The sequence below is a fragment of the Actinokineospora bangkokensis genome (assembly GCF_001940455.1).
In the GTDB taxonomy this organism is placed as follows: domain Bacteria; phylum Actinomycetota; class Actinomycetes; order Mycobacteriales; family Pseudonocardiaceae; genus Actinokineospora; species Actinokineospora bangkokensis.
Window position 1 is genome coordinate 446348 of record NZ_MKQR01000028.1, and the last position, 57671, is coordinate 504018.

The window sequence follows — 57671 nt, forward strand, 5'->3', positions numbered from 1 at the left end:
CGGTGGAGGCGGAGTCAAGGGCGCCTTCGGCGTCGCTTCGCGATGGGCTTCGCCCACCCTGGACACCGCCTCCACCGAGCTACGTGCGGCCGGGACTGGGTCAGGCCGGGGTGTAGGCAACGCCGTGACTTCTTGCTCAGCTGAGCGGTGTGGGGTGTGCCGGGGGGTTGGTGGGGCTGGGCGCCATGGTTTGCGGGGTGGGGGTGGGGTGGCCGAACGATGGCTTTAGGGATTGGCTTTGCCGCGGGGCATGGGGGTTGTGGGGTGGGGGCTGGCCGAACGGTGGCTTTGGGGGATGGGCTTTGCCGCGGGGCATGGGGTGCGGGGGGAGGGGCTCGGCTGTGGGGGCGGGGTGGGGGTCGTAGGCTTCGGGGGTGGATGTGGGTGGGGTTGGGCTGCTGGGGCCTGCTGATGTGCGGCGGTTGGCGGGGGAGTTGGGGGTGCGGCCCACGAAGAAGTTGGGGCAGAACTTCGTGCACGACCCCAACATCGTGCTGCGGATCGTGGGGGCCGCTGGGCTTCGGGCGGATGACCACGTGCTTGAGGTGGGGCCGGGGTTGGGGTCGTTGACGTTGGCGTTGTTGCCCGCTGTGGAGCGGGTGACGGCGGTGGAGATCGACCCGGTGTTGGCGGGGCGGTTGGGGGTCACGGTGGGGGAGCAGGCGCCGGGGTTGGTGGGGCGGTTGCGGGTGCTGGAGCGGGATGCGATGCGGGTGGGGCGGGCGGAGTTGGGGGAGCCGACGGCGTTGGTGGCGAACCTGCCGTACAACGTGGCCGTGCCGGTGGTGCTGCACCTGTTGGCGGAGCTGCCGAGCCTGCGGACGGTGTTGGTGATGGTGCAGGCCGAGGTGGCGGACCGGATGGCGGCGGGGCCCGGGTCGCGGGTGTACGGGGTGCCGAGCGTGAAGGTGGCGTGGTACGCCGGGGCGAAGCGGGTGGCGACGGTGCCGCGGACGGTGTTCTGGCCGGTGCCGAACGTGGACTCCGCGTTGGTGCACATGGTGCGGCGGCCGAGCCCGGAGGGGGACCGGGCGGCGGTGTTCGCGGTGGTGGACGCGGCGTTCGCGCAGCGGCGCAAGACGTTGCGGGCGGCGTTGGCGGGGTGGGCGGGGTCGGCGGCGCGGGCGGAGGCGGTGCTGGTGGCGGCCGGGGTGGACCCGGGGTTGCGGGGCGAGCAGCTGGATGTGGACGCGTTCGCGCGGATTGCCTCGGCGGGGGTTGCTCCAGGGGTGTGATGTCCGCCAACGGGACCCGGGAGGAGCTTGCGCGCGGCGCGGTGTTCGGGTCTACTCGGTGGGCACATCCATCCCGAGCGGCTGAGAGACCTGGCTCGAAGACGCCGCAGCAACCACCCCGTGGGGGGCAGGTGCTACCGCCAGGAGCGATGGAGGAGAACAGGATGCGAGTCCTCACCTCACGGCGGGTCATCGACCAGTGCCGGCGCACGGCGACCGGGTGTCGCAGCACGCGCGACTCTGCCTGATCAGCACAGCAGACCAGTAGATCGTCGTCTCCGCACCCCCGAAAACCCCGCACAGCCCGCCTGCTCCCGCGCGCCCGGTCCCCGGGCGCGCGCCGCCGAGCGCGGGCTGTCCACGCGCCGCGCTGGGAGCAGCACTGTGATCACCGTCGAGAACCTGAGCAAGACCTTCCAGGGGGACAGCGGTCCCGTCGTCGCGCTGCGCGACGTCACCCTGGACGTGCCCACCGGGACCATCACCGGGGTCGTCGGCCCCACCGGGTCCGGCAAGTCCACCCTCGCCCGGCTGCTGGCCCTGCAGGAGCGGCCGGACTCCGGCGTCATCCGCGTGGACGGGTACAACACCTCCGGGCTGGACCCGCGCAGGCTGCGCGCCGCCCGCAGGCGCATCGGCGTCGTCCGCCACGGCGACCTGCTCGCCCAGCGCACCGCGGCGGGCAACATCGCCCTGCCGCTGGAGCAGGCGGGCGTGGACGGCCCGCAGCGCCGGGAGAAGGTCGGGCGGCTGCTCGACCTGATCGGCATGACCGACAAGGCCGCGCACTACCCCGAGGCCCTGAGCCCCGGCCAGCTCGCCCGCGTCGAGGTGGCCCGCGCGCTCGTCGGTGAGCCCGGCCTGCTGCTCGCCGACGACCCCACCGCGGGCCTGGACACCGACGGCGCCGCGGGCGTGCTCACCGTCCTGGACCGGGCGCGCGCCGAGCTGGGCGCCACCGTGCTGCTGGCCACCCCGGACGCAGGCGTGGTGCGCCGCGTGGCCGACGACGTCGCCCTGCTCACCGACGGCCAGGTCACCGAGTCCGGGCACCTGCTCTCGCTCATCCAGGACCCGACCAGCGCCGTGGCCCAGGCCCTGCTGCCCGAGGTCGACGCCCCCAAGGCGCTGCGCGCCCGGCACGAGCGGCTCGCCGAGGTCGTGCTCGTCGGCTTCGCTGCGGTGGGCGCGCTGCTGCCGGAGGCCACCTCCCGCTTCGGCACCGCCATCTCCGTCGTCGGCGGCGGCATGACCCGCATCGGGGAGACCCCGGTGGCCCGGTTCCTGCTCGGTCTCTCCGGCGCGCAGGCCGACTCGGCGCTGGGCTGGATCGCCGAGCGCGGCGGCAAGGTCGCCGCGCACGACGCCGCCCCCCGCCAGCTCGTCGCCTGCGCCTGACCCCGCACGACAGCACCGCCCGTCCCCGGCCCCGGGGGCGGGCGGTGCTGCGTCCCGGCCCCGGTCACCTCTGCGGCGGCCGCCCGCGGGCGCGCCCGTAGGCTGGGAGGGTGCTAGCAGTCGTGCCCCCGCCGGTGAGCGTCCGAGTCCCCGCCAAGGTCAACGTGCACCTGGGTGTCGGTGACCTGCGCGAGGACGGGTACCACGAGCTGGGCACCGTCTTCCAGGCGCTGTCGCTGACCGACGAGGTCACCGTGGCGGTGGCCGACGAACCCGGCGTCGAGGTGCACGGCGAGGGCGCCGACTCGGTGCCCACCGGCCCCAGCAACCTGGCCTGGCGGGCCGTGCAGGAGCTGTCCCGCCACGTCGGGCGCGACCCGGAGGAGCCCAAGGTCCGGGTGGTGATCCGCAAGGGCATCCCGGTCGCGGGCGGGATGGCGGGCGGCAGCGCCGACGCCGCGGCCACCCTGGTCGCCCTGGCGGCGCTGTGGCGGCTGGAGGTCGGCCGCGACGAACTGGCCACCCTGGCCGGGCGCATCGGCAGCGACGTGCCGTTCCTGCTGCACGGCGGCACCGCGCTGGGCACCGGCCGCGGCGAACTTCTGGTGCCGGTGCTGAGCAGGCACACCTTCCACTGGGTGCTGGCCCTCGACCGGCGCGGGCTGGCCACCCCGGACGTCTACGGCGAGCTCGACCGGCTGCGCGCCGACGGCGACCCGCCGCGCGTCGGGCCCGTCGAGCCGGTCATCGAGGCGCTGGCCTCCGGCGACCCGCGCAAGCTCGCCCCGCTGCTGGGCAACGACCTGCAGGCCGCGTCGGTGTCGCTGCGGCCGGGCCTGCGCCGCACGCTTCGCGCCGGGGTGAGCGCGGGCGCGCTCGCGGGCGTCGTCTCCGGCTCCGGGCCGACCTGCGCGTTCCTGTGCGAGGACGGCGACGCCGCGCTGCGGGTGGCCGCCGAGCTCTCCGGCGCGGGCGTGTGCCGGACGGTGCGGGTGGCGCACGGGCCGGTGCCGGGGGCGCGGGTGGTCACCGAGGACGCGCCGCGCCCGGTGCCGCCCGAGGCGCACGCCTGAGCGCACCGCACCACCCGAGCACGCCGACACCGACGAGGGCGCGGAGAGAACTGCCATGGTCAACCTGGTCAACCTGGAGAACGTCGACAAGAGCTACGGCGTCAAGCCGCTGCTCGACGGCGTCTCGCTCGGGGTCAACGCGGGCGACCGCATCGGCGTCGTCGGCCTCAACGGCGGCGGCAAGACCACCCTGCTGGAGGTGCTGGCCGGCGTCGAGGAGGCCGACTCCGGCCGGGTCTCGCGCGGGCGCGACCTGCGGATGGCCGTGGTCACCCAGCGCACCGAGCTGCCCGCCGGGTCCACCGTGCGCGACGCCGTGCTGGCCCCGCTGGGCATCACCGAGGAGCACCAGTGGGCCGCCGACCCGCGGGCCCGGTCGATCCTCACCGGCCTCGGCGTGCTCGACCTCGGCCTGGACAGCACCGTCGACACCATGTCCGGCGGCGAGCGGCGCCGGGTCGCGCTGGCCGCCGCGCTGGTGCGCGAGCTGGACCTGGTGGTGCTCGACGAGCCCACCAACCACCTCGACGTCGAGGGCGTGCGCTGGCTGGCCGACCACCTGGTCTCCCGGGGCAGCGCGCTCGTCGTCGTCACCCACGACCGGTGGTTCCTCGACACGGTGTGCACGCGCACCTGGGAGGTCGTGGGCGGCCGCGTCGAGCAGTACGAGGGCGGCTACGCCGACTGGGTCTACGCCCGCGCCGAGCGCGCCCGGCTCGCCGACACCCTGGAGGAGAAGCGGCGCAACCTCGCCCGCAAGGAGCTGGCCTGGCTGCGCCGCGGCGCGCCCGCCCGCACCTCCAAGCCGCGCTACCGCATCGACGCCGCCGAGGCGCTGATCTCCGACGTGCCGCCGCCGCGGGACTCGGTGGAGCTGCTGGCCTTCGCCAAGCGCAGGCTCGGCCGCACCGTCATCGAGCTGGAGGACGCCTCCATCGCCGCGGGCACCAAGCCCATCCTCGACCACGAGACCTGGCGGATCGGGCCGGGCGACCGGGTCGGCGTCGTCGGGGTGAACGGCTCCGGCAAGACCACCGTGCTGCGGCTGCTGGCGGGCGAGACCGAGCCGTCGAGCGGCAAGCGCGTGCAGGGCCAGACCGTGCGGCTCGCGCACCTGAGCCAGGAGCTCGTCGAGCTGCCGCCCGCGCTGCGCGTGCTGGAGGCGGTCGAGGAGGTCGCGGGCCGGGTGCAGCTGGGCAAGCAGGACCTGTCGGCCTCGCAGCTGGCCGAGCGGTTCGGGTTCCCGGCCAACCGGCAGTGGACCCCGGTGGGCGACCTGTCCGGCGGGGAGCGGCGCCGGTTGCAGCTGGCCAGGCTGCTCATGGCCGAGCCGAACGTGCTGCTGCTCGACGAGCCGACCAACGACCTGGACATCGACACCCTCCAGCAGCTGGAGGACCTGCTCGACTCGTGGCCGGGGACGATGGTCGTGGTCTCGCACGACCGGTACCTGGTGGAGCGGGTGTGCGACACCGTGGTGGCCCTGTTCGGCGACGGCAAGGTGACCCAGCTCGTCGGCGGCATCGAGGAGTACCTGACCCGGCGGGCGGCGGCGGTGGCGGGCCCGCGCGCGCCCGCCGCGCCCGCGCCGCGGGCGCAGGAGGAGCCCAAGGTGGGCGCCGCCGAGCGCCGGGCCGCGCAGAAGGAGCTGGCGCGCCTGGAGCGGCAGATCGCCACCCTGGAGAAGAAGGAGGCCGAGCTGCACACCGCGCTGGCCGCCGCGGCCACCGACAGCGGGCGGCTGCTGGAGCTGGACGCGCAGCTGCGCGGGGTCGTCGGCGAGAAGGACGAGCTGGAGGCGCGCTGGCTGGAGGTCGCCGACGCCGCTGGCTGACCGGCACCGCGCGGTGCCGGGTGGTTCGTCCCACGGCGGTGTGACCCGCGTCCTAGGGTGGGGGCATGAGCCGGTTCGTCGACTTGCTGCTGGAGACCGCCCGCACCCGGGGTGCCGAGCGCGGGATCACCACGGGGGAGCCGCACGCCCCCGTCCGGTCCACCTGGGGTGAGGTCCACCAGCGGGCGCTGCGGATGGCGGGGTCGCTGGTGCGCGGCGGGGTCGGCCGGGGCACCGCGGTGGCCGTGCTCGCGGGCGAGCCGGTGATGATCGCCCCGGCCGTGCAGGGCGTGTGGCTCGCGGGCGGCAGCGTCACCATGCTGCACCAGCCCACCCCGCGCACCGACCTGGGCGAGTGGGCCGAGGACACCGTGCGCGTGCTGGACATGATCGAGTCGAAGCTGGTCCTGCTCGGCGCCCCCTTCGACCAGCTGGCACCGGTGCTGCGCGAGCGCGGCATCGGCTACCTGCTGCTCGGCGAGCTGGAGGCGGGCGAGCCGCTGGCCGAGGTCGTGGAGTCCGAAGAGGACCAGCCAGCGCTGCTCCAGCTCACCAGCGGGTCCACCGCGGACCCCAAGGCGGTGCGGATCCTGCACCGCAACCTGTTCGCCAACATGACCGCCATGGTCGAGGCGTCCGAGCTCGACGTCGACGACGACATCATGGTGTCGTGGCTGCCGCTGTTCCACGACATGGGGATGGTGGGCTTCCTGACCGTGCCGATGACCGTGGGCCTGGAGCTGGTGAAGGTCACCCCCGTCGAGTTCCTGACCGGCCCGCTGATCTGGGCCGACCTCATCACCCGCCACCGCGGCACGATCACCGCCGCGCCGAACTTCGCCTACGCCCTGCTCGGCCGCAGGCTGTCCGGTGTGGACGACGACGACCGGTACGACCTGTCCACGCTGCGGTTGGCGCTCAACGGCGCCGAGCCGATCGACGAGAAGGCCGTGGCCTCGTTCACCGCCGAGGGCGCCCGCTTCGGCCTGCGCCCGGAGTGCGTGTTCCCCGCCTACGGCATGGCCGAGACGACCCTCGCGGTGTCCTTCGCGCCGCTGCTGTCCGGGCTGCGCCTGGACACCGTCGACGCCGAGGAGCTGGAGTCGGGCCAGCGCGCCGTCCCGGCCGAGCAGGGGCGCTCCTTCGCCCTGCTGGGCAAGCCGCTGCGCGGCATCGAGGCGCGCATCGTCTCCCCCGAGGGGCAGGTGCGGGGTGAGCGCGAGGTCGGGGAGATCCAGCTGCGCGGCGAGGCCGTCACCCCCGGGTACCTGACGGTCGAGGGCCCCGTGGCCACCCAGGACGCCGACGGCTGGCTCGCCACCGGCGACATCGGCTACACCGTCGACGGCGAGCTGGTCATCTGCGGCCGCCAGAAGGACGTCATCATCCTCGCGGGCCGCAACATCTACCCCACCGACATCGAGCGCGCCGCGAACACCGTGGCGGGCGTGCGGGCGGGCAACGCGGTGGCGGTGCGCATCGACGCGGGCAGCCGCCGCGAGCGCTTCGCCGTCGTGGTGGAGTCCAAGCACGCGGGCGAGGCCGAGCAGGAGCGGCGCATCAAGAAGGACGTCGGCGCCCGGGTCTTCGAGTCGGTGAACGCCCGGCCCACCGCCGTGCTGGTGCTCCCGCCGGGGACCCTGCCCAAGACGCCCTCGGGCAAGCTGCGCCGGGCCGCCGCCGGGCAGCAGCTGGCGGGCTCGATCGCGGCCGAGTCCCAGGGCTGACCCCGGGTGGGCGCCCGCCGGGTCAGCCCTCCCGGCGGGACAGCTCCGCGGCGAGGGCGTCGAGGAAGGCGTCCACGTCGCCCTCGCGGTAGCCGGGCCCGAGCCGGGGCGAGGGCCCGAAGCGGGCGTCGCGCACGTCCTGGGCCGTCAGCGCCAGACCGCCGCGCAGCGCCTCCTCCGCCTTGAGCAGGAACGCGTCCACCTCGGTGGCGTCGTACCCGCGCTTGCCGAACGGGGTGGGGCGGAACCGGGCCGTGCGCACGTCGTGGTCGGTGAGCCCGCCCCGCTGCGCGGGCGGGTTGGCCGCGACGTGGGCGCGGACCCGGTCGAGGAACTCGTCCACCTGGGACTCGCGGTAGCCGCGCCTGCCGATCGGGGGCTTGGCGAAGCTGACCTCGTCGACCTCCTCGGCGGTGAGCGCGGCCCGGCCCGCCAGCGCCTCCGCGACCACGGCGAGGAAGCGGTCCACCTGGTCCTCGTCGTAGCCCCGGCGGCCGACGGCGGGTTTGTCGAAGCGGGCCGCGCGGACCTCCTCCGGGGTCATCGCGGTCAGTGCTCCCGCCTGCGCAGCTCGCCCACCCAGGCGTCGATGAGGGCGTCGACGGCCTCCTGGTGGTAGCCCTGGCCGACGAAGAAGGTCAGGCCGGGGCGGGCCGCCTCCAGCTCGTCGGCGGTGGGGACGTCGTCGAGGGCGGTGGCCGCCCTGGTGAGGATGGCCGCGAGCCGCTCGACGTCGCCGGTGCGGTAGCCGCGCACGCCCGCAGGCGCGGGGGGCAGCGGCAGGAACGGCACGTCGGAGTCGACCGGCAGCTGCTCGGGGGCCGCGTGCCTGCGCTGGGGCTGCTGGACCGCGGGCAGCGCCTGCTGCGGTGCCTGCCGGGGCGGGGCCGGGGTGTGCTGCACCGGCTGCTGCTGGACCGGCGGTTGCTGGACGACCTGGGCGTGCTGGTCGCCGAACCACTCCCGGCCCGCGGGCACCTCCGGCTCGGCCTGGTGCGAGTGGCGCACGGCCTGGTGCGGCGGCGCGGCCGGGCGCTGGACCTGCGGCGGTCGCTGGGCGCTGCCGTTGGTGCCCGGGGGCAGGAAGACCCCGCGCCGGTCGGCCACCGGCACCGCGGGGCGCGCGGGCGGGCGCTGCTGGACCGGGGGCGGCGCGGCCGCGCGGGCGGGGCGCTGGTTCTCCGGCAGGTCGTCGAGCAGCACGAACGGCTCGAACTCGCCCGCCGACGCGGCGGCGGGCTGGGCCTGCGGCTGCTGCCGGGCGGGCGCGGGCGGCGGGGTCTGCGGCGCGGCAGGGGGCTGCTGCGGGCGCTGCTGGGTGGGCTGGTGAGCGGGCTGGTGGGCGGGTGCCGCGGCCTGCTCGGCCTCGGCGGCGATCACCCGGCGGCGCGGGGGCGGGGTGGGGTCGGCGTCCATGCCCGGGGGCAGCTCCAGCGCCGTCTTGCCCGGCGGGGTGGGCGGCAGCTGCACCCGGGGGCTGCTGACCTGCCCGACCTGCCGGGGGCGCTCGGCGGGGGCCTGCCCGGCGCCGGAGCCGTCCTCGGCGAAGCCGTCGTCGTCGTCGAAGTCGCCCGCGTCCTCGGCGTCGCGCTCGACCTGCTCCAGGTGCTCGACGATGAGGTCGAGGAACTCGTCGACCTGGCCCTCGTGGTAGCCGCGGCGCACCAGCGGGGCGGCGTCGAACTCGACCTGCATGACCTCGGCGGCGGTGATCGGCGCACCGCCGTCGAGGGCGGCCTCCACCCGGTCCAGGAAGGCGTCGACCTGGTCCTCGTGGTAGCCGCGCCTGCCGAAGGGCGCCTTGTCGAAGGTGGCCGACCGGATGGCCTCCGGGGTCAGCGGCATGTTCGGCTGCACTCCTCAGACGGTAGCCGCGACTCAGGTCGCGTGGAAACTGTTCTGCGCGGCGAGCAGGCCCTGCCCGACCAGCGCCGCCACCGCGTCGGCGCACCGGTCGACCTCGAAGGCGAGGTCCTTGCGCTCGACCGGGCCGAAGTCGCGCAGCACGAAGTCCGCCGGGTCCTGGCGCCCCGGGGGCCGCCCGATGCCGAAGCGGACCCGGTGGTACTCGCGGCTGCCCAGCGACTTCGTGATCGACCGCAGGCCGTTGTGCCCGTTCTCACCACCGCCCAGTTTGAGCCTGATCGCGCCGAACGGCAGGTCGAGCTCGTCGTGGACGACGGCGAGGTGGTCCAGCGGCACCTTGAAGAACCGCACGGCGCCCGCTACCGGGCCGCCGGAGGTGTTCATGAACGAGCGCGGCTTGACCAGCACGACCCGCTGCCCGGCGAGCCTGCCCTCCAGCACCTCGGCGCCGGACTTGTGCGCCTTGAACTTCCCGCCGACCCGGGCGGCGAGCTCGTCGGCGACCAGGAAGCCGATGTTGTGCCGGTTGCCCGCGTAGCGCGGGCCCGGGTTGCCCAGGCCCACCACCAGCCGCGGCAGGTCGTCCTCGGCCACGGGTCCTCCTCCCCTGGCGACATGGCCCGATGCCCCGGTCCGCAACGTGCGCGGACCGGGGCATCGGCGATTCTGGCAGGTCGCCCGTGGGGGCGGTGTTGGGTCAGTCCTCGGCGGGGGTCTCCGGGGCGTCCTCGACGACACCCGCGCCCTCGATGTCGAGCTCGGACTCCAGCTGCTCGGCGGTCGGGGCCGGGTTGACCGCGACGACCAGGGCCTCGGGGTCGGTCACCAGGGTGGCGCCGGAGGGCAGCGACAGCTCGGCGGCGGTGATCTGGGTGCCGATCTCGACGCCCTCCACCGAGACCTCGACCTGGTCGGGGATGTTCAGCGCGTCGACCTCGACCTGGACGGCCGAGAGGTCCTGGGTGACCAGGGTGCCCGGCTCGGCGTCGCCGGTGAGCACCACCGGCACGTCGACGGTGACCTTCTCGCCGCGCTTGACCAGCAGCAGGTCGACGTGCTCGATGTAGTTCTTCAGCGGGTGGGTGGTGACCGTCTTGGTCAGCGCCAGCTCCGCGCTGCCCGCGATGTTCAGGGTCAGCACCGCGTTCTGGCCGTGCTCGCGCACGACGCGGGCGAACTCCAGGGCGGGCAGGGCCAGGTGCTGCGGGTCGGAGCCGTGTCCGTACAGCACAGCGGGGATCTTGCCCGCACGGCGGGTGCGGCGGGCCGCGCCCTTGCCGAACTCGGTGCGCTGCTCGGCGGCCAGCTTTACCTCGGACACGACGAAAACTCCTTGCGGTCAATCAACGGCGGCGGGGCGCGACTCGTGGCAAGTCGGCGGCGGTTGGCCTGCGGCAAGGGGCACGCGGAGGCCCGGGGACCGCGGAAGCACGGTCCCGAGAACCGCCACGTCGATCACGCCAGGCGCGATGCCCGCCTCGCCGAGGCAACTCAAGCAGTCTAGGCGGTCGTTCCCCGGCGGTCCAACGGGGGGTCCACCACCGGCCCCGGCCCCGGGGACGCGACCGGCCCGCCCCAGGTCGGGACGGGCCGGGGACGCGGGTGCGACCCGGGGACCGGGTCAGGAGTCGCCGTCGAACAGGCTGGTGACCGAGCCGTCCTCGAAGACCTCCTTGATGGCCCTGGCGAGCAGCGGCGCGATGGACAGCACGGTCATGCCGGGGAAGCGCTTGTCCTCCGGGATGGGCAGGGTGTTGGTGAACACGACCTCCTTGGCCCCGCACGCCGACAGCCGGTCCTTGGCCGGGCCGGAGAGCACGCCGTGGGTGGCGGCCATGACCACGTCCGCCGCGCCCTCGTCGAGCAGCTGGGTGATGGCCTTGGCGATGGTGCCGCCGGTGTCGACCATGTCGTCGATGACCACGCACAGCCTGCCGCTGACCTCGCCGACCACCCGGTTGGCGACCACCTCGTTCGGGCGCAGCGGGTCGCGGGTCTTGTGGATGAACGCGATCGGGACGCCGCCGAGGTCGTTGGCCCACTTCTCGGCCAGCTTCGTGCGGCCCGCGTCCGGGGACACCACCGTGATGTTGTCGGTGGGGTAGTGCTCCTTGATGTAGCTCGACAGCAGCGTCTGGGCGAACAGGTGGTCCACCGGGCCGTCGAAGAAGCCCATGATCTGCGCGGTGTGCAGGTCGACGGAGATGATCCGGTCGGCCCCCGCGGTCTTGAACAGGTCCGCGATCAGCCGCGCCGAGATCGGCTCGCGGCCCTTGTGCTTCTTGTCCTGCCGCGCGTACGGGTAGAACGGCATGATCACGGTGATCCGCTTCGCGGACGCCCGCTTGAGCGCGTCCACCATGATCAGCTGCTCCATCACCCACTGGTTGATGGGGGCGGTGTGGCTCTGGATGACGAACGCGTCCGACCCGCGCACCGACTCCTCGAACCGGACGAAGGTCTCCCCGTTGGCGAAGTCGTAGGCGGCCTGCGGGGTGATCTCGACGTCGAGGTGCTTGGCCACCTCCTCGGCCAGCTCCGGGTGTGCCCGCCCGGAGAACAGCATCAGGCTCTTCGTGGGGATCCCGCCGGTCTTCGTGCTCATGCGCGTTCCTCGTGCTCGGGGTCGGCTGCCTGCTGGGCCAGCGCCGCCCGGGCCGCCTCCGCGGATGCGGTGCCCGGCCTGCGGCGCAGGACCCAGTCGTCGATGTTGCGCTGCGGGCCCCCGGAGACCGCCAGCGCGCCGGGGGGCACGTCCGCGCGGATGACCGTGCCCGCACCGCTGTACGCGCCGTCGCCCACGGTCACCGGCGCGACGAACATGTTGTCCGAGCCGGTGCGCACGTGCGAGCCCACGACGCTGCGGTGCTTGTCGACCCCGTCGTAGTTGACGAACACGCTGGCGGCGCCGATGTTGCTGTGCTCGCCGATGGTCGCGTCGCCCACGTAGGACAGGTGCGGGACCTTGGAGCCCGCGCCGATGTCGGCGTTCTTGGTCTCCACGAACGTGCCGATCTTGCCCCCGGCCCCCAGCCGGGTGCCCGGGCGCAGGTAGGCGAACGGGCCGACGGTGGCCCCGGCGCCCACCTCGGCGCCCGACCCGTGCGCGCGCACCACGCTGGCCCGCGCCCCCACGGTGACGTCGGTGAGCGTGGTGTCCGGCCCGAGCACGGCGCCCTCGCCGACGACCGTGCGCCCGCGCAGCTGCACCCCCGGTTCGACCACGACGTCCCTGGCCAGCTCGACGTCCAGGTCGATCCAGGTGGTCGCCGGGTCCACGACGGTGACCCCCGAGCGCATCCAGCGCTCCACGGTGCGACGGTTGAGCTCGGCGCCGATCCTGGCCAGCTGCACCCGGTCGTTGACGCCCTCGGTGAGCCAGGCGTCGGAGCACACCAGCGCGCCCACCCGGCGGCCGTCGGCGGCGGCGGTGCCCAGCACGTCGGTCAGGTACAGCTCGCCCTGGGCGTTGTCGGTCGACAGCCGCGACAGCCCGTCGGCCAGCACGGCGGCGTCGAAGGCGTACACCCCGGAGTTGACCTCGGTGATCTGCCGCTGCGCCTCGGTGGCGTCCTTGTGCTCGACGATCGCGGTGACCGCCCCGCCCGCGCCGCGCACGATCCGGCCGTAGCCGGCCGGGTCGGGCAGCACCGCGGTGAGCACCGTCACGGCGTTGCCGCGCTCGGTGTGCTCGTCGAGCAGCGCGGTGAGGGTGGTGGTGTCCAGCAGCGGCACGTCGCCGTAGGTGACCACGACGGTGCCGGTGAGCCCGTCGGGCAGCGGGGCCAGGCCGCAGGCGACCGCGTCGCCGGTGCCGTTCTGCCGCTCCTGCACCGCGGTGGTGATGGTCAGCCCGAGGGTGGCCGACAGCGCCTCCAGGTGCGCGCCCACGGCCTCGCGGCCGTGGCCCAGGACCACCACCAGGTGCTCGGGCTTGAGGCCCGCCGCGGCGCGCACGGCGTGCTCGACCAGCGGCCTGCCCGCCACCGGGTGCAGCACCTTCGGGGTGGCCGAGCGCATCCTGGTGCCCTCGCCCGCGGCCAGCACGACCGCGCTCACCTGCCCGGCACCCCCGGCGCGGGGTGCGGCGTCCGGCTGGTCGGTGGGCGGCACGTTCTGCGGCACGGCGCTCCCTGGCTCGTCGTCGTCAACAGCGGACAGCCGGCCGCGGGGTCCGAACCGACCCGGACCCCAGGGGGTCCGCTGCTGCGGGGTCGCGGCCGGGACCCGATCCTACGTGGTCTCCGGGAGCACCCACGCCCGGTCGCCCGCCTGCCCCGCCCCGACCGCGCCCGCGACCGGCGCGGCCTCGGCCGCGGAGATCGCCACGATGTCGTTGCCGCCCGCCCGCTTCGCCTGGTACATGGCCGCGTCCGCGCGGGCCAGCGCCCGCACCGCGCTCTCCTGCGGGCGCAGCGACACCGCGCCGATGGACAGCGTCACCCCGTGCGAGAGGTCCTGCGGCAGGCCCGACACCGCGACCAGCGCGCGGCGCAGGGCGGCCTCGGCGGCGGGCAGCGGCGCCCCGGGCAGCAGCACGATGAACTCGTCGCCGCCGTAGCGGGCCACCATGTCGCTGCCGCGCAGCGCGTCGCGCAGGGTGGCCGCGACCACGCGCAGGACGTCGTCGCCCTCGGCGTGCGACATGCGGTCGTTGACGCCCTTGAAGCCGTCGAGGTCGACCAGCGCGATGGCGAGCGGGTGGTTGGCAGGCGAGGACGCCAGCGCCTCCAGCCGCTCGTCGAGCGCGCGCCGGTTGGGCAGCCCGGTCAGCGGGTCCTGCAGGGCCTGGCGGGCGATCGAGGAGTGCATCCGCGACAGCCGCTCGTGCTCGCGGCGGGTGTTCAGCGTGGCGATGCGCGACTCGCGCATGTCCCACAGCTGCGCCTCCAGCTCGGTGGCGTAGTGCTCCAGCGCCGAGGTGGTGCGCTCGCCGCCGTCGGGGCCCGAGAGCCGGGCGAACTCGCGGATCAGGCACAGCCGCAGGGTCGGCTCGGCGGCCTCGTCGTACATCTCCGCGCGCGCGGCGCCGAGCACCTCGACCGCCTCGGCCTCGCGGCCCTCGTGCTCCAGGCAGCGGGCCAGCGCGATCGAGGTGATCACCAGCTCGCGCGGGTAGCGGGAGGCGCGCAGCAGCCCGCGCAGCCTGGCCTCGTGCGCCTGCGAGGGCTGCGCCAGCGCCAGCGCGGCGGCGATGATCGGGTTCTGGTCGGCGGCCGTGGAGCGCGGGTCGCGCGGGAACAGCGACTCGCGGAACGGCGCCTCCACCGCGATCGCGATGGCCGCGGCGGTGGCGAACCGCTCGGCGGCGCGCTCGTCCTCCCCGATGCGCTCCAGCCGCAGGCCCCAGCCGACCAGCAGCCGGGCCCGGTTGATCAGGTGCACCGAGATCAGGTGCGGGCCCGCCGAGGCCCGGATGCACTTGTGCGCCCGCGTCATCACCTGGTCGGCGACCTCGTAGACGCCGAGCTGGGTGAGCACCGTGCCGATGTCCAGCAGCGTCGACGCCATGATCATGTCCCAGGTGCGGCCGCCGAGCATCACGTCCGGGGTGATGTCCTCGTCGAGCATGGCCAGCGCCACCGCGGCCTCGGTGAGCGCGGCGTCCTCGGCGCCCGCGAGCAGCAGCCGCCGCCCGCGCAGCGCGTGCGCGTCGGCCTGCAGCACGACCAGCCCGTGCCTGCGGGTGTGCGCCAGCATCTCGTCCAGCAGCGGCTCGGCGCTGTCGGCCAGCTCGTTGTTGACCACCCGCACGGCCACCGCCGAGCGCAGCAGCTGGGCGACCATCCTGGGCTCGCCGCGCGACTGGGCCTCGGCCAGCAGCCGGTCGACCTCGGCGGTGCAGCGCGGGCGCTCGGCCAGCGGCACGGTCTGGATGATGGCGAGCAGCTCGCGGGCGCGCCCGACCAGCCAGGCGTCGGAGCGCTCGTCCAACGCGGGCAGTTCGGCCTCGTCACGCTGCTCGTCGTCCACGTGCGTCGGTGCACCCCTTCGGGCCGGTGCTTCGCGGGTGTCGTCTTCGCGGTGTCGTCTTCGCGGGTGTGGCCTGCGCGCCCGCTGGTCGCCTGCCGGGAGCTCCGCCGCCAGGATTCGAACCTGAACCATTGGAACCAAAATCCAAGGTGCTGCCATTACACCACGGCGGAACGGCCGTCGACCGTCCCCGGGAGGGGGCCGTCGACCGGTGCCGACATGGTGTCACGACCGCGCCCCCCGCAGCACCAGTACCCGCCGGTTGGCCGCCGCTCGCGTCCGATCGGGTGTTAGTCCGGTCACCGCGGGCCGGTGGTGATCACGCTGCGCAGGCGGGCGGGTGCCCAGCGTCCCGCTCCCCGCGCGGGTGGCCCAAACACCCGGGGGAGCCCTGGCGTGTCGGCGCGGCCGTTCCTTACGCTGTCGTAAGTTACGGCGCCGTAAGTGAGCCTGGCCTTACCACCGGGTTCCGGAAAGAGGGACAGAGCATGACGAGCACGCTCGACGCCGAGCGCGGCGGGGGGACCTCCCGGGGCCCCAAGCCGATCCTCGAGGGCACCCGCGACCGCAAGACCATCATCGGGGTCTACATCTTCATCCTCGCCCCCGTCGTCGCGCTGGTCGCGGCCGTGCCGCTGCTGTGGGGCTGGGGCCTGGGCTGGGTCGACGTGGCGCTCGCGGTGTTCTTCTTCTACCTCTCCGGCCTCGGCATCACCGTCGGCTACCACCGGCTGTTCACCCACGGCTCGTTCCGCGCCAAGCGCCCGCTGAAGATCGCGCTGGCCGCGATGGGGTCGATGGCCGTGCAGGGCCCGCCGATCATCTGGGTCGCCGACCACCGCCGCCACCACGCCTTCTCCGACCGCGAGGGCGACCCGCACTCGCCGTGGCTGCACGGCACCTCGCCCGCCGGGCTGGCCAAGGGCTTCTGGCACGCGCACATGGGCTGGATCTTCGAGCACGAGCTGACCAACAAGCAGCGCTTCGCCCCCGACCTGCTCGCCGACCGCGACATCGTCCGGGTCAACAAGCTGTTCTGGCTGTTCACCACGCTGACCCTGCTGCTGCCCGCGGTGCTCGGCGGCCTGCTGACCTGGTCGTGGTGGGGCGCGGTCACCGCGTTCTTCTGGGCGGGCCCGGTGCGCATCGGCATCCTGCACCACGTCACCTGGTCGACCAACTCGATCTGCCACATGGTCGGCGACCGGCCGTTCACCAGCCGGGACAGGGCCGCCAACTTCTGGCCGCTGGCCATCCTCAGCTTCGGCGAGTCCTGGCACAACCTGCACCACGCCGACCCCACCTGCGCCCGGCACGGTGTCAAGCGCGGGCAGATCGACACCTCCGCCCGGCTGATCTGGGTGTTCGAGAAGCTCGGCTGGGCCACCGACGTCCGCTGGCCCACCCCGCAGCGCCTGGAGAAGCTCGCCGCCCGGTGAGCAACTAGGGTGACCAGGTGAGCGGAGGCCGACGCACCCAGGAGCCGCGCGTGCGCATGACGGGCAAGGAGCGCCGCCAGCAACTCCTGGACGTCGCCCGCGCCCTGTTCGCGGAGAAGGGCTTCGACAGCGCCTCCGTGGAGGAGATCGCCCACCGCGCCGGCGTGAGCAAGCCCGTGGTCTACGAGCACTTCGGCGGCAAGGAGGGCATCTACGCCGTTGTCGTCGACCGCGAGATGCACGCCCTGCTCACCGGCATCACCGAGGCCCTCTCCGACGACGACGCCCACCCCCGGCTGCTGCTGGAGCGGGCCGCCTGCTCGCTGCTGGACTACATCGAGGGCTCCACGGACGGGTTCCGCATCCTGGTGCGGGACTCGCCCGTGGCCACCGCCACCGGCACCTTCTCCAGCCTGCTCAACGACATCGCCTCCCAGGTGGAGCACATCCTGGGCGTGCAGTTCTCCAAGCGCGGGTACGACTCGAAGCTGGCGGCGCTCTACAGCCAGTCGCTCGTGGGGATGGTGGCGCTGACCGGGCAGTGGTGGCTGGACGCGCGCAAGCCGAAGAAGCACGACGTGGCGGCGCACCTGGTGAACCTGGCGTGGAACGGGTTGTCGCACTTGGAGGGGAAGCCGGTGCTGCGCAGCAAGCGGTGAGGTGTGGGTGCTTGCTGGGTTGGTGTTGGCTCGCCTCGCCTTCGGCTTCCCCGGCCAAACAGGACCACCGCATCGAGCAGGGGCTTAGCCGGGCTTCCTGCTGCGTAGGTGGTTGCTCCGTGGGCGAAGAAGGTGCAGTGAGCAGTGCCGTGCTTGGGCTGGCTGGGGGATGGGTGAAGTGAGTTGTTGGGGATCAGGTGGTGGGGGTGATGCGGAGGAGCTTGTCGTCGGTGCCGTTGGACGTGGTGACGTAGAGGGCACCGTCGGGGGCGGTTCGGGCGGCTCGGAGGCGGCCGTGGGTGTCGGTGAACTCCGGGGGGATGGCGACGGAGGTGACGGCGCCCTGCTGGTCGAGGGTGAGGAGGAGGAGCTTGGCGCCCTTGAGGGCGGTGATGACCAGGGTGCCGTCGAGGGGGCCCCACTGGGGGCCGTCGAGGAAGGTCGCGGCGCAGATGGCTTCTGTGGTGTCGCCGGATTCCCACGTGGCGGGGACGGCGTCGGGGAAGCGGGTGAGGTCGGTCATGGGGACGTCCTCGTCGTACTGCTGGACGGTGCCGCCCTGGGAGGGGTCCCAGCCGTAGTTGGCGCCGGGCTTGAGGAGGTTGACCTCGTCGTTCTTGTCGGGGCCGTGTTCGGCGGTGAAGACCTGGTCGGTGCCGGGGCGGGTGGCGACGCCCTGGACGTTGCGGTGGCCGTAGGTCAGGACCGGGGAGCCGGGGGTGGGGTTGTCGGGGAGGGCGGCGCCGGTGTTGAGGTCGACGCGCAGGACCTTGCCGCCGAGGTTGGCGCGGTCCTGGGGGACGGCGGCGACCGCGGTGTCGCCGGTGCCGACGAGCAGGGCGCCGTCGGGGGCGAGGGTGGGGCGGCAGCCGGAGTGCCTGCCGGAGGCGTTGAGGGGCAGGCCGGTGAGCAGGTCCTTGACCTTCGCGGCGGAGGTGGAGTCGTCGGACAGGCGCCAGGTGACCAGGCGGATGTCGACGGGGTTGCCGCCCTCTGTGTGGGTCTGGCAGGTGGTGAACTGGCGGGAGGTGGCGAAGTCGGGGTGCACCACCATGCCCAGCAGGCCGCCCTCGCCGCGCACCTGGATGTCGGAGGTGTCCGCGCGCAGGGTCGTCACGGTCGACCCGGGGGTCGTGCCGGAGATGAGGGCGAACTGGCCGTTGCGCTGGGGGACGAGCACCTTGCCGTCGGGCAGGAAGCCGATGTCCCAGCCGTGCTCCAGCCCGCCCGCCACGGTCTGCACCGACAGCGCGGGGGCGGCCACCGAGGTGGGGGTGCTCGGGGGCGCGGAGAACCCGGCGGGAACCTGGCCGACGGACCCGGAGTCGGAGCAGGCGGAGGTGGCCAGCACGGCCGCCGCGGTGATGGCGAGCATCCGGGTTCTGGGCATGTGTCCAGAATGCCGCTTTGGCGGGGGTGTCGCCGGGTGAGGGAGGTGCGCGGTGTCCTTTGACTCCGGTGGCGGGTTCGACCACCACGGCGACGTCGACTGGGCGTGGAGCGACTTCTTCGGCGGCGACCTCGGGCAGAACCGGCGGTTGCGGGGGCTGGAGGAGAGCCGGGCCGCGCACCGGGCCGACACCGCGCGGCTGCGGGCGGAGCTGTCCAAGGCCACCGGCTCGCTGGAGGAGCGGCTGGCGAAGCTGTCGGCGGCGTTCGACGCGTTCGTCGAGCTGTCGCAGCTGGGCCCGCGGCTGGAGCTGTTCGACCGGGAGGCCGAGGCGCGCAGGCTGGCCCGGTCGCTGTTCGCCGGGGTCGACCGGCTCGACGAGGTCGTCGACGTGCCCGGCTACTGGCTGCCGCAGGCCCTGCTGGCGGTGCGCGCGCTGCGCACCGGCGGGGACGTCGCCACCCCGCTCGCGCTGGCGGTCGAGCGGGACGCGGCGTCGACGGCGGTCTTCCACGTGCTCACCGCCGGGGTGTTCGGCTTCGGGGAGTCGGTGCCCGCGGGGATGCTCGGCGAGGCGCTGCCGGAGTTCACCGACCCGCTTCCGACCTCGGTGCGCGCGGTGTGGGTGCTCGCGGCCGACGGCTACTACGGCGCGGCCGGGCGCAAGCTCGCGGAGCAGCGCGGCGCGACCCACCTCGCCCGCCGCCCGCCCGAGGAGGTGGCGGCGGCGGTGACCACCTGGCGGCAGGCGCTCAAGCCCGACCACGAGGCCGAGTACAAGCTCCCCCAGGGCATCGCGGACGGCCCCCGGCTGCGCACGATCGCGGACGCGTGCACCCGCATCGCCCTGCTGCGCGCGCACGTGCGGCAGGCCCTGGCCCCCCGCCCGGACCAGCGCGACGAGCTGGACCCGCTGGTCAAGAGCACCCTGGAGCGGGTGGTCGAGACCGGCGCGCCGCGCGAGCAGGAGCTGCTGGGGCGGGTGCGCGAGCTGCGGGCCACCGTCGGCGGCGGCAGCCCCGACGAGCTGCCCGAGCACGCGGGCGACCCGGCCGCGTTGCTGCGCGCCGACGGGGTGGACGAGGCGCGGCCCGGCAGGCGGGCCCTCGCGCTGCGGGCGTCGAGCCGGGACGTGCTCGCCACCGCCGAGCAGTTGGCCGCCGACGCCGCCACCGAGCTGCCCGAGGAGGTGAGCGTGCGCCCCGGCGTCGGGACGATGGTGGTGCGCGGCGGGCGGGTCGCGGAGCAGTCCGTCGAGCGCGCGGCGGCCCGGGGCGTCCCCGAGGTCGACGGCACGCGCCGGGTGGTCGGCGCCGCCCTGGCGGGCGTGGCGCTGGTGGCCCTGGTCCTGGCCCTCGTCGCGGGGTGGGGCTGGGCCGTCCCGGCCGTGCTGGCCGCGGGGGGCGCCGCGGTGCAGCTCACCCGGCACGCCAAGGCGGGTCGCGAGCGGGTCGCCGCCCTGGAGCAGGGGCGGGCGCGGGCCGCGCGGGAGGCCGAGCAGGCGGAGCGGATCGCCGCGGCCGCGCTGGCCGACCTGCGCGGCAGGCAGGAGCGGGCGGCGCGCGACCTGGCCGAGCTGCGCCACCTGCTCGGGGCGTGATCGGCGTCTCGGGGAGGGGGGCGGGGGTGCCCGTTACGGTGGGGCGGTGAGCGAGCACCTGAGCCTGGCCGTCGAAGGGCCGGTGGCCACCCTGACCATCGACCGCCCGGCGAAGCGCAACGCGCTGAGCTACGACATGTGGGCGGCCATCCCCGGTCACGTGGCCACCGTCGCCGCCGACCCGGCGGTGCGCGTGCTCGTGCTGCGCGGCACCGACACCTTCTCCGCGGGCGCGGACATCTCCGAGTTCACCACCCTGCGCCGCGACGCCGCGGGCGCCGTGCGCTACGGCGAGGCGGTGGAGGCCGCCACCGCGGCGCTGACCGGCCTGCTCAAGCCCACCATCGCCGCCATCACCGGTTTCTGCATCGGCGGCGGCTGCGAACTGGCCCTGGCCTGCGACATCCGCATCGCCACCGACGCCTCCCGGTTCGGCATCACCCCGGCCAAGCTCGGCATCGTGTTCAACCTGCCCTCCACCAAGCAGCTCGTCGACGTCGTCGGCCCGGCCTGGGCCAAGCAGATCCTCTACACCGGCGACATCCTCGACGCCGCCACCGCCCTGCGCATCGGCCTGGTCAACGAGCTGCACCCGGCCGAGGACCTGCCCAAGCGCGCCGAGGAACTGGCCACCCTGATGGCCGCCCGCTCCCAGGTCACCATCCGCGGCGCCAAGACCATCATCACCAAGATCGTCGCGGGCGCCGCCCAGGCCGACGACGAGGTCGACCAGCTCTACTCCGCCTCCGTCGCCAGCGCCGACTACGCCGAGGGCGTCACCGCCTTCCTGGAGAAGCGCGCCCCCAGGTTCTAGGCGCTCAGGGCGGCCAGTTCGGTGGTGAGGTTGTGCCGGGCCCGGGGTTCCCAGTCCGCCCGGGCTTCCGGGGTGCGGTAGAGGGAAGGCAGCGCCAGCAACGACTCCAGCACGCGCGCCCGGCCCACGCGGAACTGGTCGTCGGGCACGTAAGCGTACTCGGCGCGGACGGCGTGGGTGTACTCGGTGTAGGTGCTCGGGGGGCTGGACAGGATCCGCAGGTCGGCGTCGCAGAGGACGGCGCCGTTGGGGTCGTCCTGGGCGACGTGGTGGCCGTTGGTGAGGCGGATGAGGCGGGTGACCTCAGCGACGTCGGGGGCGGGGAGGTGGGGGGTCAGGTCGGCCTCCGCCAGGCGGGCGCTGGCTTCTTCGTCGTCGGGGCGGCCCTGGTAGACGGCGTCGTGGTAGCAGGCGGCGAGGCGGACCAGGTCCGGGGTGGTGGCGTGGTGGGCGAGGGTGTCGACGGCGCGCAGGACGTGGTCGAGGTGGTGGGGGGTGTGGTAGCGGCGGTGGGGTTCGGACCAGCGGGCGAGCAGGGCGGTCAGCAGGTCGGTCGGGAGGCCCGCGCGGGCCCACACCTCGTGCGGCATGGCCGGACGCTAGCGGCGCGCACGGTGTCGGTGCCAGTGCGTAGGCTTGACACCTGTTTCGACAACCCCCCACGCGAAGGACAGGCGCACCAGTGTCCGCAGCCCCCTTGCACGGTCTCCTCGACGTCCTGCTGACCGACCCGGCGTGCCGGGACGTGGTCGAGGCGGCGGGTGCCCCAGCGCTGGCCATGCAGGGGCCGGTGGCGGCCCGGCCGCTGGTGGTCTCCGCGCTGGTCGCCGCGGGCAAGCCGGTGCTGGCGGTGACCGCGACCGGGCGCGAGGCCGACGAGCTGGTGGCGGTGCTGGGCGACCTGCTCGGCCGCGGTGCCGTGGCCGACTTCCCGTCCTGGGAGACCCTGCCGCACGAGCGGCTGTCCCCGCGCGCGGACACCGTCGGCGCGCGGCTGGCGGTGCTGCGCCGCCTCGCCCACCCGGAGGAGCACCCGGACGGGCCGCTGAAGGTGGTCGTGAGCACCGTGCGCAGCCTCATCCAGCCGATGGCCCCCGGGTTGGGCGAGCTGGCGCCGGTGCGCCTGCGGGTCGGGGAGGAGGCCGACTTCGAGCAGGTGCTGGCGCGGCTGGCCGACCTCGCCTACACCCGCGTCGACATGGTGGAGAAGCGCGGCGAGTTCGCCGTGCGCGGCGGCATCGTCGACCTGTTCCCGCCGACCGCCGAGCACCCGCTGCGGGTGGAGTTCTGGGGCGACGAGGTCTCCGAGGTCCGCGCGTTCGCCGTGGCCGACCAGCGGTCGCTGCCCGGCGGGCCCACCGAGGTCACCGCACCGCCGTGCCGGGAGCTGCTGCTCACCGAGGACGTGCGCACCCGCGCCGCCGCGCTGGCCGCCCACCACGAGGCGGACGCCCACCTGCACGAGATGCTCACCAAGCTGGCCGAGGGCATCCCCTCCGAGGGCATGGAGGCGCTGATCCCCGCGCTGCTGCCCGGGCAGATGCAGATGCTCACCGACGCGCTGCCCGCTGGCACCCACGTCGTGCTCAACGACCCGGAGAAGATCCGCACCCGCGCGCACGACCTGGTGCGCACCGGCCAGGAGTTCCTGGAGGCCTCCTGGATGGCCGCCGCGGGCGGCGGCACCGCCCCGATCGACCTGGGCGCCTCGGCCTACCGCGACCTCGGTGAGGTCGCCGCGCACGCCCGCGACGCGGGCCGCTGCTGGTGGACGCTGTCGCAGCTCACCGACGAGAGCGCGCTCGCGCTGGCCATCCGCCCGGTGGAGTCCTACCGCGGCGACGTCGCCCGCGCCTTCGCGGACCTGCGCGCGCACACCGCCGCGGGCGGCACCGCCGTGCTCGTGGTGCCCGGCGCGGGCACCGCCAAGCGGGCCGTCGACCAGCTGGCCGAGGCCGAGGTGGCCGCCGTGCTCGCCGAGGACGGCCTCGACGGCGCCCCCGAGCCCCGGCGGGTCACCGTGGTGCGCGCCGCGCTCGACGACGGGTTCACCGCCCCCGGCGCCGCCCTGGTCGTGCTCACCGAGGCCGACCTCACCGGCGGCAGGCACGGCACCTCCACCCGCGACATGTCGACCAAGATGCCGTCCCGGCGGCGCAACGCGGTCGACCCGCTGGCCCTCAAGCCCGGCGACTACGTGGTGCACGAGCAGCACGGCATCGGCCGGTACGTGGAGATGGTGCAGCGCGCGGTCAAGGACACCGGCGGCAGCAAGGTCACCCGCGAGTACCTGGTGCTGGAGTACGGCAGCTCCAAGCGCGGCCAGCCCGGCGACCGGCTGTTCGTGCCCACCGACCAGCTCGACGAGGTCACCCGCTACGTCGGCGGGGAGCTGCCCACGCTGAACAAGCTCGGCGGCTCGGACTGGAAGAACACCAAGGCCAAGGCGCGCAAGGCGGTCAAGCAGATCGCCGCCGAGCTGGTCCAGCTCTACGCCGCCCGCCAGGCCGCCCCCGGGCACGCCTTCGGCCAGGACACCCCCTGGCAGCGCGAGCTGGAGGACGCCTTCCCGTTCACCGAGACCGCCGACCAGCTCGCCGCCATCGACGAGGTCAAGGCCGACATGATGCGCGGGGTCCCGATGGACCGGGTCATCTGCGGCGACGTCGGCTACGGCAAGACCGAGATCGCCGTGCGGGCGGCGTTCAAGGCGGTGCAGGACGGCAAGCAGGTCGCCGTCCTGGTGCCCACCACCCTGCTCGCCCAGCAGCACCTGTCCACCTTCGCCGGGCGCATGCAGCAGTTCCCGGTCGTGGTCAAGGGCCTGTCCCGGTTCACCGACCCGCAGGAGTCGGAGAAGACCATCGCGGGCCTGGCCGACGGCACCGTCGACATCGTCATCGGCACGCACCGGCTGCTCCAGACCGGGTTGCGGTACAAGGACCTCGGCCTGGTGATCGTCGACGAGGAGCAGCGCTTCGGCGTCGAGCACAAGGAGCACATCAAGGCGCTGCGCACGCACGTGGACGTGCTCACCATGTCCGCGACGCCCATCCCGCGCACGCTGGAGATGTCGCTGGCGGGCATCCGGGAGATGTCGACGATCCTCACCCCGCCCGAGGACCGGCACCCGATCCTGACCTACGTCGGCTCCTACGACGACAAGCAGGTCGCCGCCGCCATCCGCCGCGAGCTGCTGCGCGACGGCCAGGTGTTCTACGTGCACAACCGGGTGTCCTCGATCGAGAAGGCCGCCCGGCAGATCCGCGAGCTGGTGCCCGAGGCGCGGGTGGTCACCGCGCACGGGCAGATGAACGAGGACCGGCTGGAGAAGATCATCCAGGGGTTCTGGGAGCGCGAGCACGACGTGCTGGTCTGCACCACCATCGTCGAGACCGGCCTGGACATCTCCAACGCCAACACCCTCATCGTCGAGCGCGGCGACATGCTCGGCCTGGCCCAGCTGCACCAGCTGCGCGGGCGCGTGGGCCGCGGCCGCGAGCGCGGCTACGCCTACTTCCTCTACCCGCCGGAGAACCCGCTCACCGAGACCGCGCACGACCGGCTGGCCACCATCGCCCAGAACACCGAGCTGGGCGCGGGCATGGCGGTGGCCATGAAGGACCTGGAGATCCGCGGCGCGGGCAACATCCTCGGCGCCGAGCAGTCCGGGCACATCGCGGGCGTCGGCTTCGACCTCTACGTCCGCCTGGTCGGCGAGGCCGTCGAGGCGTTCCGCAGGAGCGCGGGCGCCCCCGGCGCCGAGGACGACGATGAGCTGCTGGAGGTCCGGGTCGACCTGCCGGTCGACGCGCACATCCCGCACGACTACGTGCCCGGCGAGCGGCTGCGCCTGGAGGCCTACCGCAAGCTGGCCGCCGCCCCCGACGGCGCCGCGCTCGACGCCGTCCGCGAGGAGCTGGCCGACCGCTACGGCGAGCTGCCGCAGCCGGTGGTCAACCTGCTGGCGGTGGCCGCGTTCCGGCAGGTGTGCAGGCAGCACGGGGTCACCGAGGTGATCGCCCAGGGCAGCGGCATCCGGTTCGCGCCGATGCCGCTGCGCGACTCGCAGCTGGTGCGGTTGAAGCGGCTGTACCCGAAGGCCAACCACAAGGCGGTGACCAACACGGTGACCGTGCCGCGGCCCACGGAGGGCGCCGCGGGTGGGCGGATCGGGGCGCCGGTGCTGCGGGACCGGGAGCTGCTGGACTGGTGCGCGCGGTTCCTGGAGTCGCTGGCGGCAGCTCCCGCGCCCGCTGGGGTGTAGGGGCCTTCGGGTTTCGGGGAACTGCTGCGCAGCTCTGTGGAGAACGCGGATCGCTCTGCGGGCTCGATGGGGTGGCCTGGTGGGAGGTCACCGGGTGGGGGCGGGGTGGGTGGGTCGTTGCCGACGGGGAACCTGGGGGGATGGTGCGCGTCGTAACGGGTGGTTGTGGTGGGGCGAAGTTCTTGGCATAAGCAGCAGGGGAGGTTGCACGTGTCCAGCACCGGGTTCCTGGCTGTCGACCCCGGCGCCGCTGAGCGGGCGGCGGGGGCTTGTCGGGCGCAGATCGCGCGGTTGGACGTCCACATCCGGGCGGCCGAGGGGTTGGCGGACCCGGACTTCGGCGCGTGCGCGCTGGGGCGGGGGTTGAGCGGGAAGTTCGTGGAGAAGCGGACTGCGGGCGACGGGTTGATCGCGCGGTTGCGGATGGCCCGGGAGGGGCTGGAGTCGGCGGCCCGGCACTTCGAGGCGACGGCGGCGGCGTACCGGGCGACGGAGGAGGGGGCCGAGCGGGCGCTGCGGTTCACCGGGAACCTGGAGCAGGCGTGAGCGGGGAGCGGGCGCGGTCGGACGCCGAGCTGCTGGCCCGGTTGCGGCACGTGGCCGACGACCTGGCGGCGACGGGCACCGACATGGACCCGCAGGCCATCCGGGCGGTGGACAACTGGCAGGCCTGGCGGCACCGGGACATGGTGGCGCTGGTCGAGCAGATCACCTCGGGCACCGGGGGCACGCCGGGGCACGAGTGGAGCGCGCTGGGCGCGGCCATCACCGAGGACTTCGCCGCCTTCGACGAGGAGCTGAACCGGGCGTTGGGGGAGGGGTGGCAGGGGGCCGCCGCAGACAGCGCCGCCGCCGCGACCACGCCCATCGGGCAGTGGGGGCAGCAGCTCGGGCAGGTCACCGCCGTCACGGGGGTGCGGATGCTCGCCGCCGACCTGGCCGCCCAGCAGGCCAGGACGCACCTGCCGGTGCCGCAGGACTTCGACTGGCAGCGGGCGATGTTCGCCCCGGACCCCGAGCTGGACCTGTTCGAGCAGCACACCGCGCAGGAGAACGCCAAGGCCGAGGCCGTGCGGGTGATGGACACCTTCATCACCGGCGGCTACCGCGAGGCCGACGCCACCGTGCCCGCCTTCCCCGAGCCGCCCGGCCTGGTGCAGGGCAGCGCGCCGGTGGAGTACGGGCCCGGCGGGTCGTACCTGGGCGCCCCGACGTCCGGGGGCAGCTACCCGATGTGGACCGGGCTGGGCGTGCCCGTGCCGTTCACCGAGTCGTCGACCGCCCCGGCCGGGGCCACCGGCGCGCCGGTGCCGCCCACCTACTCCGACTGGGGCCCCGCCCAGCCGACCCCGCAGGCCGTGCCCGGTGGCGCGGTCGGGCCGGTGGTGCCGCTGGGCCAGGAGGTCACCACGCAGACCTCGGCCGCGAGCGTCTTCGGGGGCTCGGGGGCGTCGTCGGCGGGGGCGGGCGGCTACTCCGGCGGCGGGTACTCCGGGTCCGCCGCGGCCCCGCCCGCCGCGTCGGCGGGCCAGGACCACCTCGGCGGCGGCGCGGCCGCGGGCGGGCGCGGCCCGGTGCAGCCGGGCATGACCGCCGCCTTCGCCCGCCCGCTGGCCGAGAACCCGCGCCCGGCCACGGGGGCGGCCCCGATGGGCGGCGGGATGCCCATGGGCGGCGCCGGGGCGCACGGCGGCGGGGACGACGACGCCGAGCACCGGTCGAAGTACGTGGTGGAGGGCGAGTCCGGGTCGGTGTTCAGCCACGGCCTGTCCTCGGTGACCCCGGTGATCGGCGAGACCCAGTGACCCCCAGGACCCGGTGATCGGGAGACCCGTGAACGCCACCACCACGCGCGACTGGTCGCTGACCCCCGAGCAGCTGGCCCAGCTCTGGGACCGGATGGGGCTCGACGTCCTGCCCTACCCCATCCAGGTGCGCCGGGTCGGGCTCACCGACGCCGAGGCCCAGGTCGCCGGCGAGCGGATCAGGGCGGGCCTGCGCGCCGCCGGGCTGCTCGACCCGCGCGGGCGCATCGGCGCCGACCTGGAGTCCGCGCTGCGCCAGCTCACCGCGCCGGAGGCGGCGGTGGACTCGGTGTGGCTCGACGCCCGCGGCGGCGAGTCGCCGCACCGGGCGCTGGCGGTGCGCACCGGGCGCCGGGCCGTGCTGGCCGTGCAGGCCCCCGGCCGCGACAAGCTCACCGGCGGCCAGGTCACCGTGCGCGACATCGGGGTGTCCGCGCTGCTGGACGCGGTCGTGCGCACCCTGCCCCCGGTCCCGCCGGGCAGGCGGCCGGGCGGGCGCTGGCCCGCTGAGCAGGCGCGCAGGCACCCCGGCTACAGCGAGGTCGTGCACGCCCCGCGGGCGCGGGCCGGGCAGCTGGGCGTGCGGGTCGACCGCAGGCGCGGGCCGGTGCTGTCCTGGTTCGACGTCCCCGGCGACGGCCGCTACGGGCTCGTGCGCACCGCGCCCGGCGCCGGACCGGACTGGGCGCACCTGTTCCCGGTCGACCCGGCGGGCCTGCACCGGTGGCTGGGGACCGCGTTGGAGCGCACCAGGACCGACCTGGCCTGACACCCCGCGGCGCCGCGGTCCCCGGTCCGCTTCACCCACACGGGTGCCGGTGTGTGGCGGAGCGTGGTTGTGAGAGGGTGTGCCACTGTGACCACAGTCATCCGCCGCCGGGGCGCCGCCGCCGCCGCGCTGACCGCTGTCCTCGGACTCGTGCTCAGCTCCTGCGCCTCGGGGCCGAGCCAGGTCAACGCCGCCGCCATCATCGACGGGGAGGTCATCTCCGTCGGCCAGGTGCAGGAGCTGGTGGCCCAGGCGCAGCGCGCCGAGCCCGCCACCGCGGTGCTCGCCACCCAGCGCAAGCTGCCCTACCTGTCCCGCGGCGTGCTGGAGAAGCTGATCAACCACCGGTTGATCGAGGCCTACCAGAAGCGCACCCCGGTCACCATCGACGAGTCGCTGGTCGCCCAGGGCGCCGACCGCCTCGCCGCCACCACCGACCAGCTGCCCGCCGACGGCGCGGGCGTGCCGGTGGAGGCGATCGTGAACAACGCGGTCACCAAGTCCTTCCCGGCCCAGGAGCAGATCCGCGACCTGCTGCTGCTCAACGCCATCGGGTCCTCCCGCAACACCCAGCAGGTCACCGTCGACCTGGTCGCCTTCGACGACGCCGCGGCCAGCTCCGAGGGCACCGCCCGCGACCGGGCGATGGCCAAGGCCAACCAGCTCGCGGCGCTGACCACCGCCGAGGCCGACGCGCTCATCCAGAAGGAGAGCGCGGAGAACCGGGCCAAGGCCCAGCAGCAGGACGCCTCGGGCCAGCCGGTGACGGTGCCGCTGTGGCAGACCGGGGCCACCTTCTCCTCCGGCGACGCCGAGCAGGTGCCGGACGCGATCGTGAACACCCCGCTGTTCGGCAGCGCGCCCGGCAGCGTCGTGGTGTTCAAGTACGACCAGCCCTCCCAGTCCGGGGAGACCTCCACCGTCTGGTACCTCGGGGTGATCAAGGCGGTCAAGGACGGGCCGAAGGTCTCCGCCGGGCAGGCCGCGAACGCGTTCTCCGCGCGCAACGTCGCCTTCGGGCAGCGCGCGCTGCACTCGGTGGTCAACGACTTCGGCTTGGAGCTGAGCCCGCGCTACGGCGTGTTCGACCGCGCCACCCTGTCCATCGCCCCCAGCGAGGGCGAGACCAACGGCGCGGTCCTGCACCTCAAGGACGCCAAGACCCCGTGACGCACCACCCCGGCAGCGCCGTCGTGCTGGCCGTCGAGGGCGTGCTCCCGGCGGCGGCGCTCCCGCTGCTGCGCGCCGCGGCGCGCGTCTTCGCCACCGACCCCGCCCTGGGCGACCCGCCCCCGGCCGACCTGGTGGCGCTGGCCGCGGCCGAGCCGGTCGTGCTGGTCACCGACCAGGCGGGCGCCGGGCTGCTGCCGGGCGCGCCGGTGGTGTCCGCGCCGGGCACCGGGCTGGTCGCCGCCGCCCGGGTGATGGACACCCTGCGCTCCCCGGGCGGCTGCCCGTGGGACGCCGAGCAGACCCACGACTCGCTGCGGCAGTACCTGGTCGAGGAGTGCTACGAGCTGCTCGACGCGATCGACTCCGGTGACCGCGCCGCGCTGCGCGAGGAGCTGGGCGACGTGCTGCTCCAGGTCCTCTTCCACGCCAGGGTCGCCGAGGAGGACGGCACCGACCCGTTCTCGGTCGACGACGTGGCCCGCGACCTCGTCGCCAAGCTGGTCGGGCGGCACCCGCACGTCTTCGCGGGCGGCGACCCGGCGGTGCGCGACGCGGGCACCCAGGAGCTGCGCTGGGACGAGCTCAAGCGCACCGAGAAGCGCCGCGAGTCCAGTGTGGACGGTGTGGCGACCGGTCAGCCCGCGGTGGCCCTGGCCGCCAAGCTGACCCAGCGCACCACCCGCGCCGGGCTGCCCGAGGACCTGCTGCCCGCGGGCGGCTCGGTCGGTGAGCGGCTGTTCGCCCTGGCCGCCGAGGCCAAGCTGGCGGGCGAGGACCCCGAGGACGCGCTGCGCCGGGTGGCCAGGGCGTTCGAGGTCGCCGTGCGCACGGCCGAGCACTCGGCCAAGCAGGACGGCCTCGACCAGACCCGGCTCGACGCGGAGTCCTGGCGCAAGCACTGGCCGACCCCCTGACCGCGGGCGATCCCGCTCGCTGCCGCCGGGTGGTGGGGTGGCGTGGTCCAGCGGTGCGGTGTGCGGCGAAATCCGCGCGCGGTCGGGCCCGCGGTCGCTAATTTGGCGGGGTGACCGAGGCCTACCTCAGATTCCCCCACCTGCACGCCGACCTGATCACCTTCGTCGCTGAGGACGACGTGTGGTCGGCGCCCCTCGACGGCGGCCGGGCGTGGCGGGTCAGCGCGGACCGGGTGCCGGTCTCGGCGCCCCGGTTCTCCCCGGACGGCGCCCTCATCGCCTGGACCAGCACCCGCGACGTGGAGCCGGAGGTGCACGCGGCCCCGGTCGACGGCGGGCGGGCGACCCGGCTGACGCACTGGGGCGACACCCGCACCCGGGTGATCGGCTGGTCGCCCGACGGGCGGGTCCTGGCCCGCAGCGCCACCGGCCAGGCCGCCACCACGCGCACCTGGGCGCACGCGGTGCCGGTCGAACCGGGGCCCACCGAGCGCCTGCCGCACGGGCCGGTCAGCGCGCTGGACGTGGCCGCCTCGGGCGCGGTGCTGCTGGGCACGGCCGGTTTCCGCGAGCCCGCGCACTGGAAGCGCTACCGCGGTGGCACGGCGGGCAAGGTCCTCGTCGACGTCGACGGCAGCGGGGACTTCACCCGCATCCTGGCGGAGCTGGACGGCAACCTGGTCGACCCGGTGTGGGTGGGCGGGCGGGTGGCGTTCCTGTCCGACCACGAGGGCGTCGGCAACCTCTACTCCTGCGCGCCGGACGGCTCCGACCTGCGCAAGCACTCCGACCACGAGTTCTACGCCCGCAACGCCAGCTCCGACGGCAGCCGGGTGGTCTACCACTGCGCCGGTGAGCTGTGGCTGCTCGACGGGCTCGACGCCGAGCCGCGCCGGGTCGAGGTGCGCCTGGGCGGGCCGCGCGGGGCGCGCACCCCCTACCCGGTGGCGCCGTCGAAGCACCTGGGCGCGGTGGCGCCGGACCGCACCGGCCGGGCCAGCGCGGTCGAGGTGCGCGGCACGATCCACTGGCTCACCCACCGCGACGGACCGGCGCGCGCGCTGGCCGCCGAGCCGGGCGTGCGCGGCAGGCTGCCCGCGGTGCTCGGCGACACCGGGCAGGCGGTGTGGGTCACCGACGCCGACGGCGAGGACGCGCTGGAGTTCGCCCCGGTGACCGGGCGCGAGCCGGGCGTGGCGCCGCGCCGGGTGGGCGGCGGGGAGCTGGGCCGGGTGCTGGAGCTGGCGGCGTCCCCGGACGGGCGCAAGGTCGCCCTGGCCACCCACGACTCCCGGCTGCTGCTGGTGGACGTGGCCTCCGGCGCCGTCGAGCAGGTCGACCGCTCCGCCGAGGGCGAGCCCGCCGACCTGGTGTTCTCCCCGGACTCGGCGTGGCTGGCCTGGTCGCACCCCGGCCCGGCGCCGCTGCGGCAGATCCGCGTGGCCGCCACCGCCGACCCGTCCCCGGTCGAGGTCACCGACCTGCGCTTCGCCGACACCGACCCGGCGTTCACCCTCGACGGCAAGCACCTGGCGTTCCTGTCCAGCCGCAGCTTCGACCCGGTCTACGACGTGCACGTGTTCGACCTGTCCTTCGCCGCCGGGTCCCGGCCGTACCTGGTGCCGCTGGCCGCGGCCACCCCCTCGCCGTTCGACCCGGTGCGCGAGGGCCGGGCCTTCGGCGGCGAGGACGAGGCCAAGGACGACGAGGGCCACAAGGGCGCCGCCGACGAGCGGCCGCGCACCGCGGTCGACCTCGACGGCATCACCGAGCGGGTGGTGCCCTTCCCCGTGCCCACCGCCCGCTACTCCGGGCTGTTCGCGGCCAAGGGCGGGGTGCTGTGGCTGCGCGACCCGCTCACCGGCACCCTCGGCGACGACCTCGACGAGCTGGGCGAACCCGCCCCCCGCCCCCGGCTGGAGCGGTTCGACCTGGCCAAGCTGCGCGTCGACACCCTCGTCGACGGCCTGGACTCGGTGCGGCCCAGCGGCGACGGCACCCGGCTGGCCGTGCGCGACCACGGCAGGCTGCGGGTGCTGCCCGCCGACCGCAAGGCCGACGACGACGGCGACGACGCCACCACCGTCGACCTCGGGCGCCTGCGGGTGCTGGTGGACCCGGCCGGGGAGTGGCGGCAGGCCTTCGACGAGACCGGAAGGCTGATGCGCGACCACTTCTGGCGCCCCGACATGGGCGGGGTCGACTGGCAGGCCGTGCTGGCGCGCTACCGCCCGCTCGTCGAGGCCGTGGCCACCCACGACGAGCTGGTCGACCTGCTCTGGGAGGTCCAGGGCGAGCTGGGCACCTCGCACTCCTACGTCTCCCCGCCGCGCGGGCCCGTCGACGGCAGGCGCAGGCTGGGCCTGCTCGGCGCCGACCTGGTCCGCGACGACGACGGCCGGTGGCGCGTCGGCGCCGTCGTCCCCGGCGACAGCTCCGACCCGCGCGCCCGCTCCCCGCTGCGCGCCCCCGGCGCCGCCGTGCGCCCCGGCGACGCCATCACCGCCGTCGACGGCCGCGAGGTCGACCCCGCGACCGGCCCGGCCCCGCTGCTCGCGGGCACCGCGGGCCACCCCGTCGAGCTGACCGTCCTGCCCGCCGCGGGCGGCGCGGCCCGCCGCGTCGTGGTGGTGCCGCTGCTCGACGACGTCCCGCTGCGCTACCAGGCCTGGGTCGCCGACCGCCGCGCCCACGTGCACGCCGCCACCGGCGGCCGGGTCGGCTACCTGCACGTGCCCGACATGGTCGCCAACGGCTGGGCGCAGCTGCACCGCGACCTGCGCTTGGAGGTCCGCCGCGACGCGCTCGTGGTCGACCTGCGCGAGAACAGCGGCGGCCACCTCTCCCAGCTCGTCGTGGAGAAGCTCGCCCGGCGCGTCATCGGCTGGCAGGTCGGCCGGGACGGCTACGCCGTGGAGACCTACCCCGGCGACGCCCCGCGCGGGCCGGTGGTCGCGATCGCCGACGAGTTCTCCGGGTCGGACGGGGACATCGTCAACGCGGCGATCAAGGCGCTGGGGATCGGCCCGGTGGTGGGGGTGCGGACCTGGGGCGGTGTCATCGGGATCGACATGCGCTACCACCTCGTCGACGGGACGTCGGTGACGCAGCCCCGGTACGCGACGTACATCGAGGGGCCGGGGTGGGGGATGGAGAACCACGGCGTGGAGCCGGACGTGGAGGTGGTGGTGACGCCGCGGGACCACGCGGAGGGGCGCGATCCGCAGCTGGACCGGGCTGTGGAGATCGCGTTGGAGCGGTTGGGGGAGCGGGGGGCGGCGGTGCCGCCGGAGATCCCTCCGTTGTAGGGGGTGTTTCGGTCGCCTCGCCTTCGGCTTCGGCGTTGGTAGAGCCCGGTCGTTTGGTGGCTGGTTCGATGCGGTGGTCCTGTTTGGCCGGGGCCCCTGCGGCGATCATGTGCTCGGGGTGGGGAAAAGGTGAGGCCTTCGGCCCCACCCCCCGCCGTGGGTAGCACATGATCGCCCACCCCAGCCAAACAGGACCACCGCATCGAGCAGGGGCGTAGCCGGGCTTCCTGCTGCGTGGGTGGTTGCCTTGTGGGCACAGAAAAGCGCTGCGCAGTGCTGTAGCCGGACTTCCTGCGGTCTAGGTGGTTGCGTTGTGGGAGAAGACGAAGGGCCGATGGCCGACGGCTGATTGCCGTCTGTCGATTGTCGACAGTCAGGGCGGGGGGTCAGCGGTTGCCGCGGACTACCTCGTCGGACTTGCGGGCGTAGGCCTCGGCGCCGCTGAAGACGTCCCGGGCGTACTTGGTGGAGGCGTTGTAGGTGAGGACGGCCTTCCACCAGCCGGGGCCGGTGGCGAGGTCGCCGCCGCTGGCGCAGAGGTAGCGGGCGGCGGTGAGGGCCGCGTCGTCGACGTTCTGGGGGTTGGGGGGTTGGCCGTCGGCGTTGGCGCGCTGGGACCACCTGGCCCAGGTGGCGGGGAGGAACTGCATGGAGCCCACGGCGCGGTCCCAGACCGGGTCGCCGTCGAGGCGGCCGCCGTCGGTGTCGGGGATGGCCTGGACGCCGGGGGAGCCGTCGAGGGGGACGCCGACGATGGGCTTGGTGAGGGTGCCGTCCTGGGCGACGTCGGTGCCGTCGTACTCGCCGTGGTGGGACTCGACCCGGCCGACGCCCGCGAGGGTGGTCCAGGTGAGGTTGCAGCCGGGGGTGGCGGCCCGGGTGCGGTCCTCGGCGGTGACGTAGGCCTGCACGGTCCTGGCGGGCATGTCGGTCAGGTCGGCCATCCGCTGCACCCAGGCGGTGCGGTCGTTGCCGGGGACGGGGCTGGCGGTGGGGGCGGCGGTGCCCGGTGCCACCGCGACCTCCGGCACCGCGAACCGGTAGGCACGCGGCCGCGGCGGCTGGGGCTCGGTCGCCTTCCACACCACGACCACCGCGCCGGTGCCGAACGCCAGCAGCACGACCAGGGCACCCACCCTGGCCACCCAGCGGCGGCGGGGCCGGGGTGGGGGCGGCGGCGCCCCGGGCGTGGGAGCTTCCGGGAACGTGGTCGGCGGGGGTGTCGGGGTGGCGGCCACGAAATCCAGGCTACGTCCCCGCGGCCCCCGATCCGACCCGGCTGGGGGGTCATACCGGCAGTACGCCGGGGTACCCCCCAGCCCACCAGCGCAAACACGATAGCGGGAAAACGAAAATTCCCACCCGCACACCGGTCCCGCTGGGCCGGACGGGTCAGCGGCGGGCGCGCAGGGCGTAGATGAGCGGGATCCGCGGCGCCCCCTCGGGCAGGGCGAACCAGCTGCCGGAGGGGCCCATCGACGACCAGCGCGGCCAGGGCAGCCGCTCGGTCTCGCGCAGCAGGTCGATCCGCAGGCCCGCGCCGACCAGCGCCGTCACCACCGCGCCGAGGCCGTGCGCCCACTCCACGTGCGGCACGGGCTCGGGCAGCGCCGGGCCGTCGGTGTAGGTGTGCGCGCCGTCGCGCGGGATCGGGCCGCGGCCGCCGAGGTAGTCGTGGCGCAGCAGCAGCGACTCGTCGCCGTCCGGCGGCGGTACCGGGCCCAGCGCGTTGAGCAGCGGGTGGAACTCCACCAGGTAGAAGGTGCCGCCCGGCGTGAGCAGCCCGGCCACCTGCTCGGCCCACAGGTCCAGGTCGGGCAGGTAGCAGACCGCGCCCTTGCCGGTGTAGACGACGTCGAAGGCACCCGCGCCCAGCGCGGACACCGCGTCGTGCACGTCGGCCTTGACGTAGTCGACGGCGAGGCCCTTCTCGGCGGCGATGGCCCGCGCCGCCTTCACCGACTCGCCGGAGATGTCCAGGCCGGTCGCCTCGGCGCCGCGCGCGGCGAAGGCCAGGGTCTCCGACCCGATGTGGCACTGCAGGTGCGCGACCCGCTTGTCTGTCAGGTCGCCGAGGTCGGCCCACTCGAAGTCGGCGAACCAGTCGGCCGGGTCGCGGCCGGGCACGTCGTAGAACCGGCTGGCGACGTGCACCGGGGTGCGGGCGTCCCAGTTGGCCTCGATGGCATCGATCATCGCGGAGGTGGCGGGGTCCATGCGGGCATCCTGCCCGGGTCCGCTCTGTCTGCGGCACCGCCGGTCGGCGGGCGCGCCCGGTCCAGCGGCGCTCGGCCCAGCGGCGTTCTGCTCAGCGGCGTTCTGCTCAGGCGTGTCCTGGTCAGCCGCGTTCGACGGAGATGCGCGCGGACACCTCGCCCAGCGCCTCCTGGTACTCCGGCAGCGGGCTCATCGCCACCGCCATCCGCAGCTGGGTGTGCGCCTCGGTGAGCCTGCTCTGCCGCTGGAGCGCCTTGCCCAGGGCGAACAGGGCGTAGTGGTCGGTGGGGTCGAGCTCCAGGACCCGGCGGAACGCCGCCTCGGCCCGGCGCAGCTGCGCCGACCCCAGGTACGCCCGCCCGGCCAGCTGCAGCACGCTGGGGGCGTCCGGGTCGGCGTCGAGCAGCGGCGCCAGGGCGGCCAGCGCGTCGAGGGGGCGGCGCTGGTCGACCAGGGTCTCCGCGTGCCGGAAGGCCGCGACCGGGTTCGCTGGCTGTTCGCTCATCGTCCGGTCGACACTACGCCGCGGGACCCCCTCGGCCCACCCGCCGCCGGGGTGGTGACGCTGGGTGAGCCACGCCTCCCGCGCGCCGCGGGCCTGCCCCGCTAGGCTCGGACGGGCGGAACAGCGACGTTGTGAGGAGTACCACGTGGCGGTCATCGAGCAGGTCGGCGCGCGCGAGATCCTGGACTCGCGGGGCAACCCCACGGTCGAGGTCGAGGTCGCGCTCGACGACGGCACCCTGGCCAGGGCGGCGGTGCCCTCCGGCGCCTCGACCGGTGAGCACGAGGCCGTCGAGCTGCGCGACGGCGACACCGGGCGCTACCTGGGCAAGGGCGTGGAGAAGGCGGTCACCGCCGTGCTCGACGAGATCGGCCCCGAGCTGACCGGCGTGGACGCGGTGGACCAGCGCATCGTCGACCAGAAGCTGGTCGACCTCGACGGCACCCCGGACAAGTCCCGGCTGGGCGCCAACGCCATCCTCGGCGTCTCGCTCGCGGTCGCCAAGGCCGCCGCGGAGTCCTCCGGCCTGGAGCTGTTCCGGTACCTGGGCGGGCCGAACGCGCACGTGCTGCCGGTGCCGATGCTCAACATCCTCAACGGCGGCGCGCACGCCGACACCGACGTCGACATCCAGGAGTTCATGATCGCGCCGATCGGCGCGGAGAGCTTCCGCGAGGGCCTGCGCTGGGGCGCGGAGGTCTACCACGCGCTCAAGTCGGTGCTCAAGGCCAAGGGCCTGGCCACCGGCCTGGGCGACGAGGGCGGCTTCGCCCCGAGCCTGGGCAACAACCGCGAGGCGCTGGACCTGATCCTGGAGGCCATCGGCAAGGCGGGCTACACCGCGGGCCGGGACGTGGCGCTGGCGCTGGACGTGGCCGCCACCGAGTTCTACTCCGACGGCGCCTACACCTTCGAGGGCGCGAAGAAGTCCGCCGAGCAGCTGGCCGCCTACTACGGCGAGCTGCTCGACGCCTACCCGCTGGTCTCCATCGAGGACCCGCTGGCCGAGGACGACTGGGACGGCTGGGTGCGGCTGACCGCCGAGATCGGCGAGCGCGTGCAGCTGGTCGGCGACGACCTGTTCGTCACCAACCCCGACCGCCTGGAGGAGGGCATCGCCCGCCGCGCGGGCAACGCCCTGCTGGTCAAGGTCAACCAGATCGGCACCCTGTCGGAGACCCTGGACGCGGTCAACCTGGCCACCCAGTACGGCTACCGCAGCATGATGAGCCACCGCTCCGGCGAGACCGAGGACACCACCATCGCCGACCTGGCCGTGGCCACCGGCGTCGGCCAGATCAAGACCGGTGCCCCGGCCCGCGGCGAGCGCACGGCCAAGTACAACCAGCTGCTGCGCATCGAGGAGACCCTGGGCGACGCCGCGCGCTACGCGGGCGACCTCGCCTTCCCGCGCTTCACCCCGGAGGGCTGAGCCGTGGCCGGGCGCGGGGGCGAGCGCGGGCGGGGGCGCAGCGCGCCCGCCCGGACATCCACCCGCGTCCGGCGCCGCCGGGTCGGCGCCTCGGTGCCCGACCCGGTGCCCGCCGCCCCCGCGGCGGAGGTGCGCAAGCCGCGCGCGGCCCTGTTCGGGCTCTCGACCACCCGCCGCGCCGCGGTGTTCGCGACGGTGGTGTGCGCGCTGGCGCTGAGCGTGTCGGTGCCGCTGCGCACCTACCTGTCGCAGCGCTCGGACGTGGCCGCGCAGGAGCAGAAGCAGGCCGACCTGCGCCGCGAGGTCGACGAGCTGGAGCGGCGCAGGGCGGAGCTGGCCGACCCCGCGCACGTGCGGGCCGAGGCGCGCACCCGGCTGCGCTACGTCATGCCGGGGGAGACGCCGTACATGGTGGAGCTGCCCGGCCAGACCGGCGGCGGCCCGGTCGACCAGACCACCACCGCCCCGCCGCGGCGCGGGGCGTGGTACGAGGACCTCTGGGACTCGGTGAACGGGAAGTGAGCGGAACGGGAGTGGGCGCAGTGCCAGTCGCGCAGTCGGACCTGGACGTGGTGGCGGAGCAGTTGGGCCGCGCGCCGCGCGCGATCAGGGCCGTCGCGGCCCGGTGCCCCAGCGGGCACCCCGCGGTGATCCAGACGAACCCGCGGCTGGAGGACGGCACCCCGTTCCCCACGCTGTACTACTCGACCTGCCCCCGGTTGAACTCCGCGGTGTCGACCCTGGAGACCACCGGGCTGATGAAGGAGATGACCGAGCGGCTGGCCACCGACGAGGACCTGGCCGCGGCCTACCTGCGCGCGCACGAGTCGTACCTGGCCGAGCGCGACGCGCTGGGTTCCCTGGGCACCCAGGTGACCGCGGGCGGGATGCCGGGTCGGGTGAAGTGCCTGCACGTGCACGTGGCGCACGCGCTGGCCAAGGGCCCCGGGGTGAACCCGTTCGGCGACGAGGCGCTGGAGCTGATCCGCGACCAGTGGCCCACCGGCGCGTGCGCGGCGGGCTGACCCGGTCGACCTGACGCGAGGAGGCCCCGGGTGCGCGCACCCGGGGCCTCCTCGCGTTCGTGCCCTTGCTCGTTCGTCAGTGCCCTACTCGTTCGTCACTGCCCTACTTCGGGGTCGAGGTGACCGCGGAGGTGGGGGCAGCGCCGGTCGTCGAGCCCGCGGTGGAGCTCGCCGGGGCGGACGGGGTGGTGCTGGGCGCGCAAGTCGACGGCGCGGTGGTGGCCGTCGGGCCGGTGGTGGGCGGCGCGCTCGGGGTGGTCGTGCACGGCTGCGAGGTCGGCGGCGTCGTCGTCGGCGGCACCGTGGTCGGCGGGGTGGTCGTCGTCGGGGGCACCGTGGTCGGCGGCACCGACGTCGTGGGGGGCACCGTGGTCGGCGGGCCCGGGGGCACCGGCGGGGCGGGCGGGGCCGGGGGCGCGGGCTGCGGGATCACCACGGCGCCGGGGGCGCTCGGCAGCGCCACGTCGACCGCGGTCACCGGCGAGGTCGCGATCGGGGTGACACCCCTGGCGTAGGCGTCGGCCCAGATCAGCACGGTGCGCACGTAGCTGTCGGAGTGGTTGTAGCGGAACACCGCGGTGGCGCGCTGCTGCGGGTTGGACACGTCCATCCCGCCCGAGCACAGGTACTTCGCCGCGCCCACGGCCGCGTCGAAGACGTTGTTGGGGTCGGTCTCGCCGTCGCCGTTGCCGTCGGAGGCGTAGCCGCGCCAGGTCGACGGGATGAACTGCATCGGGCCGACCGCGCGGTCCCACCGCGCGTCGCCGTCGTACTTGCCGCCGTCGGTGTCGGCGATGGCGGCGAAGCCCGCGCCGTTGAGCACCGGGCCCAGGATCGGCGAGGCGGTCTTGCCCGCCGCGTCGGTGCGCCCGCCGCGGGCGTGGTTGGACTCGATGCGGCCGATGGAGGCCAGCAGCGGCCAGTCCATCCGGCAGCCCGGCTGGGCGGTGCCCATCGCCTGGGCCGCGCGCTGGTAGGCCTGCAGCATGTTGCCGGGGATGCCGAGCGCGCCGGTGGGGGCGGAGACCTCCGGGCCCGCGCCGTAGGCGAGCAGGTTCGGGTTGCCCGCGGCGGCCAGCACGGCCGCGCTCAGGGTGGACGCGCCACCGCTGCCGTCGGCCCCGACCGTGCGCGGGTCGGTCAGCTCGACCAGCGCGCCCGAGGCCAGCGCCGCCGGGGTGATCTCCTCGGACTGGCCGAACGGGTTCGCGGGCTCCCCCGAGGCCACCACGGGGACCAGCAGCAGCGCCCCCGCCGCCGCCAGCGCTCCCCGCGCCCTCGGCCGCTGGTGCCTGTGCTTGCCTCTCGCCTTGCCCGACTTCACAGCGTGAACTCCGTCCCTCGTCTGCTCCTGGCGCGGAGCCGGTCATCCGATCCGGCCCGGTGGCTCGTTCCGGCCACCCACCCTGCCTCATGCATCGCACTCAGTCACGGGCTTGAAACAAGATCGCCGGAAGTAAGCCCAGAAGTCATCACCTGTTGCCCCTTAGCGCAGGGGCGGTTAGTCCGCGGTCGACAACTTTTCCGGTCCCCGGTTCCTACCGGACCGCGTGTGACGACGCCGTGATGGACGGGACTGACCGCCGGGTCAACTCCCCGGACCGGACACGCATCGTGATCGACGGGGGTGCGCGGACGCGGGCTCCCGCGCGCCCGCGCGGGGGCGGTGCGCGCCTGCCGACGCCCGCGCGGGCTGACAGAACCGGCGGTACGACTTTGCGCGGGACTGCGCAGGCGAGCGCTTTTTTCGACGCTCGTTGCTTCGACTGGGCGACCGTTGCGATATCAAGCGGTACCGGACGCTTCTGAGCTTGGGTAAGAACCAGTACCAGGATCGCTTGCGGCCGTTTCATGTGGCTCCCACCTGCGCATCTTTCGCACGGAACAAGACTCGCCAAGGTGCTTGGTGGCGGCCTGACAAAATGAACGGTGCGGTTGTGCGCGGTTCTCTCCACGCCCTAGTCTGGCGCCGGGCGGGATCGGGTGGAGCCATTTCCCCGGTACCGCGTTCACCTAGCGAAATTCGGTCTCGTATCACCGCAGATATCGAGGAAGGATGACCGTGAGTCCTCGCAAGTACACCCGGCCGCTCGTGGCGGCCGTCGGTGCCGCGACCGCGGCAGGCCTGGTCGCCACCGGGCTGCTGCTCGGCTCCGGGGGCGCGGGCGCCGTGCCCGTGTCGCTGACCCTCAACTACGACTGCCCGTTCCCGCTCATCGGCAACCAGCAGATCAAGGCGGTCATCTCCACCGACCTGCCCACCTCGGTCGCGGTCGGCGAGCAGACCGGCGCGATCGTGGTCAAGGCCGTCACCACGGTGCCCGAGACCGCCACGCAGGGCCTGGTCCTGGTCGGCGCCAAGACCGTCGAGGGCACGGCGCAGGCCGCCGCCCGCGTCGAGGCGTCCGGCATCACCCTGCCGGTCGACGTGCCCATCACCGTGCCCAAGACGAACGTCCCCGCCTCCGGCGCGTTCGACGTCACCGCCGAGGGCAGCGCCCCCTCGATGGTCTTCGCCACGCCGGGCTCCGCGAAGATCTCCGTCGGCGACCTCAAGCTGACCCTGACGCCGAAGACCGCCGACGGCGCGGAGACCGGGCTGGGCACCTTCGACTCGGCCTGCAAGCTCGTGGCCGGGCAGAACGCGGTCCTGCACACCTTCACCGTCACCTCCGGCGGTGACGGGACCACGACGATGCCCCCGGTCAGCACCACCCCGCCGGTCACCACCCCGCCGGTCACCAGCACGCCCCCGGTGACCACCACGACCACGGCCCCGACGAACCCGCCGGGCGGCCCGCTGAAGTTCGCCCTGACCGGCTCGACGACGCTCAAGCGCCTCAGCGGCACCGTGCAGCTGTCCGGCTCGGTCGACGGCACGCTCGCCGGGGACAAGTTCACCGGCAAGCTCGCGCTGAACAAGACCAAGGGCGACTTCAAGATCGCAGGCGCGCTGCCGGTGGCCGCGGACATCGACTTCGAGACCACCAGCGACATCAGCGGCACCCTCTCCGGTGGCAGCGCCACGTTCACCCAGTCGCTGTACATCAAGCTGACCACCGTCAGCGTCTTCGGGCTGCCCATCTACTCCGGCGACACCTGCAAGACCCAGAAGCCCGCGGACATCAAGCTCACCGGCACCGGCTTCTCGGCCTCCGGCGGCAAGCTGACCTCGGTCTACAACCTCACCCGCGCCGACGGCTGCGGCCCGCTGAACGACTTCATCGGCCCGTTCGTCTTCAGCCAGTACAACAACCTGGACATCACCCTCGCCAAGGGCTGATGCCACGCCGGTCCACCAGGACGCCCCCGGGTGCGCGCACCCGGGGGCGTCCGCCGTCGCGCGCACCGGGGGTGCGGGCGAGAACTAGGATCGGGCCATGAGCAGGGTCGCCGCCATCGACTGCGGAACGAACTCCATCCGGCTCCTCGTCGCCGAGGTCGCCGACGGCCGCGTCACCCGCGACCTGCACCGGGAGATGCGCGTCGTGCGCCTCGGGGAGGGCGTGGACGCCACCGGCCGCATCTCCGACGCCGCGCTGGCGCGCACCAGGGCCGCGCTCACCGACTACGTGGGCGTGCTGCGGCGCAAGGGCGTCGAGCGGGTCCGCATGGTCGCCACCTCCGCCACCCGGGACGCGGCGAACAAGGACGACTTCTTCGCCATGACCGAGGCCCTGCTCGGCGCCCCCGCCGAGGTCATCACCGGCGACGAGGAGGCCAGGCTGTCGTTCACCGGCGCGGTGGGCGACCTCGACCCCGACGACGGCCCGTTCCTGGTCACCGACGTCGGCGGCGGGTCCACCGAGCTGGTGCTGGGCACCTGGGACGGCACCACCGCCGACGTGCTCGCCGCCCGGTCCACCGACATCGGCTGCGTGCGGCTCACCGAGCGCGCCCTGCCCTCGGACCCGCCCACCCCGGCGGAGGTCGCCGCCGCCGCGGCGATCGCGCGCGAGGTGCTGGCCGGGGGCTTCGCCGCCGTGCCCGTCGAGCGCGCGCGCACGTGGGTGGCCGTGGCGGGCACCGCCACCACCATCGCGGGAACGCACAAGGAACTCCCGGCGTACGACCCCGAGCAGATCCACCTGTCCGCCCTCAAGCCCGCGGAACTGGCCGCGACCACGGCGTTCCTCATCGGCGCCGACCGGGCCGCGCGCGCCGCGGTGGGGGTGATGCACGAGGGCCGCGTCGACGTCATCGGCGGTGGCGCCATCATCGTGGATGCGTTGGCCGAGCGGGTCTTCGCCGACTCCGCCGCGGTCGAGGTGGTGGTCAGCGAGCACGACATCCTCGACGGCATCGCATTGTCCCTACTGGACTGAAACAGCGGCCCGTCCTGGCCCGGGTGGAGTAGTGCGCGGCCCGGGATTATCGCCGCCGCAACGCATCCCGGCATCCGGTGAGCGGACCAGCGCGCCTGGGCCGAACGGCGCAGCGGGGCATTATCGTGACCCGGTTGTGACGCTGACCGCCTGTGTCCGATTCACCCCGGCCGGTTAACTTCCACTCACTTTCCGCCGGGGCGGGCGCGGGCCACCGCGCACCCCCGGCGGACGAGCCGGGAGGGAGACCCATGCGCAGACCACGCTGGATCGCGGTGTCCTCGGTGACGCTGGCGGTGGCGCTCGCCACCGCCGCGTGCGGGCAGGGTGGTGACGACGCGGCGGCCGACGGCGCCGACGGGACCATCACCGTGTTCAACACCGAGCCGGAGAACCCGCTGGTCCCCGGCAACACCACCGAGTCGGGTGGCAGCCGGGTCGTGCGCGCGCTGTTCACCGGCCTCACCACCTACGACCCGGTCACCGGCGACTCGGTCAACGCGGTGGCCGACGCGATCGACACCACCGACTCCAAGACCTTCACGATCAAGCTCAAGACCGGGTGGAAGTGGCACGACGGCACCGAGGTGACCGCCAAGAACTTCGTCGACGCCTGGAACACCACCGCCTACAGCCCCAACGGCTTCCAGGCGGCGAGCTTCTTCGAGCAGATCCAGGGCTACGCCGACGTGCACACCCAGGACCCGGACGGCACCAACGGGCCGCAGAAGGCGCCCGAGCCCACCGCCAAGGAGATGTCCGGGCTCAAGGTCGTCGACCAGCACACCTTCACCGTCACCCTCAGCGCGCCCTTCGCGGTGTTCCCGATCAAGCTGGGCTACAACGCGTTCCTGCCGCTGCCCGACGCCTACTTCGCGGACCCGAAGAAGTTCGAGGCCAACCCCATCGGCAACGGCCCGTTCAAGTTCGTCTCGCGGGTGCCCAACTCCGAGATCAAGCTGACCCGCTTCGACGAGTACCCCGGCGCGGGCAAGCCGAAGTTCAAGGACCTGGTCCTGCGCAGCTACGAGACCCCGGACGCCGCCTACGCCGCGGTGATCTCCGGGGAGCTGGACTTCCTGGAGGTCGTGCCGACCTCGGCGCTGGCGGGCGGCAAGTACAAGCAGGACCTGCCCGGCCGCAACGGCTCCACCCCGTACATGGGCAACCAGACGATCTCCTTCCCGTACTACGTGCCCGAGTACCGCAACGCCGACCTGCACAAGGCCATCTCGCTGGCGATCAACCGCGACGAGATCACCAGCAAGATCTTCGACGGCACCCGCATCCCCGCCGACGGCTGGGTCAACCCCGCGGTCCCCGGCTACGTCAAGGGCCAGTGCGCCGACCTGTGCACCTACGACCCGGCCAAGGCCAAGCAGTACCTGGCCAAGTCCGGGTTCACCGGGCAGCTGCAACTGGTGGCCAACAACGACGGCGGGCACAAGGACTGGATCACCGCCACCTGCAACAGCATCAAGAACGCGATCGGCCTGGACTGCGTCTACGCCCCCATCCCCACCTTCGACGAGACCCGCAAGGCGCAGAACGCCCGGCAGATGAAGGGCCCCTACCGCACCGGCTGGATCGCCGACTACCCCTCGATCGAGAACTTCCTCAACCAGCTCTACCGCACCGGTGCCTCGTCCAACGACGGCGAGTACTCCAACCCGGCCCTCGACGCGCTGCTGGCCAAGGCCGACGCCGCGCCCACCGTGGAGCAGGGCAACGCGCTCTACCAGGAGGCCGAGCGCATGCTGCGCGACGACATGCCCGTCATCCCGCTGTGGAACCAGACCGCGCAGTACGTCTGGTCCGAGCGGGTGGCCGACGTGCGCCTCAACACCTCGCGCGACCTGGACCTGACCACCATCCGGGTCACGGGCTGACGCGCCGGTCGTGAGCACAGCACACCCGCCCCCGCCGGGCGCGCGAGCCGCGCGCCCGGCGGGGGGCGACCCCCGGGAGGGCTGATGGGCCGCTACGTCCTGCGCCGCCTGCTCCAGCTGGTCCCGGTCTTCCTCGGCACCACGTTCCTCATCTACTGGCTGGTCTGGAAGCTGCCCGGCGACCCGTTCGTCGGCAAGTGCGGCGAGCGCCAGTGCCCGGACGCCTACATCGCGCTCATGCGCGAGCGCTACCACCTCGACGAACCCCTGGTCGTGCAGTACCTGCGCTACCTGGGCGACCTGGTCACCGGCGACTTCGGCCAGACCTTCCGCGGCCTCGACGTCGGTGACCTCATCGGCGCGGCCTACCCGAACACCATCCGGCTCGCGGTGGTGGCGCTGCTCATCGAGGCGGTCATCGGCCTGGCCGCGGGCATCCTCACCGGCCTGCGCGGCCGCGGGTTCCTGGACAACCTGGTGCTGGTCTCCACGCTGTTCCTGATCTCGCTGCCGGTGTTCGTCACCGGCTTCGCCCTGCAGATCCTCTTCGGCTTCGAGCTCGGCTGGATCAAGCCGGTGGTGTCGAAGTCGCCCGCCCCCTGGGCGGACCTCATCGTCCCCGGGTTCGTGCTCGGCAGCCTGTCGATGGCCTACGTGACCCGGCTGACCAGGGCCTCGATCGCCGAGAACCGGCGGGCCGACTACGTGCGCACGGCCATCGCCAAGGGCCAGCCGGGCTCGCGCGTGGTCGGGGTGCACCTGCTGCGCAACTCCGCCATCCCGGTGCTGACCTACCTGGGCACCGACATCGGCGCGCTGATGGGCGGGGCGATCGTCACCGAGGGCGTGTTCGACATCAAGGGCATCGGCAACCTGGTCTACGACGGCATCCTGGGCAAGGACGGGGTCGTGGTCACCGGGGTGGTGACCCTGCTGGTGCTGGTCTACCTGCTGTCGAACCTGCTCGTCGACCTGCTCTACGCCGTCATCGACCCGAGGATCCGCTATGACTGACCCGTCCACCGCGGCGTCGGCCGCCGGGGTCGAGGCCCACGAGTACGTCACCGCGGCCGAGCACGCCGGGTCCGGCAAGACCCGCAGCCTGGCCTCCGACGCCTGGCACGACCTGCGCAGGCGCCCGCTGTTCCTCATCTCCGCCCTGGTGATCGCGGTGGTGCTGGTGATGGCGGCGTTCCCGTCGCTGTTCACCTCGGTCGACCCCAACTACGCCGAGCTCTCGCGCAGCCGCACCGGCCCGTCCGCCCAGGCCTGGTTCGGCTACGACAACCAGGGCGCGGACATCTTCGCCAGGGTGATCCACGGCGCCCGCGCCTCCATCGTCGTGGGCGTCTGCGCGACCGCGCTCACTGTGCTGATCGGCGGCGCGCTCGGCCTGCTCGCCGGGTACTTCGGCGGCTGGCTCGACGGGCTGATGTCGCGCGTCGCCGACGTGTTCTTCGGCCTGCCGTTCGTCCTCGGCGCCATCGTCATCCTCGCCAGCCTCGACCGCACGAGCACCACCGAGGCGTGGGAGATCGAGCTGCTGGTCATCCTGTGCATCTCGGTGCTGTCCTGGCCGGTGGCCATGCGCATCACCCGCTCGGCGGCCATCACCGCCAAGCAGCAGGACTACGTCAAGGCGGCCAGGGCGCTGGGCGCGAGCCCGGCCAGGGTCATCCTGCGCCACCTGCTGCCCAACGCCGTCGCCCCGGTGCTGGTGTACGCCACCATCGCCCTCGGCGGGTTCATCGGCGCCGAGGCCACCCTGTCGTTCCTGGGCATCGGCCTGCGCGCGCCGGTGGTGTCCTGGGGCGTCATGATCGCCGACTCGCGCGACATCGTCCGCGTCGCCCCGCACGCGCTGCTGTTCCCCGCCGCGTTCCTCACCGCCACCGTGCTCGCCTTCGTCATGCTGGGCGACGCCGTGCGCGAGGCGCTCGACCCGAAGGGCAGGTGAGCGGGGTGACCGGACCGGACCCGGCGGCCGAGCCGCTGCTGGCCGTGCAGGACCTGCGGGTGGAGTTCCGCACCCGCGACGGCGTGGCCACCGTGCTCAACGGGGTCAGCTACGAGGTCGCGGCGGGCGAGACGCTGGCGGTGCTGGGCGAGTCCGGCTCCGGCAAGAGCGTCACCGCCCAGACCGTCATGGGCATCCTCGACACCCCGCCCGGGGTCGTCACCGGCGGCTCGGTGCGCTTCCGCGGCGAGGAGCTGCTGACCGCGAGCCCCCGGCGCCGCCGCGAGGTGCGCGGCGCGGGCATGGCGATGATCTTCCAGGACGCGCTGTCGGCGCTGAACCCGGTGTTCACCGTCGGCTTCCAGATCGAGGAGCAGCTGCGGGTGCGCCGGGGGATGTCGCGCCGCGACGCCCGCGCCCGCGCGGTCGAGCTGCTCGACCAGGTGCGCATCCCCAACCCGCGCGGCCGGGTCCGGCAGTACCCGCACGAGTTCTCCGGCGGCATGCGCCAGCGCGCCATGATCGCCATGTCGCTGGCCCTGGACCCCGAGCTGCTCATCGCGGACGAGCCCACCACCGCCCTCGACGTCACCGTGCAGGCGCAGATCATGGACCTGCTCGCCGAGATCCAGCGCGAGCGCGGCATGGGCCTGGTGCTCATCACCCACGACCTCGGCGTCGTTGCCCAGGTCGCGGACCGGATCGCGGTGATGTACGCGGGCCGGGTCGTCGAGCAGGCCGACGCCCGCTCGCTCTACCGCACCCCCGCCCACCCCTACACCGGCGCCCTGCTCGACTCGCTGCCCCGGCTCGACCAGAAGGGCACCGCGCTCAACACCATCAAGGGCCTGCCGCCGAGCCTGCTGGCCATCCCGGACGGCTGCCCGTTCCACCCGCGTTGCCCGCGCGCCCAGGACCGCTGCCGCGCCGAGGTGCCCGCCCGGCACGAGCCCGCCCCCGGCCGGGCCAGCGCCTGCCACTTCGCCGAGGAGGTGCTCGCCGGTGGCTGAGCCGATCCTGCGGGTCCGCGACCTGGTCAAGCACTTCCCGGTGCGCGTCGGGGTGCTGTTCAAGTCCACCGTCGGGCACGTGCGCGCCGTCGACGGGGTGTCGTTCGACCTGCACGCCGGGGAGACCCTGGGCGTGGTGGGCGAGTCCGGGTGCGGCAAGTCCACCCTGGCCCAGGTGCTCATGCGGCTGGAACCGCCCACCTCGGGCAGCGCCACCTTCGAGGGCCGCGACATCTTCGCCCTGCGCGGCGCCGGGCTGCGCGCGCTGCGCCGCGACATCCAGGTCGTGCTCCAGGACCCCTACACCTCGCTCAACCCGAGGATGACCGTCGGGGACATCGTCGGGGAGCCGTTCGAGATCCACCCGGAGGTCGCGCCCAAGGGCTCGCGCCCGGCGAAGGTGCGCGAGCTGCTGGAGGTCGTCGGCCTCAACCCCGAGCACCTCAACCGGTACCCGCACCAGTTCTCCGGCGGGCAGCGCCAGCGCATCGGCATCGCCCGCGCCCTGGCCCTGCGGCCCAAGGTCGTCATCTGCGACGAGCCGGTGTCCGCCCTCGACGTGTCCATCCAGGCGCAGGTGATGAACCTGCTCGGGGACCTGCAATCGGAGTTCGGCCTGTCGTACGTGTTCATCGCCCACGACCTGTCGGTGGTCCGGCACCTGTCGGACCGGGTGGCGGTGATGTACCTGGGCAAGATCGTCGAGATCGGCACCGAGCAGCAGATCTACGAGCGGCCCACGCACCCCTACACCCAGGCGCTGCTGTCCGCGGTCCCCGTCCCGGACCCGGAGCTGCGCGGGCGCGGGCAGGTGATCAGGCTGGAGGGCGACGTGCCCAGCCCGGTCTCCCCGCCCTCCGGGTGCCGGTTCCGCACCCGGTGCTGGAAGGCTCAGGGCGTGTGCGCGGAGGAGGAGCCGGAGCTGCGCGAGCGCGCCGCCGGGCACCCCAGCGCGTGCCACTTCGCCGAGGAGCGGTCAATCGTCCCCTGATGTCGGGGAAGGTCCAGGGGATCAGCAGGATGAGGAGGAAGCGCGTGGAGCGAGGAAAGGCGCTGGCGGCGGCACTGGCCGTGCCGCTGGTGGCAGGCGTGACGTTCGTGGCCGCGCCGGGGGTCGCCACCGCGGCACCGGCGCTGTCGGGCAAGGCCGTGGAGTACAACGTGCTCGCGGCCGACGGGGTCGCCACCGAATCGGTGGAGGCGGCCGTGCGGTCCGCCGGGGGCACCGTGGTGGTCAGCAACAAGGCCACCGGCCTGCTGACCGTCTCGGCCCCGGAGAACGGGTTCACCGCGCGGCTCAAGGGCAACGGGGCGGTCGACAGCGCCTCGCGCATCCGCTCGATCGGGTCGGCCCCCAAGGCGGAGAAGAAGGCCAAGGACAAGGCCAAGGCCGTCGAGAAGGAGAACAAGGGCGCGGCCAAGGGCGCCGGGGCCAAGCCCGGCTCCACCGCGGGCCTGGACCCGCTGGACTCGCAGCTGTGGGGCCTGTCGGCGGTCCGCTCGGACCTCGCGCGCACCAAGCAGGCCGGGGACAAGCGCGTCAAGGTCGGCGTCCTCGACACCGGCGTGGACGGGTCGCACCCCGACATCGCGCCCAACTTCGACCGGGCGCTGTCGCGCAACTTCACCCGCGACATCCCGTTCGACGAGAACGGCGCCGAGGTCGACGGCCCGTGCGAGTACCGCGGCTGCGTCGACCCGGCCGACGTCGACAACGGCGGCCACGGCACCCACGTCGCGGGCACCATCGCCGCGGCGGCCGACGGCTTCGGCATCTCCGGCGTGGCGCCGGGGGTCTCGCTGGTCAACATCCGCGCGGGCCAGGACTCCGGCTACTTCTTCCTGCAGCCGGTCGTCGACGCCATGACCTACGCGGGCGACGCGGGCCTGGACGTGGTCAACATGTCCTTCTACATCGACCCGTGGCTGTTCAACTGCACCAACAACCCGGCCGACTCGCCGGAGGCCCAGGCCGAGCAGCGCCTGGTCGTCAAGTCGGTGTCGCGGGCCATGGAGTACGCCCACCGCAAGGGCGTGTCCCAGGTCGTGTCCCTGGGCAACGGCCACATGGACCTGGCCCACCCGCTGCCGGACGCCTCCAGCCCGGACTACCCGGCGGGCGCGGCCTACCCGCGCACCATCGACCCGAACACCTGCTGGTCGCTGCCCATCGAGGGCCCGCACGCCATCGGCATCGGCTCCTACGGCCCCTCCCAGGCCAAGGCGGACTACTCCAACTACGGCCAGGGCATCTCCGTCTCCGCGCCCGGCGGCTACTTCCGCGACGGCCTCGGCACCGACTGGTACCGCACCAACGAGAACCTGATCCTGTCCGCCTACCCGAAGAACGTCGCCCTCACCGAGGGCGCCATCGACGAGGCGGGCAACATCACCGAGGCCGGTCTCGACGCGGGCGTGCAGAAGGCCTGCAAGCCCTCCGGCGAGTGCGGCTACTACCAGTACCTCCAGGGCACCTCCATGGCCGCCCCGCACGCCTCCGGCGTCGCGGCGCTCATCGTGTCCCAGTACGGCTCCTACAGCGCCAAGTCGGTCACCCTGAACCCCGACAAGGTCCGCAAGGTGCTGGAGGGCACCGCCGCCCCCATCGCCTGCCCCACCCCCCGCACGGTCGACTACACCGCGGTCGGCAGGCCCGCCGAGTTCACCGCCACCTGCACCGGCGACCTGGACTTCAACAGCTTCTACGGCAACGGCTCCGTGGACGCCTGGGCCGCTGTGACGCAGGGGAAGAAGTTCCTGTAGCAGCAGCGATCGACGCAGACGGCGCCCGGGTCCTTCGTGGACCCGGGCGCCGTTCGTCCATTCGGTACAGTGCGGGGATCGCCAGTAGTCCGGGAAGAGTGGAAGTCACCCCGGGTCATCCACCCTCGCCAAGCTGTGCACACCCACCCGAGTTGTCCACAGCCCTCTCGCCGGGGTCGAGTTTCGTCGCCCTCCGCCGGTAGCGTTGAAAACAGGGGTCCCCTTGCCCGGGTTACCCCCGCGCCAGCATGGATTTATGGGGGACTGGGCAGTGGCGACAAGGCGACCACCCCAGGAAGCCGAGCCCGGGCAGAAGGTCCTGCCCGGTTGGGTGGATTCGCTTGGTCGGGGGAGGCGATCATGTGCTACCCAACGGGACGGGCGGGCGTCTTTTCAGCCCGCCTTTTCCCGCCCGCAGCACATGATCGCCGTAGGGGCCCCGACCAAGCGGATCCACCCAACCGGGCCCACAACGCAAGCCCCCGACGAAGCACCCACCAAGCCCACCGGAGCAGCCCCGTCCAGCAGCGGCGTCAGCGGTTGGAGGAGGCCTTGACGAACGCGCCGAGGTCCTTGCCCTGCTGGACCCGGGACGGCTCGTGCAGGTACATCATGTGCCCGGCCTCGTAGTACTTCACCTCGATGTTCTCCCGCAGCTCAGCCGGGATGCGCAGGGCGGCGAGCACGTGCTCGGTCGCGTAGTACGGCGTGGCGCCGTCCAGGTAGCCGCTGGCGACGTGGATCTTCAGCGCCGGGTTGCCGCGCATGGCGGCGGCGAGCTTGTCGGTCACCGAGACGTGCGCGTTCTGGAACTCCTTGTAGGACCACTGGCGGAAGACCTCGGTGCTGAGGACCTGGTAGTGCAGGTCGCTCGGGTAGCCCAGCTCCTCGCGCAGGTAGTGGTTGATGCCCGCGGTGAACGGGCCCATGATGGCGGCGGAGGCGGGGTCCTCGGTGAAGCGCTCGCGGCCGTAGTCGGATTCCCAGCCGGTGAAGCGGCCGTCGAAGCGGCCGACGGTGAGCTTGCGGTGGCGCAGCAGCTCGGTGAAGAAGCGGATGTGCTCGACGCGCATGTCGACGCGGTCGAGGTAGTCCTCGCTGAGGCCGGTGAGGCCCGCCAGCTTGGTGATGGTGGCCGCGCGCTCCTCGGGGGTCAGCCGGGCGCCGCGGGCCAGCGCCCAGGGGTAGTCGCGGTCGGCGAACTCCTCGGCCTCGGCGAGCGCGTCGGCCAGCGGCCGGTCGCCCAGCAGGCCGTGGTGGTGGGCGATGGCGGTGTAGGTGGGCAGGTAGAGGGCGTGGGCGCGGTCGTTGCCCTCGTTGAACAGGATGGTGCCGAAGTCCAGGACGGCGGAGATGAGCATGAGGCCGTTGAGGTACATGCCGTGCTTGTCCTGCAGGTGCTCGGCCAGCGCCGCGGCCCGGGTGGTGCCGTAGGACTCGCCCGCGAGGAACTTCGGCGACAGCCAGCGGCCGTTGCGGGTGGTCCAGAGGCGGATGACCTCCGCGACGTGCTCCAGGTCGGCGGTGAAGGTGTGGAAGTCCGCCGACTTCTCCCCGGTGGTCGCGCGGGACATGCCGGTGCCGACGGGGTCGATGAACACCAGGTCGCTGTGCACCAGCAGGGTGTCGGGGTTGTCGACCAGGGTGTAGGGCGGCTGGACGGGGGCGCCCGCGTCGCCGGAGACCACCCGGCGGGGGCCGAGCACGCCCAGGTGCAGCCACACGCTCGCCGAGCCGGGGCCGCCGTTGAAGGCGAAGGTCACCGGGCGCTGGCCGGGGTCGGCGCCGTCGAGGGTGTAGGCGGTCAGCAGCACCTCGGCCTTGGGCTTGTAGCCCTCCACCTTGCCGTCGGTCACCACCTCGCGCCGCAGCACGACCCGCCCGGTGGTGGCGGTGTAGTTGAGCTTGCGGCGCCGCACGGTCAGCGAGTGCCCGGTCGTCACCAGGTCGTCGACCGGCTCCGGGGTGCTGCTGCTCCCGGCGTCGTCGGAGTTCGTGGTACCCATGGCCCGACCCTACGGCGGACCCGGTGGCGGTGTGGTGTGATCGGGTCGTGAGCGCCCTCGACGACCTGGACCGGGAGGTCGCGGGCTGCCGCCGCTGCCCGCGCCTGGTGGCCTGGCGCGAGCAGGTGGCCGCCACCAAGCGCGCCGCGTTCCGCGACGAGGACTACTGGGGCCGCCCGGTGCCCGGCTTCGGCCCCGCCGACGCGCGCATCGCCGTCGTGGGCCTGGCCCCCGCCGCCCACGGCGCCAACCGCACCGGCCGGATGTTCACCGGCGACCGCTCCGGCGACTTCCTCTACGCCGCCCTGCACGCGGTCGGCCTCGCCAACCAGCCCACCGCCACCTCCGCCGACGACGGCCTGCGCCTGCGCGGCGTCCGCATCACCGCCCCGGTCAAGTGCGCCCCACCGGCCAACAAGCCCACCCCCGACGAGCGCGACAACTGCCGCCCCTGGCTCGTCCGCGAACTCGCCCTCCTGCGCCCCACCCTCCGCGCCGTCCTCGTCCTCGGCGCCTTCGGCTGGAACGCCCTGCTCCCCGTCCTCACCGCCTTCTGGACCATCCCCACGCCCCGCCCCCGGTTCACCCACGCCGCCCACGTCGAACTCGCCCCGCACGCCACCGAGCACCCCCTCCACCTCCTCGGCAGCTACCACGTCAGCCAGCAGAACACCTTCACCGGCAGGCTCACCCGCCCCATGCTCGAATCCGTCCTCACCGCGGCCAAGGACGCCGCGGGCCTGGTCACCCCGTGACCCGGGACCCCCGCCTCGGCACTGGTCCTCCGGTGACGCCGCGCGGTAGGGTCGGGGCAAGCGCTACCGCCGCGCCCGGGGGTGGGTCTGTCCTGGCGGTGCGAAGGGTTTCCCGTGGTGTTCGTCATCATCTGCGCCCTGGTGGGCTTGTTCCTGGTGACCTGTGCCGTCGCGGGGCGGCGGGTGGGGGAGTTCCGGGTCGCGGTGCGCGTGCTGGACGTGGTGGACGTCGAGGTGTGCGTGCGGGGGGCTGTGGTGGGGGCCGGGGTGGGGCATGCTGCCGGGCATGAGGTCGCGGGCCGGGGTGCTGCTGGGGGTGGCGGCGATGGTGCTGGTCATCGTCGTGGCCGCGCGCGGCGGGTCGGCGATCGAGGGCGGGCCCGGGGTGCGGTACGCGCCCGCGACCGCCACCGCGACGGCCGGACCGGAGGTCGCGGAGGCGCCGCCGGATGACGGGGTGCTGGGGTTGGTCGCCGGGGTCGGCACGGGGGTCCTGGTGCTGCTGCTCCTGGCCGGGGTGCTGCTCACGCTGGCCGCGGCCCTGGTGGCGTTGGCCGGGATCAGGGTCCGCGGGCGGGGCCCGTCCCGGCCGGAGCACGCCGCCGCCGACACCGCGGAGGAGTCCGCGCGGGCGGCCGCGGGCGTCCTCGCGGCCACCGTCGAGCGGGCGCGGCTCGACCTGAGCAGGCGGGCCGGGACCGACCCCGGCGACGCCGTCATCGCCGCGTGGGTGGCGCTGGAGCGGGCCGCGCACGACCTGGGCACCCCGCGCGCCCCGCACCGCACGCCGACCGAGTTCACCGAGGACGTCCTGGGGGCCCACCACGTCGACGCGGGCGCCCTCGACGACCTCAAGGCCCTCTACCACCGGGCCCGCTTCGCCACCGCCGCGCCGCTGGACCCCGCCGACGCCGAGCGCGCGGGCGGGGCGCTGCGGCGGATCGAGGCGTCGCTGCGGTGACGACCCTGCGCACCGCCGCGATCGCCGCCCTGGCCGGGGTCGGCGTGGTCGTGCTGGCCGCGTGGCCGGGCGACCTGCCGGTGTTCTGGGCGGTGGTGCTCGGGGTGCCCGCGGCGGCGGTGGCGTTCGCGGGGGCGCGGTTCGCCGGGCCGCTCGAACCGGACTGGGCGCCGCTGCCCGAACCCGCGGGCACCGCCACCAACCCGCAGGCGGCCACCCTGGCGGGCAGGCTCGCCGAGGCGGCCGAGGACCCGCACCGGTTCCGCTCCCGCATCCGGCCCCGCCTGCTGCGGCTGGCCGACGCCCGGCTGCTCGCGCACGGGGTGTCCGGTGTGGACGACCCGCGCGCCCGGGGGCTGCTGGGCGCCGAGCTGCACCGGCTGCTCATCGACCCGCGCGCCGAGCTGCCCCCGCCCGGGCGGTTCACCGAGCTGCTGCACCAGTTGGAGGACGTGTGACACCGCAGGAGGTCCAGCGCGCCGCGCAGGCGGTCACCGACGCCGTGGGCGCCGTGGTCGTCGGCCGGGAGCGGGCGGTGCGGCTGGTCCTGGCGGCCGTGCTGGCCAAGGGGCACGTGCTGCTGGAGGACGTGCCCGGCCTGGGCAAGACCCTGCTCGCCCGGGGCCTGGCCGAGGCGCTCGGCCTCGACTTCGCCCGCGTGCAGTGCACCCCGGACCTGCAACCGGCGGACGTCACCGGCTCGTTCGTCTTCGACCCCGTCGCCCGCGCCTTCGACTTCCGCCCCGGCCCGGTGTTCACCGGCCTGCTGCTGGCCGACGAGGTCAACCGCACCCCGCCCAAGACCCAGTCCGCGCTGCTGGAGGCCATGCAGGAGCGGCAGGTCACCGTCGAGGGCCGCACGTTCGCCCTGCCCGACCCGTTCCACGTGCTCGCCACGGCCAACCCGGTCGAGCACGAGGGCACCTACCCGCTGCCGGAGGCCCAGCTCGACCGGTTCCTGCTGCGGGTGGGCATCGGCTACCCGCCCGCCGAGGACGAGGTGGAGGTGCTGCGCCGCAGGCTCGCCCGGCGCACCGAGCGGGCCGCGGTGGCGCGGGTCCTCGACGAGGGCGGGCTGGCCCGCCTGCAGGCGGCCGTCGAGCGCGTCGAGGTCCACGACGACGTGCTGCGCTACTGCGTCGACCTGGCCAGGGCCAGCCGCACCCACCCGGCCGTCGAGGTCGGCGCCTCCCCCCGCGGCTCCCAGGCCCTGCTGCTCACCGCCCGGGCGCTGGCCGTCCTCGACGGCCGCGGCCACGTCGTCCCCGAGGACGTCAAGGAGTGCGCCCCCGCCGCCCTGGCCCACCGGCTCGTGCTCCGCGCGGAGACCTGGAGCACCGGCACCGGGGCGGGCGAGGTCGTCGCGGACCTGCTCGGCACCGTCGCCGGTCCGGCGGGCGCGCGGTGAACCGGGTCCTGGCCTGGACCACCGCCCGGCGGGCGGCGGCCACGGCCGGGTGGCGCGGCACCGACGCGCTGTTCCGCGGCGCGCTCGGCGGCCTGGCCCTGGTCGGGCTGGGCACCGCCGTGCACCGGCTGGAGCTGGTGGTGATCGGCCTGCCGCTGCTGCTGTCGACCGTCCTGGCCGTGCTCACCCCGCCCCGGCGCGCGGTGCGGGTCGGCGTGCGCGGGCTGCCGCGCGCGGTCGAGGCGGGCGACAGCGCGCGGGTCGTCGTCGAGGTCGACCACGACGCCGAGTTCACCGCGCTGCGGCTGCCGCACCCCGGCAGCCGGGGTGTCGGCCCGGTGCACCTGCTGCCCGGCTCGGTGCGCGCGGTCACCGCCCGGCTGCGCTGGAACGCCTGGGGGGAGGGCGTGGACCTGCGGCCCGACCACCTCGCCGCCGGGCCGGACGCGCTGCTCATCCACGGCCCGGTCGTCGGCAGGGAGAGCAGGCGGGTCGTGCTGCCCCCGGTCGAGCCGCTGCCCGGCGGGCCGCTGCCGCCCCGGCTCGCGGTGGGCGCGCACCGCTCGCCCCGCCCCGGCGACGGCACCGAACCCCGGGCCGTGCGCCCGTTCCGCCCCGGCGACCGGGTGCGCCGGGTCGACTGGCGGGTGTCGCTGCGCGCGGGCGCCGCCACCGGCGAGCTGGTGCGCCCGCACGTGCGCGAGCGGCACGCCGAGGCCGACGCCGAGCTGGTGCTCGCCCTGGACACGCGCACCGACGTGGGCGCCGACCTGGCCGACTGGGCGCTCGGCCCGCCGCCGGGCACCCCGACCGGCCTCGCCCCCACCAGCCTCGACACCGCCGTGCGCGCCGTGGTCTCGCTCGCCGCCGCGCAGCTGCGCCTGGGCGACCGCGTCGGCCTGGTCGACCTCGGCCGCCCCCAGCTCGGCCTGGCGCCGGGCACCGGCAGGCGCCAGCTCCAGCGCCTGCGCCACCAACTCGTCGCCTGCACGCGCTCAGCGGGGTGGTCGGCCCGGCCCGTGCTGCACCGGTCGCAGGTGCCCGCGGGCGCCGCGGTCGTGGTGCTCTCGCCCTTCCTCGACGACGCCGTGGTCGACGTCGTCCTGCGCGCCGCCGCGGGCGCCCGGCTGCTGCTCGCCGTGGACGTCCTGCCGCACCCGCTCACCGCCGACGACGAGACCGAGTGGGGCGAGGCGGCGCTGGGGGTCCTGCGCGCCGAGCACACCGCCCGGCTGGCCGCCCTGCGCTCGGGCGGCGTGCCCGTGGTGACCCCGGCGGGCGTGGCGGCCGTGCTGGCCCGGCGGCGCGGTCGGGGCCGGTGATGGAGGTCGGGGCCGGGGTCTCGGCGCGGTGGCTGCGCGCGGCCGTGGCCGCCGCGGGCCTGGGCGCCCTGCTCGACCTGCTCGTCGACGGCGCCGCGCCGGTCGTGCTGGGCGTCGGGCTGGTGCTCGTGGCGCTGAGCGCCCTCGTGCCCGCCTCCCCGGCGCCGCTGCTGCTGATCGGGTTCGCCGCGGCGGTGGTCGCGGTGCTCGGCGGCGACCCGCTGCGCCCGGCCGTCCTGGTGCTCGTCCCGCTCGCCCACGCCGTGCACCTGGGCGCGGCGCTGGCCGCGGTCGTCCCCGCCGGGGCCCGGCTGCACCCGGCGGCGCTGCGCCCGGCCCTGCGGCGGGCGGGCGCGGTGCAGGCGCTGACCTTCGCCGCGGTCGCGGTCGCGGCCCTGCTGCCGACCACCCGCACCCCCGCCGCGGTCGAGGTCGCGGCATTGCTCTCGGTAGCCGGGGTCGCACTCGTCGTGGTGGCGCTTGATCGATCCCGCTGACCCTGCGATGTGGGTCACAACCTGCGGAAACACCGCCAGCGACGGGGGTCACACCAGGGTGGGGGTGACTCGCGCCCACCACCACCCGGTGCGACCATTGACCCCATGGCGAACGGAAAGTCGGAGCCCACCCGGATCCTGATCCTCGGTGGCGGCTACGTCGGCCTCTACACGGCCCTCGGTCTGCAGCGCAAGCTGCGCTCCGGCGAGGCCTCGGTGACCGTGGTCGACCCGCAGCCGCACATGACCTACCAGCCCTTCCTCCCCGAGGCGGCGGCCGGTTCCATCGAGCCGCGGCACGTGGTCGTCCCGCTGCGGCGCACCCTCAAGCGCTGCCACGTCGTCACCGCCCGGG

Annotated in this window: 48 protein-coding genes, 1 tRNA gene and 1 riboswitch (1 of these 50 cut by a window edge); of the genes, 34 read left to right on the forward strand and 15 right to left on the reverse strand. The window is 74.4% G+C overall.

Going from position 1 to position 57671, the window contains the following annotated elements:
* Positions 1-395 precede the first annotated feature (395 nt).
* The 5 genes from rsmA to BJP25_RS29115 all read left to right on the forward strand — a co-directional run bounded on the left by rsmA (position 396) and on the right by BJP25_RS29115 (position 7267).
* On the forward strand, positions 396-1235 hold the full coding sequence (rsmA, locus tag BJP25_RS29095) for a 16S rRNA (adenine(1518)-N(6)/adenine(1519)-N(6))-dimethyltransferase RsmA (protein ID WP_075978523.1): 840 nt from the start codon (positions 396-398) through the stop codon (positions 1233-1235).
* Between the two features lie 65 nt (positions 1236-1300).
* Positions 1301-1391: riboswitch (SAM riboswitch) on the forward strand.
* Between the two features lie 228 nt (positions 1392-1619).
* A complete protein-coding gene (locus BJP25_RS29100; RefSeq protein WP_075978185.1) occupies positions 1620-2633 on the forward strand; it encodes a methionine ABC transporter ATP-binding protein in 1014 nt (337 codons plus the stop codon).
* A 110-nt stretch (positions 2634-2743) separates the two neighbouring features.
* A complete protein-coding gene (locus tag BJP25_RS29105) occupies positions 2744-3706 on the forward strand; it encodes a 4-(cytidine 5'-diphospho)-2-C-methyl-D-erythritol kinase (protein ID WP_075978186.1) in 963 nt (320 codons plus the stop codon).
* 55 nt (positions 3707-3761) lie between these two features.
* Positions 3762-5540, forward strand: a complete 1779-nt coding sequence (locus BJP25_RS29110; protein WP_075978187.1) for an ABC-F family ATP-binding cassette domain-containing protein — start codon at positions 3762-3764, stop codon at positions 5538-5540.
* A 65-nt stretch (positions 5541-5605) separates the two neighbouring features.
* A complete protein-coding gene (locus BJP25_RS29115; RefSeq protein WP_075978188.1) occupies positions 5606-7267 on the forward strand; it encodes a fatty acyl-AMP ligase in 1662 nt (553 codons plus the stop codon).
* Positions 7268-7289: 22 nt separating this feature from the next.
* On the opposite strand, the gene BJP25_RS36395 is transcribed toward BJP25_RS29115, so the two are convergent.
* The 8 genes from BJP25_RS36395 to BJP25_RS29155 form a co-directional block, all read right to left on the reverse strand.
* Positions 7290-7811 (reverse strand): DivIVA domain-containing protein, encoded by a 522-nt coding sequence (locus BJP25_RS36395; RefSeq protein ID WP_269844587.1) that lies wholly within the window; start codon positions 7809-7811, stop codon positions 7290-7292.
* Between the two features lie 5 nt (positions 7812-7816).
* Positions 7817-9124: a DivIVA domain-containing protein gene (locus BJP25_RS29125; RefSeq protein ID WP_269844588.1), complete on the reverse strand. Its 1308-nt coding sequence runs from the start codon at positions 9122-9124 to the stop codon at positions 7817-7819.
* 21 nt (positions 9125-9145) lie between these two features.
* Positions 9146-9727 carry an aminoacyl-tRNA hydrolase gene (gene pth, locus BJP25_RS29130; protein ID WP_075978190.1) on the reverse strand — a complete coding sequence of 194 codons (582 nt, stop codon included), beginning with the start codon at positions 9725-9727 and terminating at the stop codon, positions 9146-9148.
* 103 nt (positions 9728-9830) lie between these two features.
* Positions 9831-10454, reverse strand: coding sequence for a 50S ribosomal protein L25/general stress protein Ctc (locus tag BJP25_RS29135; RefSeq protein ID WP_075978191.1), 624 nt, complete (start codon positions 10452-10454; stop codon positions 9831-9833).
* 300 nt (positions 10455-10754) lie between these two features.
* Positions 10755-11738 (reverse strand): ribose-phosphate diphosphokinase, encoded by a 984-nt coding sequence (locus BJP25_RS29140; protein WP_075978192.1) that lies wholly within the window; start codon positions 11736-11738, stop codon positions 10755-10757.
* On the reverse strand, positions 11735-13192 hold the full coding sequence (glmU, locus tag BJP25_RS29145; RefSeq protein WP_075978525.1) for a bifunctional UDP-N-acetylglucosamine diphosphorylase/glucosamine-1-phosphate N-acetyltransferase GlmU: 1458 nt from the start codon (positions 13190-13192) through the stop codon (positions 11735-11737). Before glmU ends, BJP25_RS29140 begins: the two co-directional genes overlap by 4 nt.
* A gap of 174 nt (positions 13193-13366) precedes the next feature.
* The gene (locus BJP25_RS29150; protein WP_075978193.1) at positions 13367-15106 is read right to left on the reverse strand and encodes a GGDEF domain-containing protein; all 1740 of its coding nucleotides are present in this window, start codon (positions 15104-15106) and stop codon (positions 13367-13369) included.
* Between the two features lie 102 nt (positions 15107-15208).
* Positions 15209-15279 (reverse strand) — tRNA-Gln (locus BJP25_RS29155).
* A gap of 315 nt (positions 15280-15594) precedes the next feature.
* On the opposite strand from BJP25_RS29155, the gene BJP25_RS29160 reads away from it, so the two are divergent.
* Entirely contained in the window at positions 15595-16545 is a 951-nt protein-coding gene (locus BJP25_RS29160; RefSeq protein WP_075978194.1) for an acyl-CoA desaturase, read from the forward strand.
* A 56-nt stretch (positions 16546-16601) separates the two neighbouring features.
* Positions 16602-17204: a TetR/AcrR family transcriptional regulator gene (locus BJP25_RS29165; RefSeq protein WP_075978526.1), complete on the forward strand. Its 603-nt coding sequence runs from the start codon at positions 16602-16604 to the stop codon at positions 17202-17204.
* Positions 17205-17397: 193 nt separating this feature from the next.
* Here BJP25_RS29165 and BJP25_RS29170 read toward each other — a convergent pair whose 3' ends face one another.
* Entirely contained in the window at positions 17398-18594 is a 1197-nt protein-coding gene (locus BJP25_RS29170; protein ID WP_233158326.1) for a PQQ-dependent sugar dehydrogenase, read from the reverse strand.
* A gap of 52 nt (positions 18595-18646) precedes the next feature.
* On the opposite strand from BJP25_RS29170, the gene BJP25_RS29175 reads away from it, so the two are divergent.
* Positions 18647-20194, forward strand: coding sequence for a hypothetical protein (locus BJP25_RS29175; RefSeq protein WP_075978196.1), 1548 nt, complete (start codon positions 18647-18649; stop codon positions 20192-20194).
* Positions 20195-20240: 46 nt separating this feature from the next.
* Complete coding sequence (locus tag BJP25_RS29180; protein ID WP_075978197.1) at positions 20241-21008, forward strand: enoyl-CoA hydratase-related protein; 768 nt, start codon at positions 20241-20243, stop codon at positions 21006-21008.
* On the opposite strand, the gene BJP25_RS29185 is transcribed toward BJP25_RS29180, so the two are convergent.
* A complete protein-coding gene (locus BJP25_RS29185; RefSeq protein ID WP_075978198.1) occupies positions 21005-21598 on the reverse strand; it encodes an HD domain-containing protein in 594 nt (197 codons plus the stop codon). The two genes, BJP25_RS29180 and BJP25_RS29185, sit on opposite strands and share 4 nt — an antisense overlap.
* A 92-nt stretch (positions 21599-21690) precedes the next feature.
* On the opposite strand from BJP25_RS29185, the gene mfd reads away from it, so the two are divergent.
* From mfd to BJP25_RS29220, 7 genes are all read left to right on the forward strand, one after another.
* Positions 21691-25275: a transcription-repair coupling factor gene (mfd, locus tag BJP25_RS29190; RefSeq protein WP_075978199.1), complete on the forward strand. Its 3585-nt coding sequence runs from the start codon at positions 21691-21693 to the stop codon at positions 25273-25275.
* Between the two features lie 210 nt (positions 25276-25485).
* Positions 25486-25821, forward strand: coding sequence for a hypothetical protein (locus BJP25_RS29195; protein ID WP_075978200.1), 336 nt, complete (start codon positions 25486-25488; stop codon positions 25819-25821).
* The gene (locus tag BJP25_RS29200; RefSeq protein ID WP_075978201.1) at positions 25818-27080 is read left to right on the forward strand and encodes a PPE domain-containing protein; all 1263 of its coding nucleotides are present in this window, start codon (positions 25818-25820) and stop codon (positions 27078-27080) included. The genes BJP25_RS29195 and BJP25_RS29200 overlap by 4 nt, the downstream gene beginning before the upstream one ends.
* Before the next feature lie 28 nt (positions 27081-27108).
* Positions 27109-27849, forward strand: coding sequence for an ESX secretion-associated protein EspG (locus BJP25_RS29205; RefSeq protein WP_075978202.1), 741 nt, complete (start codon positions 27109-27111; stop codon positions 27847-27849).
* An 87-nt stretch (positions 27850-27936) separates the two neighbouring features.
* Positions 27937-29019, forward strand: a complete 1083-nt coding sequence (locus BJP25_RS29210) for a hypothetical protein (protein WP_075978203.1) — start codon at positions 27937-27939, stop codon at positions 29017-29019.
* Positions 29016-29936 (forward strand): MazG family protein, encoded by a 921-nt coding sequence (locus BJP25_RS29215; RefSeq protein ID WP_075978204.1) that lies wholly within the window; start codon positions 29016-29018, stop codon positions 29934-29936. Before BJP25_RS29210 ends, BJP25_RS29215 begins: the two co-directional genes overlap by 4 nt.
* Positions 29937-30046: 110 nt before the next feature.
* A complete protein-coding gene (locus tag BJP25_RS29220; protein ID WP_075978205.1) occupies positions 30047-33244 on the forward strand; it encodes a S41 family peptidase in 3198 nt (1065 codons plus the stop codon).
* Between the two features lie 386 nt (positions 33245-33630).
* Here BJP25_RS29220 and BJP25_RS29225 read toward each other — a convergent pair whose 3' ends face one another.
* The 3 genes from BJP25_RS29225 to BJP25_RS29235 form a co-directional block, all read right to left on the reverse strand.
* Positions 33631-34482 (reverse strand): lytic transglycosylase domain-containing protein, encoded by an 852-nt coding sequence (locus BJP25_RS29225; protein ID WP_233158327.1) that lies wholly within the window; start codon positions 34480-34482, stop codon positions 33631-33633.
* A gap of 154 nt (positions 34483-34636) precedes the next feature.
* Positions 34637-35461 carry a class I SAM-dependent methyltransferase gene (locus tag BJP25_RS29230; RefSeq protein ID WP_075978207.1) on the reverse strand — a complete coding sequence of 275 codons (825 nt, stop codon included), beginning with the start codon at positions 35459-35461 and terminating at the stop codon, positions 34637-34639.
* A gap of 121 nt (positions 35462-35582) precedes the next feature.
* Entirely contained in the window at positions 35583-35966 is a 384-nt protein-coding gene (locus tag BJP25_RS29235; RefSeq protein ID WP_075978208.1) for a tetratricopeptide repeat protein, read from the reverse strand.
* A 145-nt stretch (positions 35967-36111) separates the two neighbouring features.
* Between BJP25_RS29235 and eno the strand changes: the two genes are divergently transcribed.
* Genes eno through BJP25_RS29250 form a run of 3 tightly spaced genes read left to right on the forward strand, consistent with a single transcriptional unit; the run spans position 36112 to position 38423 of the window.
* On the forward strand, positions 36112-37398 hold the full coding sequence (gene eno / locus BJP25_RS29240) for a phosphopyruvate hydratase (protein WP_075978209.1): 1287 nt from the start codon (positions 36112-36114) through the stop codon (positions 37396-37398).
* 3 nt (positions 37399-37401) lie between these two features.
* Positions 37402-37920, forward strand: coding sequence for an FtsB family cell division protein (locus BJP25_RS29245; protein WP_075978210.1), 519 nt, complete (start codon positions 37402-37404; stop codon positions 37918-37920).
* A gap of 20 nt (positions 37921-37940) precedes the next feature.
* Positions 37941-38423, forward strand: a complete 483-nt coding sequence (locus BJP25_RS29250) for a DUF501 domain-containing protein (protein WP_408607229.1) — start codon at positions 37941-37943, stop codon at positions 38421-38423.
* 103 nt (positions 38424-38526) lie between these two features.
* On the opposite strand, the gene BJP25_RS29255 is transcribed toward BJP25_RS29250, so the two are convergent.
* Positions 38527-39747: a lytic transglycosylase domain-containing protein gene (locus BJP25_RS29255; RefSeq protein ID WP_075978212.1), complete on the reverse strand. Its 1221-nt coding sequence runs from the start codon at positions 39745-39747 to the stop codon at positions 38527-38529.
* Between the two features lie 732 nt (positions 39748-40479).
* Between BJP25_RS29255 and BJP25_RS29260 the strand changes: the two genes are divergently transcribed.
* From BJP25_RS29260 to BJP25_RS29295, 8 genes are all read left to right on the forward strand, one after another.
* On the forward strand, positions 40480-41706 hold the full coding sequence (locus BJP25_RS29260) for a DUF6801 domain-containing protein (protein WP_143219365.1): 1227 nt from the start codon (positions 40480-40482) through the stop codon (positions 41704-41706).
* Between the two features lie 97 nt (positions 41707-41803).
* Entirely contained in the window at positions 41804-42748 is a 945-nt protein-coding gene (locus BJP25_RS29265; RefSeq protein WP_075978213.1) for a Ppx/GppA phosphatase family protein, read from the forward strand.
* Positions 42749-42999: 251 nt separating this feature from the next.
* On the forward strand, positions 43000-44637 hold the full coding sequence (locus BJP25_RS29270) for a peptide ABC transporter substrate-binding protein (RefSeq protein WP_075978214.1): 1638 nt from the start codon (positions 43000-43002) through the stop codon (positions 44635-44637).
* Positions 44638-44721: 84 nt separating this feature from the next.
* Positions 44722-45651: an ABC transporter permease gene (locus tag BJP25_RS29275; RefSeq protein ID WP_075978215.1), complete on the forward strand. Its 930-nt coding sequence runs from the start codon at positions 44722-44724 to the stop codon at positions 45649-45651.
* Positions 45644-46594, forward strand: coding sequence for an ABC transporter permease (locus tag BJP25_RS29280; RefSeq protein WP_075978216.1), 951 nt, complete (start codon positions 45644-45646; stop codon positions 46592-46594). Before BJP25_RS29275 ends, BJP25_RS29280 begins: the two co-directional genes overlap by 8 nt.
* A 5-nt stretch (positions 46595-46599) precedes the next feature.
* On the forward strand, positions 46600-47604 hold the full coding sequence (locus tag BJP25_RS29285) for an ABC transporter ATP-binding protein (protein ID WP_143219366.1): 1005 nt from the start codon (positions 46600-46602) through the stop codon (positions 47602-47604).
* The gene (locus tag BJP25_RS29290; RefSeq protein ID WP_075978218.1) at positions 47597-48595 is read left to right on the forward strand and encodes an ABC transporter ATP-binding protein; all 999 of its coding nucleotides are present in this window, start codon (positions 47597-47599) and stop codon (positions 48593-48595) included. The genes BJP25_RS29285 and BJP25_RS29290 overlap by 8 nt, the downstream gene beginning before the upstream one ends.
* Positions 48596-48624: 29 nt before the next feature.
* The gene (locus BJP25_RS29295; RefSeq protein ID WP_075978528.1) at positions 48625-50367 is read left to right on the forward strand and encodes a S8 family serine peptidase; all 1743 of its coding nucleotides are present in this window, start codon (positions 48625-48627) and stop codon (positions 50365-50367) included.
* A 533-nt stretch (positions 50368-50900) separates the two neighbouring features.
* Here BJP25_RS29295 and BJP25_RS29300 read toward each other — a convergent pair.
* Complete coding sequence (locus BJP25_RS29300) at positions 50901-52373, reverse strand: S10 family peptidase (protein WP_075978219.1); 1473 nt, start codon at positions 52371-52373, stop codon at positions 50901-50903.
* A gap of 47 nt (positions 52374-52420) precedes the next feature.
* Between BJP25_RS29300 and BJP25_RS29305 the strand changes: the two genes are divergently transcribed.
* From BJP25_RS29305 to BJP25_RS29335, 7 genes are all read left to right on the forward strand, one after another.
* Positions 52421-53128, forward strand: a complete 708-nt coding sequence (locus BJP25_RS29305; RefSeq protein WP_075978220.1) for a uracil-DNA glycosylase — start codon at positions 52421-52423, stop codon at positions 53126-53128.
* A 286-nt stretch (positions 53129-53414) separates the two neighbouring features.
* Positions 53415-54089 carry a DUF4129 domain-containing protein gene (locus BJP25_RS29310; protein WP_143219367.1) on the forward strand — a complete coding sequence of 225 codons (675 nt, stop codon included), beginning with the start codon at positions 53415-53417 and terminating at the stop codon, positions 54087-54089.
* The gene (locus BJP25_RS29315) at positions 54086-54547 is read left to right on the forward strand and encodes a hypothetical protein (RefSeq protein WP_075978222.1); all 462 of its coding nucleotides are present in this window, start codon (positions 54086-54088) and stop codon (positions 54545-54547) included. Before BJP25_RS29310 ends, BJP25_RS29315 begins: the two co-directional genes overlap by 4 nt.
* Positions 54544-55497, forward strand: a complete 954-nt coding sequence (locus tag BJP25_RS29320; protein ID WP_075978223.1) for an AAA family ATPase — start codon at positions 54544-54546, stop codon at positions 55495-55497. The genes BJP25_RS29315 and BJP25_RS29320 overlap by 4 nt, the downstream gene beginning before the upstream one ends.
* Positions 55494-56819 (forward strand): DUF58 domain-containing protein, encoded by a 1326-nt coding sequence (locus BJP25_RS29325; protein ID WP_075978224.1) that lies wholly within the window; start codon positions 55494-55496, stop codon positions 56817-56819. Before BJP25_RS29320 ends, BJP25_RS29325 begins: the two co-directional genes overlap by 4 nt.
* Positions 56816-57316 carry a hypothetical protein gene (locus BJP25_RS29330; protein WP_143219368.1) on the forward strand — a complete coding sequence of 167 codons (501 nt, stop codon included), beginning with the start codon at positions 56816-56818 and terminating at the stop codon, positions 57314-57316. Before BJP25_RS29325 ends, BJP25_RS29330 begins: the two co-directional genes overlap by 4 nt.
* Before the next feature lie 105 nt (positions 57317-57421).
* Positions 57422-57671, forward strand: partial view of an NAD(P)/FAD-dependent oxidoreductase gene (locus BJP25_RS29335; protein WP_075978226.1) — the 5' end (the start) only. Its footprint extends 1076 nt past the window's final position; the window shows 250 of its 1326 coding nt (coding positions 1-250); its start codon is at positions 57422-57424; its stop codon lies off the right edge, out of view.

Coding starts and splice junctions, on each gene's coding strand:
- BJP25_RS29270 (WP_075978214.1), top strand. CDS start 43,000: ATGCGCAGACCACGCTGGATCGCGGTGTCCTCGGTGACGCTGGCGGTG.
- BJP25_RS29235 (WP_075978208.1), bottom strand. CDS start 35,966: ATGAGCGAACAGCCAGCGAACCCGGTCGCGGCCTTCCGGCACGCGGAG.
- BJP25_RS29185 (WP_075978198.1), bottom strand. CDS start 21,598: ATGCCGCACGAGGTGTGGGCCCGCGCGGGCCTCCCGACCGACCTGCTG.
- BJP25_RS29275 (WP_075978215.1), top strand. CDS start 44,722: ATGGGCCGCTACGTCCTGCGCCGCCTGCTCCAGCTGGTCCCGGTCTTC.
- BJP25_RS29230 (WP_075978207.1), bottom strand. CDS start 35,461: ATGGACCCCGCCACCTCCGCGATGATCGATGCCATCGAGGCCAACTGG.
- BJP25_RS29280 (WP_075978216.1), top strand. CDS start 45,644: ATGACTGACCCGTCCACCGCGGCGTCGGCCGCCGGGGTCGAGGCCCAC.
- BJP25_RS29310 (WP_143219367.1), top strand. CDS start 53,415: ATGAGGTCGCGGGCCGGGGTGCTGCTGGGGGTGGCGGCGATGGTGCTG.
- BJP25_RS29265 (WP_075978213.1), top strand. CDS start 41,804: ATGAGCAGGGTCGCCGCCATCGACTGCGGAACGAACTCCATCCGGCTC.
- BJP25_RS29110 (WP_075978187.1), top strand. CDS start 3,762: ATGGTCAACCTGGTCAACCTGGAGAACGTCGACAAGAGCTACGGCGTC.
- BJP25_RS29160 (WP_075978194.1), top strand. CDS start 15,595: ATGACGAGCACGCTCGACGCCGAGCGCGGCGGGGGGACCTCCCGGGGC.
- BJP25_RS29140 (WP_075978192.1), bottom strand. CDS start 11,738: ATGAGCACGAAGACCGGCGGGATCCCCACGAAGAGCCTGATGCTGTTC.
- BJP25_RS29165 (WP_075978526.1), top strand. CDS start 16,602: ATGACGGGCAAGGAGCGCCGCCAGCAACTCCTGGACGTCGCCCGCGCC.
- BJP25_RS29300 (WP_075978219.1), bottom strand. CDS start 52,373: ATGGGTACCACGAACTCCGACGACGCCGGGAGCAGCAGCACCCCGGAG.
- BJP25_RS29115 (WP_075978188.1), top strand. CDS start 5,606: ATGAGCCGGTTCGTCGACTTGCTGCTGGAGACCGCCCGCACCCGGGGT.
- BJP25_RS29260 (WP_143219365.1), top strand. CDS start 40,480: ATGACCGTGAGTCCTCGCAAGTACACCCGGCCGCTCGTGGCGGCCGTC.
- BJP25_RS29170 (WP_233158326.1), bottom strand. CDS start 18,594: ATGCCCAGAACCCGGATGCTCGCCATCACCGCGGCGGCCGTGCTGGCC.
- BJP25_RS36395 (WP_269844587.1), bottom strand. CDS start 7,811: ATGACCCCGGAGGAGGTCCGCGCGGCCCGCTTCGACAAACCCGCCGTC.
- BJP25_RS29295 (WP_075978528.1), top strand. CDS start 48,625: ATGAGGAGGAAGCGCGTGGAGCGAGGAAAGGCGCTGGCGGCGGCACTG.